Consider the following 57,671-nt stretch of genomic DNA (forward strand, 5'->3'; position numbering starts at 1 on the left):
GGAGAGCGATGACCTACCAGCATATCCTCGCCGCGGCGCGCGGCGAGACGGTCGAGCGTGTCGTGCTGCTGATGCGCCACGGGGTGCGGCCGTCGACCAAATTCCCCGCCACCCCGGCGGGCACCACCGCGCAAGCCTGGCCCGCCTGGTCGACACCGGCGGGCGACCTCACCCCCCACGGCGCCGCGGCGGTCGGCCGGCTCGGCGCCTATGACCGCGCCTTGTGGGTGCGGCAGGGGCTGCTCCCCGCCAGCGGCTGCGCCCCCGCCGCGATCAGCGCCCGGGCGAGCCGCGCGGCGCGCGCGATCACGACCGGCCGCGCCTTTCTCGCCGCGCTGACGCCGGGCTGCGCGGTGCCGCTCGATCATCCCGCCAGCGAAGACGAGGATGCGACCTTCCACCCCGCCGACGCCGGCCTCGCGATCGACGGCGACACCGCGCGTGCCGCAGCGCTGCGGCAGGCGCCGGCGGGCGGGATCGCGGCCGAGGCGGTCGCCAATGCCGACGCCTTCCGCGTGCTCGAACACGTCACCGGCTGCTGCCCCGGCAAGGCCTGCGGGCGCGGCGCTTCGGCATGCACCGCGGCCGACCGCGTCTCGCACCTCGTCGCCGTGCCGGGCGACAAGCCCGACCTCAAGGGCGCGCTCAGCTTCGCCTCGACCGCGGGCCAGACGATCCTGCTGCAATATCTCGAAGCCATGCCGATGGCGCAGGTCGGCTGGGGCCGCGCCTCGGCCGCCGACATCCGCACCATGCTGCGCTTCCACCCGATCAAGTTCCGCTACGAGACGCGCCCGCCCTATGTCGCGCAGCGGCTCGCCGCGCCGCTCGCCCGGCGGATCGTCGATGCGCTGGCGGGGCGCAGCGGGCGCATCACCTTGCTGTTCGGGCATGACACCAATCTCGCCGCGCTCGGCGGCTTCTACGACCTGCACTGGACGATGGCGGACTATCCGCGCGACGATATCGCGCCGGGCGGCGCGCTCGGCTTCGAGCTGGTGCGCGGCGCCGACGGCGCGCGCTACGTCCGCGCGTTCAGCCAGGCGCAGACGATGGCGCAGGTCCGCGCGCTCACCCCGCTGACCCGCGGCGTGGCGCCGCATCGTGCCGCGGTGGCGATCCCCGGCTGCCCGGCGCGCTGCCCGTTCGCCTCCTTCGTCGCGCTGACCGAGGCGCGGCTGCGGCAGCCGGTGGCGCGCTAGGGGCCCCTCCGCCTCACAGCCGCATCGTGCCGATCGCGGGATCGGTGCGCCCCTGCCGCCCGGTCTCGACCTTGCCGGCATAGCGCCACAGCGCCTGTGCGTCCGCTGTGCAGGTGACGGTGAGGTCGTACCAGCCGTCGCTCGCCGCCAGCGGCCACAGGTCGCGGACCGGCCAAATATTGGCGCAATCCGGCTTCTCGACGATCGCGATATTCGTTGCGGCAGGATATTCACCTGGTTTGCGTCGTGCGGATGACGCTACGTCGCCGTCTGACAGTCAGTTGGCCGCGATGACCCACGCTGCCGACTCCTACGATCGAGATCACCCAGCCGCAGAACGGCAAGAGCGCGCAGGTCTATGGCATGGAGCTCGGCGTCATTAAGCAACTGGCCGGGCTCGCCGCGCCGTTCGATGGTTTCGGCGTCGAGGGCAATGTCACGCTCCAGCACAGTGCCGCGGACAGTGGCCAAGCCTATCGTCACGGCGTAACGATGCGCTTCGTCAATACACCGCATCTGTTGTACAATGCCGCGCTCACCTATCAGAAATACGGCGTCGAGCTGAAACTCTCCTATGCCTATCGCGGCAAATATATAGAGGATCTGCGCGACAATGCGGTCGACAAATGGGTGCAGCCCAATCGCAGCATCGACTTCCATAGCCGGTACACGCTCGCCCGCGGCGTCGCGCTCGATCTCGACATTGCCAATCTCGGCGACGACTGGCGCTATTACACCACCAAGGGCGACCATGTGAGCTACCAGAAGGATTATATGGCGCCGGGGCGGACCGTCCTCCTGCGCGCCAGCGCGGCGCTGTAGCGCCATCTGTGGGGGTCGCCGGCCGCGACCCCCGTATCGGCCGGCGGTCAGGCCCCCTGCCCTGCCGGTGATCCGGCATGCCGTCCTGTCTGTATCGCGCTGCGGTGGCGGCGCGGGCTTCTATCCCCCTCTCAATCGAACCATCTCCGCTTGGTTAGAGGGTTAGAGATAAGGTTAGAAGGTTAAGCGCCGTGGGAACGGCAGGAATCGCAGCGATTCCGGCGATTCGCGACCACCCTGCCGTTCCCGAAGGATCGGTGGTTCGTTCCCGAAGGATCGACGGGGCCGTTCCCGAAGGATCGTTGCATCGTTCCCGAAGGGTCGAGGGACGTTCCCGAAGGATCGACACGACGTTCCCGATAGGTCGACGGCCGGCGAAAGCCGGAAATTCCACGCCCTCGATTGAATCACTTTTCCGGGTCACTCCATCCGGGAGGTTCATTTCGGCGACCAGCGCCGCCAATGCGGTTTCGCGCAGACGGACCGGCATCCGCCGCGCCGACACTTCGGGAACGCGGCGCGCTTGCATGGCGGCTCAGCGGCCGAGGTCGTGCCGGTGCTTGGCGTCCCAGCGGCGGACATAGCCGACGAACGCCGCCTGGTAATTGACCGGGGTGCGTGCCGGATCGGCGTCGATCCAGGTGCGGAACTCGGCATGCAGCGTCTGATAGTCCCAGCCCGGACATTCGGCGCGCAACGTCGCCAGCGTCGCCGCGGTGATCTCGCCATCGTGCGCGCGGCTGGCGAGACGGCTGACGCTGCGCCGGATCGCCGCGGCGGCATCGACCAGCTGCTCGGTCCGCTCGGGCGAAGGGGGCGCGGGCGCGGCAGGCGCGACGGCGGGTGGCGCGGCCCCCTCGCCTGCGCTCACCGAGGTGACGCGCTGCGCCTCCGGCCGGCGCCGCATCCGCAGCAGCGGTTCGCGCTTGTCGCCGGCCTGTTCCAGCGTCAGCGCGAAACCGGGCAGCTCGTCGCGCTCGGCGATCTTGGCGATCTCGAACTTGAAGCGGCGGTATTGCCCCTCCGCGCCCGACTTTTCGAACAAGGTCGGCATGGCGATCGCAAAGCCCCCCTCGCCTGCCCCGCCGGCATGTTTGCGCGCGACGCGGTACAGCCAGCGTTCGCGCCCGCCGGTGAGGTCGAAATAGGCGCGGTCGATCGACAGCACGCCCCCGGTCATCATCACGCCTTCCCAGAACCAGTTCGACAATTCGATCGTCATGCCGCGCGACCGTTCGGTCTTGGCGTCGACCAATTGCGTCCAGCCGTCGAGCCACGAGAAGGTCGCCTCGCGGCGGTTCTCGGCACGGATGTTGGTCTTGATCGTCGTCGCCACCAGCCGGTCGAGCGCCTGGCCGAGCAGCTCATAGGCGCGCCCCGTCGTCGGCCGGCCGATCGCGCGCAGCAGGTCATAGGGCATCAGATGCAGCTTGCGCGGCACGTCGTTGACGCCGCGCCGCGCCATGTCGGCGAGCACGCTCGCGCAATAGATCAGGATATCGGCGTCCCAGATCGTCGCCATGCCGTAATCGGCATTGGCCGAGACATGGACCCAGGATTTGCCGTCGGGGCTGCGATAGTCGATCGGCTTGACCCGTTTCGACTTGGCGAGGCTGAAGAACGGCCGCTCCATCATCTCGCGCTGATCGCGCAGCGGCAGATCGGCGAGATAGGGGAGGAACAGGTCGAACTGGTCGGAGCTGCCCTCGGGCTTGCCGCCGGTCATTGCCGGACCCCGTGTTTCCCCGGGGAAACCCGGCGGGATGGTTTCCCCGGGGAAACGTGTCGGGCCGCGTGACGGTACGGTGTGGCGCGCGCGCCCGGCGTCGTGCGGGCGGGATGCAGCTGGAGGGCGCTGGGTCGGGTCATCGTTCGTCCGCTTCCGCGAGAGAGTGGCATAGGTGGGTCATCTGGTCGCGATCTGCCGGTGCGGATCGCCGCCGCAGCCTGGGGGTGGCGGGCTCTGTGTGGTCTCGCCTTGAGGCGAACGACGTGGCGCGGCGGGCTTGGCGACGACGATGTTTCCCCAGGGAAACACATTCGACGCGGGAAGGGGGGGGCGGGCGCGTCTTTTGGGTGCGCTCGTCGATGTCTTCCGTGACGGAAGCGGCACAGCATCGATCGAACAGACGACAGGGCGAGATGCTGCGGCCTCGATCGGTGACGCGGCGATGGTGTGGGCGGCGCTTCGCTGGACCCATGAGGGTGAGGGCAGGGGGATGCCTTGCTCGCAGGCAAATAAGCGCGGGTAGCGCGATGCATTGGCTCTGCCTGACCGGCGGATGGGCAGAGGCCACGGCCTTTTTCCGGCGACGTCGTCGCATCCGTATAGATGCGAGCCCTCGCGACGTCGGCGGTGTGGTCCTGCCTGAACTTTCGAGCGGAGTCGTCGACCATGACGATGGCATCCTTCGGCGGCCGAGCCATGCGGACGTTCAGAACGTGTTTCCCCGGGGGAAACCGCCACCCATCCGAAGAGGTCCGCCGCTGTCGCCGGATGTTTCCCCGGGGAAACTTCGGCATCGCGCGTGTTCGTGGTGAGACACGGCAAGGGTCGCGCAACGCAAGCAGCCCGTGGCGTGTGTTGGTGGACACCCGCGGCACTACTTGGCTGCTGGCACCCCGCCAATGCAGGGCGTTTGCGATGTTCCGCCCGGCGCCAACCGCGTAGCGTCACCCCGGACTGTTTCCCGGGCCCACCGCGCCACAATGACGACGCCTGATGCTCTTGCGGAGCCGTTGATGCGGATACGAGTCCGGCATGACAGAGGGGGATTTGGAGTTGCTTCGCCCGAGCGACAGTCCGAACATCCGCGGGGAGCGGAGGGTCGTCGCCGTAAGCCGTCACGGTCGGACAGGGCGAGATGGTGATCGCCTCCGTTGGACAGGCAAACCGCGGTTCAGCCAGCGCCAACGAAGCTTGGGACGGAGGACCGGCAACACCAAGCAGTAGGAACAGGGCTTGTTCCTGTATCTCACCGCCCGTGCGGACCGAGAACGATGCCCGTGTCGGTCCAACGCCCGCCCGGTCCAGCAGCCGCCAATGTCCGTACGAGGGCAGGGGGGCAGACCGGGCGCTCCTCCGATTGGGAGTAGCTGGCCCGCCAACCGGCGACGCGAACAGATCGCCCCCGGCCACCCACGCGTCCCGGCACCGCCCCGCCACGTCCGGCGCGGCGAAACAGCCCGATCCGCCCATTTCGACCTCATCCGCCAATCGAAGTTTCCCCGGGGAAACTACGTGCCCACACCAGCCCGGGCACCCCGCCGCTCGAGCGTGTTTCCCCGGGGAAACCTCGGGCAGCGCGCCGCTCACAGCGGCAGTCCGCGTCCTTCCGCCTCGAGCGCGGTGAGCGCCGCGCGCAGCGCGTCGGCGAGCATTGCGGCATCGGCGCCGGCGCCGGCGTGGAGGCGGATCGTCATACCCTGGCGGTTGATCGTCTGCACGGTGAGCGCCGCGCGCCCCTGCGGACCGGTCCAGACATAGGGCGGGGCGTCGTCGCCATCCTGCGGTGCGGCAAGCAGCCGGCGCGCGACATCGGCGGCGGGCAGGGGGACGAGACCCTGGGCGCGACGCTGCTGCTGGTCGCGTGCCAGCGCCTTGGCGGTCGCCATGATCCGCGCCGCGGTGCTGCGGTCGCCGAGCGCCTGGGCGATCGCATAGCCGCTCTTGAGCTGCACCTCGGCGGGCGAGGCGAAGGCATCGACGATCTCTTCGGGCAGGCTGGCGACGCGCAGCATCTTCGACAGCCAGCCCTTGGAGACCTTGAGCCGCTCCGCCATCCGGCTGGCATGATTGCCGTAATGCAGCGTCAGCGCGGCGGCGTAATTGCGTGCGCGTTCGAGATCCGAGACGTCGGCGCGCGCGCGATTCTCGAGATCGGCAAGGCGAAAGGCCGCCTCGTCGTCGAGTGCGACGACCTGCGCGACGAACATCATGTCCGGGTAGGAATGGCCGCGCAGCCAGCTGATCGACCAATGCCGTCGCGTCCCCGCGATCACCTCATAATCGTGATCGGCATCGCCCTCGATCCGGCGCACCACCGCGGGCACCTTCTGCCCGCCCTCGGCGATGATCGAATCGATCAGCTCGCGGCAGCGCGCCTCGTCGAGATGCGCATAGGAGCGCGCATTGCCCGGCCAGACGCGCCCCCGCGCCGGATCGAGCAGCAATTGCGTCACCTGCCGCACCTCGCCCGACGCGACCCGCGCCAGCGCGGACTCGCGACCGAGCAGGGTGGTGCCGCGCAGCCGCTCGGGCGGGCGTTCGCTCGCCGCGGCGGGGGCGGGGGTATCGGGGGCCGGCTCTTCGGACAGTAAGGCTGCCAGATAATCGGATTGCTTACGCGCCATGACTCACCTCCGCGCGGGACATAACGGGAACGATGGCGAATAGGACAGCGAAATCATCCGGCATAGAGCACCGCCTCATCCGCCGGCGCGACGCGGCCCCAGCCCTGGCGGACGAGCTGCTCGATCTGCCCCATCGCCTCATCGAGATTGGCGCGGCTGCGCTTGTGGGTCTTGGCGGTGCCGATCGGCTTGTCGAGTTCGTAGACGGTCATCATCCGCATCGCCGCGTGGCTGATCTCCGCCGATTCGAGGATCGGCACCGGCAGCAGCGCCGGGCCGAAGCTCTGCTCCATGATCGCGCGAACCATCGCATGGCTCGGGTCATTGCCGTCGAACTTCGAACAGATCAGCCGCACGAAGCTGTAATCGACCGCGATCCCCGCGCCGGCGAGCTGCTGGAGCACCTGATCCATCATCGACAGGAACTGCACCGTCGAGCAGAAATCGGGCGTCGTCGCGGCGAGCGGGACGAGCAGCGCATTGGCCGCCTGCATCACCGCGAGGCTGATCGTGCCGAGCGCGGGCGGCGGATCGAGCAGCACCACGTCATAATGGCCGGCGAGCTCGATCAGCCCCTTCTTGAGCTTGCGGAACCGCGCCGCCAGCACCGAGCCGCCGTCGCTTCCCGCAGCGGCGAGTTCATATTCGACGTCGAACAGTTCGAGGTTGGACGGAATCAGATCGACATTGGGCCAGGGCGTCGGCTTGACCGCATAATCGAGGTCGCTCTGCGTCGGGTCGATCGACAGATAGGGGTAGAGCGTCTCTTCGCGGGTGATGTTGAAATGCGGGTTGAAGCCGAACAGCGTCGTCGTCGTCGCCTGGCTGTCGCAATCGACGACGAGCACGCGATAGCCCTGGACCGCGAAATAATGCGCGAGATGCGTGGTCACGGTCGACTTGCCGACGCCGCCCTTGAAATTCTGCACCGCGATCACCGCCGGCACGTCGCTGTCCCCCCGCGCCGGCGAGGCGCCGAGGACTTGCCGCATATGGAGCAGCTCGCCGACGGTATAGCCGAGCCGCCGGCCATTGTCCGCGGCGGGGGCGGGGGGCAGGCGGCCGTCCTCCTCCGCCATGCGGATGCGGTTGGTCGAACAGCCGAGCAATTGCGCCGCCTCGGCGATGCCGAAGCGGACGTTGAGCCCCTTGCGGCTTTCGGGAAGGAAGGCCTTGCGGCGCAGGCGTTCGATCATCCGTTCGCCGGCATCGGCGAGATCGCCAATCTGCGTGACGATTGCATTCATGGCGCGGTCCGATCAGCGGTTTGAAGCTTGACGGCCGCTGTATGTCACGACGAGATTCAATCGGGCAAGCGGTTTTGCGGAAGCCTCCGATGTTGAAGCGTATCCGGCACGATGCCGGGTGGTTCGGGGGCCGCACGGGGATACCGGATCTGCTTTGTCGAGCGGATGCCGCACGAGCCGGCATGATGCAGGCTCGATCCACCCCCATTCAGCGGGCGACCAGCGTCGTGTCAGCCGGCACCGATATTCCCGCGCAGGCGAGACCTCTGCGAAAGTCGCAACCTGACCTGCTTACGTACCACCCCGGCGCCGGCCGGGGTCCAGTTGGTGAAGCCCTGCAGTTGGTTACAACGGCCTCCCAACTGGGCCCCGGCCTGCGCCGGGGCGGTTTCGAAACTGTCGCAAAGGTCTCGCGCAGGCGCGAATCCCCTGGCCAAGCAGAGCATCGACGCCGGCAAGAGCATCGGGCTCCCGCCTGCGCTGGAACAGTTCGATAGCTCGGACGGATGTTGATCTCATCCGGCCGACACGCGGCCGGACCAAACCGAATGGCTTCCCGCGCCCTTCCCGCGCCGCTCCCGCGTCAGGCGACGTCGGCGTCGGCGTCGGAAACGATCTGCGGCTTGAGCGCCATGATCCGGCGGACCTGCTCGGCATCGGCGAGCGTCCGCGACGGCTTGCCGATCAGATAGCCCTGGATCGCGCCGCAGCCCTCGCGCGCGACGATCGACAGTTGCGCGGGCTGCTCCACCCCTTCGGCGAGCACCGGCATGTTGAGCGTCGTGCCGAGCGCCGCCACCGAGCGCAGGATCGACACCGCCTGTTCGCTCGTCTCGATCTCGGCGACGAACGAGGCGTCGAGCTTGATCCGGTCGAACGGAAAGGCGCGCAGCACGTCGAGCGACGAATAGCCGACGCCGAAATCGTCGAGCGCGATGGCGATGCCCATCGCCTTCAGCCGGGCGAGCTGTTCGAGCGCGAAGCGGCGATCGTGGATGATCGCGCTTTCGGTGAGTTCGAGCGACAGCCGCTCGGGCGGCAGGCCGCTGTCCGCCAACGCCGACGACACCGTCTCGATCAGCCGCGGGTCGGCGAGGTGGATCGGCGACAGATTGACCGCGACCTTGTGCCGGTTGGGCCACAGCGCCGCCTCGAAACACGCCTGGCGCAGGATCCAGATGCTGAGCGGGACGATATCACCGCTCTTCTCCGCGAGCGGGATAAACTCGCTCGGCGGCACCATGCCGCGGACCGGGTGATGCCAGCGGACCAGCGCCTCATAGCCGGCGATCTCCCCCGACGGGATCGTCGCCTGGACCTGATAATGGAGTTCGAACGCCGAGGCGTCGATCGCGGTGCGCAGGTCGGCGATCAGCTCGCGCCGCTCGCGCACCGCATCGTCCATCTGGCTGTCGTAGAAACACGGTTCGTTCGAATGCGCCGACTTGGCGCGATACATGGCAAGGTCCGCCTTGGCGAGCATCGCATCGGCGTCGAACCCGTCGTGCACCGCCAGCGCGACGCCGATATTGGCGCCGATCGCGGCGCTGAACCGGTCGAAGTCGAAGGTCGCGGTACAGCCCTGCAGCCGGGCGAGGAAGTCGTGCAGCGCATCGGGCGTATGATAGGAGACGACCGCGGCGAATTCGTCGCCGCCCAGTCGCGCGATACATTCGCCGGGCTGGAGCATCGCCGCCATCCGTGCCGCCAGCGCGACGAGCAACTGGTCGCCGGCCTGATGGCCATAGGTGTCGTTGACGACCTTGAAGCGCGACAGGTCCATCATGATCACCGCCATGCACGGATAGCCGTCCCGGATCCGGAAGCGGCGTTCGAGCTCCTCGATGAAGCTGGTGCGATTGGGCAGATCGGTGAGGCCGTCGTGCATCGCCATCCGCCGCAGCCGGCGATAGGCCTCGGTCTGGGTATGGCCGTCGAGCAGCGCGCTGATCGCGGCGCAGCCGACGATGATGCCGGTGGCGACGGTGGTGGTGACCGCGAGCGCGACCATCGTCAGGTCGGACAGGCCGGCGCCGAGCCGCAGCACCGCGATATGCATCGCCGCCATGCCGGTGAAATGCAGCGCGGCGACCGCCAGCGCGAGCAGGCCGACCGCGGTGGCGTTGCGCCCGGACCGACGCCCGTTGAGCACCTGGAACGCCGCGGCGGCGATGCCGCTCGACAGCACGACCGAGGCGGCGACATAGCGCCAGTCCCAGGTGACGATGCCGTCGACGCGATAGGCGGCCATGCCGACATAATGCATCGTCGACACGCCGGCGCCGATCATCGCGCCGCCCGCCGCGCCCGCCCAGCGCCGGCGCCGCGCCGCGATCGCCAGCCCGGGGATCGCGAGCGCGATCACGGCGAGCAGCGAGGCGAGCGTCAGCAGCGGATCGAGCACCACCGGGGCGGAGGCGCGGAACGCCATCATCGCGACGAAATGCGTCGCCCAGACCATCGTCCCGGTGCCGACCGCCGCCAGCACGATCCAGCCGAAGCGGCTGTAGCCGACGCTGGCGGTGATCCGGTGGAACAGCTGCACCGTCGCGGCCGAGCCGATCACGCAGATCAGCAGCGCGAGCAGGACGAGGCGCAGGTCATGCTCCTGCCCGATGCACAGAGCGACGCGGATCATGCCGCCGCTCCGCGGCGCAGCAGGTCGAGCCGGTTTTCCATCGCGGTTGACGCCTGGCGGGCGAGACCGACCAGATAGGCCTTCTGGTCGGCCGAGGCGGGCGCGCGGCGCTTGGTGTCGAGCACGCAGAGCGCGCCGACGTCGATGCCGCTCACCCGGCGCAGCGGCGCGCCGATATAGTAACGGACATGCGGTTCGTCAGTGACCACCGGCAGGTGGGCGAAGCGCGGATCATGTTCGGGATCGTGCGTCTCGAACACGTCGGGGCGGTCGAGCGTGAAGCTGCAGAAGCCGCTGTCGCGCGGGATACAGTCGATGACGAGGCCGTGGCCGGCCTTGAACCATTGCTGGTCGTCATGGATCAGCGACATCAGCGCGATCGGCGCGTCGAACGCGCGCGCGGCGGCGGCGACGAACCGATCGAACGCCGGTTCGCGCTCCGAGCCGAGGATGTCGAGATCGCGGACCGCCTGTGCGCGTTTGCGTTCCCGCCAGAGATTGAGCAGCATGCGACCCTGTCACCGTATACGTTTCCGCCCTTCATCCCTCAGAAGGATTAAGGAAGAATGTCAGGGCTGTAGCGATCGTCTTCGTCAGGCGGGCGTGGGCCGGCGCATCAGCAGCCGGCCCCACCGTCCGCGTTTCGCCGCGACGGCGGGGGCGAGCAGCGCCGGGAAGAGCCGCACGACGAGGTCGCCGTCGCCCGGCGTCGTCGCATGTTCGGCGCCGAGAAACGCCAGCTCGCCGCCCTGCCGGACGAGCGCGACCGGCCATCCCTCGTCCGCCGCGGCGGCAGGGGAGGGGGCCTCGCGATAGGGTTCGACGACCAGCGACGCGCCTGCCTCCATCAGGTCGGCGAGCCGCTGGAAGGTCATGTCCTCGCCGATGACGATCTTGCCGCGCCAGTCGCGCGCCGCCTCGTGCCGCGTGCCGGCGCCCTCGGTGGCGAGCTGATGGACACGCTCGCGCCCGAGTTCGGGGGCGAAGCGCGTGCAGACCAGCGCGTTATAGGCATCGTCCGGGGTCGCGGCGAGCATCTGTTCGACGTCGCGCAGGTCGACCACCTCCTCGCCGATCACCGACAGGATCTCGACGCGCAGGGTGCTGAGCCCGGCGAGCCGCGCCGCCTTGAGCGCCAGCGCCGACCGGTCGACGAGGATGACCGGCACGCCGGCGCCGTGCAGCGCCTCGCCGAGCCGCACCGTCCAGCGCGACGCGCCGACGATCAGCAGCCCGCCGCGCCCGCCGCTGGCGAGCTGCAACCGCCGGGCGAGCGGCGCCAGCGACAGGCCGTGGAGCAGTACCGTCGAGGCGATCACCGCGAAGACCAGGGGCAGGACGAGCCGCGCGTCGGGATAGCCCGCCTCGGCGAGCCGTTCGCCCGCGACGCCGGCGATCGCCGCGGCGACGACGCCGCGCGGCCCGATCCAGCCGACCAGCAGCCGCTCGCGCCAGCTCGCCTTCGCGCCGATCGTCGCCAGCCAGATCGCCAGCGGCCGCACGACGAACAGGATGACCAGCGTCGTCATCGCGATCGGCCAGCTCAGCATCGCGATCGTCGCCGGATCGATATTGGCGGTGAGCAGGATGAACAGGCCGGAGACGAGGAAGACGGTGAGCGATTCCTTGAACCGGCGCAGCTCCTGGAGGCCGGTGACGTCGATGTTGGCGAGGACGACGCCGAACAGCGTCGCGCCGACGAGGCCGGTCTCCGGCTGGATTGCCTCGCCCGCCGCATAGACGCCGAGCGCGCCGGCGAGCAGGATCGGCGTCTTGAGATATTCGGGTGCGAGGTCGCGCGCGAACAGCGTACGGATGCCGAACGGCACGACCAGCCCGAGCGCCGCGGCGAGTCCCGCGCCGAGCGCGGTATGCCAGGCGAGATGGAGGATCGCCGCGCTGCCGCTCATCGTCGTCGACAGAGTGAGATAGCTCAGCACGAGCAGCGTCAGCGTCGCGCCGATCGGATCGTTGACGATCGCCTCCCAGCGCAGGAAGGCCGCGGCGCGCGGTTCGAGCCGCGCCTGGCGGAGCAGCGGCATGATCACCGTCGGTCCGGTGACGACGAGGATCGCGCCGACGAGGATCGCCACCGGCCACGACAGGCCGGCGACCCAGTGACCGGCGAGCGTCCCCATCAGCCAGTTGAGCGGCAGCGCCACCGCGACGAGGCGGACGATCCCCGATCCCGCCGAGCGCAGCTCGCGCAGGTTGAGGTTGAGCCCGCCTTCGAAGACGATGATCGCCACCGCCATGCCGATCGCCGGCCGCATCACCTCGCCGAGCGCGGCGGACGGCCGGATGATGCCGCCGACCGGCCCGAGCAGCGCGCCGATCACCAGCAGCGGGATGATCGCCGGCACGCTCAGCTTCCAGCCGAGCCACTGGCCGAACACGCCGGCGACGGCGATGCCGACGACGAGCAGCAAAATGGTCTGTTCCACAACCGTCCCCCGGGGCGGAAGGTCGCCGCCCGACATGCACAAGCTGCGACGGCGAGGAACGTTGCGCTATCGCGTGCCGATCAGCGACGATGGCGTCAGCTCCGGTGCGACGACGACGAGGTCATAGCGGTGCACCGCGTCACGCCACGCCGGGCTTGGCAGCGGGGAGGCGGTCGTGCGCAGGCGCCGCAGGTCGATCAGCGTCCAATCGCCTGTCCGGGTGTCGGCAGCGGAGGGCAGCGCCGGCGCCAGCCATGCGTAATCGGCATCGTCGGTCAGCACGAAAGGCTGGTGGCGGACCTGCCGGCCGACGCCCCCGTAGAGCGCGCGGACGCCGCGCGCGCCATAGACGGCGATATGGAGCGCACCGACGCCCTCTTCCCTGGCGTGTTCGGCGACGAAATCGCCGAGGTCGCGTTGCCCGAGCTCATTGATGCCCTTGCCCATATGGACGGCGCCGAATTTGAACAGCAGCCGGGGCGGCCGCGGCCGGGCGGCGAGATAGCGGAGCAGCGTCCGCTGCATCAGCCGCGCACGCCGGAAATTGGAGGCGCGGCCGTCCTCTTCCTGCCCCAGGTAGATGGCACGCGTCTCGCACAGCGCGTCGAACAGCGCCGCGACGTGCGCGCCCCCGTCGTGCAGGATCGCCGCATCGGTCTCGGCGAGTTGCCGGTCGTCGACATGATAGAGGAACAGGTCACCGGCCGCGCCGCTCGCGATGGCCCGGCGCGTCGCGGCACGGTCGGCAGCGGCGAGCCGCGCGATCGCCGCGCGTGCGATCGGCCCCGGCCGTGCCGCGCGCATCTGCTCGAACAGATAGCCCGGCGCGCCGAGAAACTCCTGGTCGAGGCCCCAGAGCTGAAAGTCCGGCCCGGCGAGCGCGGCGCAGGCGGCGGCCATATCGCTTTCGTCGCGGCCATTCTGGAAGGCGAAGGCATCGGGATGCGCGGTGAGGACGGCAGCGAGACGCGCGAGGCGATCGCCGCGCCGCAAATGGGCGTCGACCAGCCGCGCCGCTTCCGGCCCGATCTCGACCGCAAGCGCGTCGAGGCCGTCCGGCACCATCAGCCGACAGATGCCGAGGGTGAAGGCGGGGATCTCACGCGACAGATGATCCTCGCCGATCAGCACGTAGCGCGCGCTGCTAATCGCCTCGGCCAGGATCGCCGCCCCCGCGCCGTGCAGCCCCGCCGCATCGACCCGCAGCGTGGCGCGCGCCGCGTCCAGACCGACTGGTACCGCGTCCTCCTGCGCCGGGCCGGACGGGATCGTCACCGGCTGCATCCTCCCTCTGATGGCCTGCATGTGCTATATTCGTGTAACACACCGGTCAAGTCATGGGCGGGCGGATTTGCGCCACCCCGCCGGCGCGACGGCGGATTGCGGCAAATGGTTGCTGGCGCTTTAACGATGCGGGCGAGGGGGCTACAGGCAAGGAGCGGCAGACGGAGAGGCCCCTTGAACGACGAATTCGCCGAAGCCGTGGCCGGGATGCTGGCAGCCCAGGGGTTCGTGCTCGAAAACCTCTATGCGCTGCTGCTCGCCGGTGACCCCGATCCGGTCGCCGCCTGCCACGCCACCGCGCAGCATATGTTGCGGGACTTCGGCAGTCTCCGGCCGACCGGCGTCCAGACGATGAGCCACGCCGAGATCGAGCGGATCCGCCAGCATGCGCTCGACCGGCTGACCCGATTCTGGAACGGCGTCGAACGCCGGCTGACCGACCTGCCGCAGGACTGACCACGCGCGCCTCTCCGGCGCGTGCGACCGGCGGCGCTCCGGACCAAAGCCGATACGGATGATGGACAAAAGGGGTACGGGACGGGTAGCGCGCGCCGATGGCAGCGTTGATGTTCCTCCTGATCGCGATCCTTCTGGCCTTCGTCGGCGGCAACGGGCCGGGCTGGCTGGTCGCGATCGTCGTCACCGCGACCGCGGCGGGGATCACCCTGCCGGATCTCGACAGCCGCCTGCGGCTCGGGCACCGCAGCGCGCTGCTGCACGGCATCCTGCCCCCGGCGCTGGCGCTGCTCGATCAGCGGACCTGGGGGATCGCCGCGGGGCTCGGCTTCGGGATCGGCTGTCATCTCGTCGCCGATCTGTTTCCCGGCCGGATGCGCGGCTTAGCGACGATCAAGCTGCCGCTCTGGGGCGCGATCGGCGCGGGCTGGTCGTATCTGTGGATCATCGCCAATGCCGCGGGGACGTTGCTGGGCGGCCTGGTCGTGCTGCGCCGCATCGCCGACGGACGTGCGATGGCCGGCGCGCTGGCCGGTGCCGGCATCGTCGGCGTCGCCTATCTGCTGCGCGCGGAGGGCGGCTGGCGGGCGCTGCTGATGCTCGCGCTGCTCGGCTGGCTGGCGACCCGCTAGCCGCCGCGGCTCACTCGCCGGCGCGCGACTGGTCGCGCCAGTCCTTGCCGTAGTTGAGGACATGTTCGCGCGCCGCGCGCGTGTTCGACTTGGACGCCAGCCCCAGCGCACCGATGACGCCGCTCGTGATCAGAACCAAAGCCATGTCGTCTTCTTTCCACTCGCCCGCCGGGACCAGCGCCGCTGCGGCGCCCGTCTTCCCGTCGGCATCCCCGGGTCCTACCCGCATCGGGCCGGTCCGGTCCAACGCAGAGTCGCGATGGCTGTCATCGAATTCCTGCGTGACGCCGGCGCCCGGCGCCGCGCGCCCGCTGGCGGCGCAAGGGCGTTGAAGCCGGCCGCGCGACTTTCTACGGGCAACTATCCTTTCGGCCGCTGCGCCCCCGGCGGCACGACAGAGGTGGAGGATATCGGGTCGCCGTGAATTATCGTCATTCCTTCCACGCCGGCAACAGCGCCGATGTCGTCAAGCACAGCCTGCTGATCGCGCTGGTCCGCGCGCTGCAGCTCAAGCCGGGGGCGCTGACGCTGATCGACACCCATGCCGGCTGCGGCCTGTACAATCTCGCCGGCGACGCGGCGCAGCGCACCGGCGAGGCAACGCAGGGCGTGCTGCGCGCGCTCGCCGCGGCGGACCCGTTGCTCGACGCGTATCGCGCCGTCGTCCAGGCGGTGAACGATACGGCCGAGCCGCGCTTCTATCCCGGTTCGCCAAGGCTGCTCGCGCAGCTGCTGCGACCGCAGGACGTGCTGATCCTCAACGAGAAACATCCCGAGGACGCCGAGACGCTGCGCCGCGTGATGCGCGACATCGCGGCGGTGCACCGGCGCGACGCCTATGAATTCTGGCTGGCGATGCTGCCGACGCGCACGCCGCGCGGCCTGGTGGTGGTCGATCCGCCCTATGAGCAGACCGACGAGCGCGAGCGGATCACCGCGACGCTCGCCGCGGCGCAGCGCAAATGGGCGCATGGCGTGACGATGATCTGGTTTCCGCTCAAGGACCGCGCGACGCATGCGCGCTGGACGGCGCAGCTGCGCCGGCTCGGCCTTCCCAAGCTGCTGCACGTCGCGCACTGGCTGTACGACGCGGAACAGCCCGGCCTCTACAACGGCGCGGGACTGTTCATCGTCAACCCGCCCTATGCCTTCACCCAGCCGCTGCCGCCGCTGCTCGCGGCACTGCGCGCGGCGCTTGCGCCGGACGGGCACGACGGCACGCTCACCGCGGAATGGCTGGGGTGAGCGCATTCCCCGCGCCCAGCGCCCCGCCGCGGCGAGCCCGCCGGCGGGGTGTGTCGTCAGAAGCGCAGCCGCGCGCCGGCGTTGACGCGGCGATAGGTCAGGCTGCGGTTGATGAAGCGCGATTCCACGCCGCCATAGATCAGGCTGTCGGCGTCGGTCAGGTTGGTGATGTCGGCGAACAGCTGCAACGTCGGGTTGGAATTGTAGCGCAGCGCGACGTCGACTTGGCCGTAGGCGGCGTGGATCTGGTCGACGCCGGGGCCGCCCCAGTCGCACGCCATCGTCCAGCGCGAACGCCAATTGTACGACACGCGCGCCTCGAGCCGGCTATTGTCGTAGAAGCCGCTGGCATTGTACGCATCGGGCGAGATGCGGGTGAAGCCGCAGGCGCCCGGCTGATCGAGCAGGCGCGGCCGGACATGCGTGTAATTGGCACTCGTGCCGAAGCCGGACAGCCAGCCGAACCGCGCGTCGAGCGTATATTGCGCCGTCACCTCCACGCCGTCGACGCGCCCGAGCGACTGGTTCACCGTCTGGGTGACGAAGACGCGCTCGAGCGCGATCGGCAAACTCGCCGCGATGGTACGCGACTGGAAGAGGTTGGTGAGCTCTTTGCGGAAGCCGGCGACCGAGAGGTAGCTGACCTTCGACAGATACCATTCGAGCGACAGGTCGTAATGGGTCGCGAACTGGGGTTTCAGTGCCGGATTGCCGAGGCCGAGCGTCAGCCGCCCCGGCTCCCCGCCCCAATATTGGCCATAGCGCAGATCGTTGAGATCGGCGCGGGTCAGCGCGCGGCCGATCGCGCCGCGCAGCATCAGGTCGCCGGTGAGGTCCAGCGCGGCATTGGCCGAGGGCAGCATGGCGGTGTAATGCGCATCCTGCGCCTGCGGGCCGGCGGGCGTATAGCTGAACACGTATTGGGTGCCGCTCGGCGGCAGCGTGATCGCGCTCACCGTCGATCCATAGCCGTGCGACACCGTGTCGACATGGACGATCCGCACGCCGACATTGCCCGACAAGGCCCCGTGCGCCAGCGTCGCGTCGACGAAGCCCGCCGCGACGCGTTCGCGCGTCGAGAAGCTCGCGCCGGGATCGAAGACGAGCGCGAGCGGGCCGCCGGGGATCTGCAGATCGGACTGGATCAGCGTGCAATTGCCGGTACAGCGCGTGGTGCTATCGGCACCCGTCGTCGGCAGATAGCTGGCGCTATACTGGCCGCGGCGGTTGAGCCGGTCGGGGCGCGACATCCAGGCGATCAGCGTGCGCGGATCGTAACCGAAGAACTGGCGGCTCGGTGGCTCGGCGGCTGCACCGCGCCGCGCAGGAAGTCGCGCCCCAGCGTCATCGGCCGCAGCAGCGCCGGATCGACCGGGAAGGTCAGCGTGTCATAGGGATCGGACCGTGAACTGACGTTGTCCTGCCCCCTTGCTGCAATCCTGGTAATCGGCGCCGAGGCTGATCCCGGTCAGCCCGCTCGTACCATGGTGCCAGCGGCCGACGAGCTGCGCCTCGGTCAGCCTGTCGTCGACCGTCTGGCCCCAATTGCCCGCATAGCCGAAGCGGATCCGGGCGGGGTCGGTGAACATCGTGTCGCTGGTCGCGATCTGCGGACTGGCGTGGGCGAGCGCATAGCTGACGTCGTTGGCGGCGTAATTGCCGATCAGCACATAGGGATCGAAGCGCTTGTCGCCCTTGGCGCGGCCGCGCGACAGATCGGCGGTGACGGTGATCGTCGCGGCGGGCCGCCACAGCGCATTGACGCCGACGTCATAGCTTTCGGCGAGCCGGTCGCGCGCGCGGATCACCGACAGCTTCTGCGGCTGCGCCACCGTTCGCCCGGCAAGCACCGCGGCGACCGCAGGCGATTGCAGGAACGCCTGACCCGGATAGGTGCCGGCAGTGACGATGCCCTGCCGGTCGACGACCGGGTTGATGATCGTATTGCCGAAGACGAGGTTGACGATCGAATCGTCGATCCGCTGGTCGAGCCGCGTGTAGAAGCCGTCGACGCTGAGCGTCAGCGACGCCGCGGGCTTGTACTGGATCGCGATGCTGCCGAACGTCCGCTTGGTGCCGCCGCCATAGGTGCCGTAGCTCGCCTGGCGCGGTCCCGCGAGCCGCTCGGTCGTCGCCACCGGCGCGGTGGCGGAGCCGCGGATGACGTTGAAGTCGGCATCGTCCCACTGGCTGATGCGCGCGTAATCGCCCGATGCGCGCATGTCGACGTAGGAGCCGGCGACGAGCATGCCGAACGTCTGCGCCGGATTGACCCAGGCATAGAGGCCGCTGACATTGGGGCGGACGTTATGGACGCGCTCGGCGAGCATGCCGCTGACCGACAGCGCGCCATAGGTCTTGCCGATGGTCAGCGGGCGCGGCGTCAGGATGTCGACGGTGGCGCCGATGCCGCCTTCGGTCAGGCCGGGCAGCATCGTCTTGTTGACGTCGATCCGCGCGATCATGTCGGCGGGCAGCACGTCGAAGTTGAAGCTGCGTCCGCGGCCGCCGCCATCCGCCGACTAGGCGCCGGTGTCCGAGGGCAGGGTGCGGCCGTTGAGCAGCACGTTGGTGAAGTCCGGGCCGAGTCCGCGCGCCGCGATCTGCTGGCCGAGGCCGAGGCCGGAGTCGCGCACCACCTGTACCCCGGGTACGCGTTGCAGCGATTCGGCGATGTTGGTCTCCGGGAATTTGCCGGCATCCTCGACGGAGATGCTGTCGATGACGTTGGCGGCCCGCCGCTTGGCCGACAGTGCCGAGGCGAGGCTGGCGCGGATGCCGGTGACGATGATGTCGTGCGTGCCGCCGTCGTCCTGCGCCGGCGTCGCCGCGCCGGCCGCGGGCTGCTGCGCCACCGCCGTCGCCGGCGCGAGCGTCGATGCGCCCGCCAGCAACGTCCACCATGGCATCGTCTTCATGTCCGTCTCCCTTCTGTGTTGATTGTGTGCTCGGACCGCCGTGCGGCGGGTCAGACCTGGATGCGCACCGGCGCGCCGCGCTGGCCGAAGCCGATCGGCTGCACCGCGATGGTCGCCGCGCCGGTCCCCGCCGGCAGCGCGGTCGGGGTGTAGAAGGCGCTGCCGTCGATCCGCCCGATCCAGTCGCGGCGGCCGTCGTCGGTGTGGCGGACGATGTCGTACCGCCACGAGGCGATCCGTGGGGCAAGCGGCACGGTCGAGCGGACATAGACCGCATCGCCGTCGCGGTCCGGCGCATAGGCCATCAACCGTTGGAAAGCGTCGCCCGGCTGGGGCAGCAGCGGCAGCACAGGGGCGACCGCAGCGGTCGCCGCGCTGATCGCCGGCTCGGCTGCGGCGGCATGGGCCGTCGCGGTGGCATCGCTGCTGTCCGGCGCATTGCGCTCACCACATCCCGCCAGCATCGCACCGATCGACGCTGCGGACAGCAAGCTGAGGCCGTCGACGACCAATTGCCGGCGCGAGGGCGCCGCGGAGTCGCCCGGTGCGGCGACCGGATCCGCCTCGTTCGGCACCGGCGATTGCAGTTGATCCATCCGTCCCCTCCCGCCGGTCGTTGCCGGGCTGTGCGATGACGCGTCGTCGGATCGGCTCCGCCACCTGTATGGGGAGATCATAGAGAAAGTTCGGACCACATCGCGCAATGGTCATAAAATGGTTACATGGGTCGCGCTTCTCCAAATGGATCAGACACTTGTCGTCGCCTTCGGAGAGGCGGCGTCCGTCTTGCCAAGGACTTGCATGCAGCACGGGCTGTCGATCGTGGGATCGCTGCGGACCGGTTGGCGGTGCCATGCCGACCAATCCCGCTTCCGCCGCATATCGCCGGCAGCGCCCGGATGCGACGTGACGCCGCTACAATGAGCGCAGGTGATCGGCGGAAGGCAGACGGCATGCGGACGACGAGCGGTATCGGGGGCATGGCGAGGGCCGGGGTCGGTCGTCAGGATACCGCTACGATGCGCTCCGGCGCGCCGCGCCGGCACGCCCCGGTGACGGGGGCAGGCGCGTGACCGCGTTCACCAATCTGTCGATCGCCAGGAAGCTGATCGTCTGTTTCGCGATCCTGCTCGCGGTCGTGATCGGCACCGAGGTCGTGATCTATGGCCGGTCCAACGTGGTCAAGGCGTCGATCGCGCATAACGTCCACAGCGATGCGGTGCTGGTCACGCTCGGTCGGGTGAGCGGGGAGATCGTCAGCCAGCAATCCGCCTTCCGCGGCTATCTGCTGGCGGGCGATGCGTCGTTCCTCGACACCTACCGGCAGCGCGGGCGCGACTTTGCCGCCGCGCTGGACGAGGCGCGCCGGCTGCTGGCGGACAATCCGCGGCAGGAGGCGCGGCTCGACCAGGTCCGGCGGCTCGCCGACGACTGGCACGATCATGTCGTCGAGCCCGCGATCGGCCGGATGGCCGACGGGCAGACGATCGATGCGGTGCGGCGGATCACGCTGCAAAGCCCGGGCCGTGCGCTCATGGACCGGCTCAACGCCGAATTCGACGCCATCCAGGCCGAGGAGAACCGGCTGCAGGTGATGCGCCGGGCCGAGCAGGCGGCGGCGATGACCACCATCGTGCGGGTGCGGATGATCTGCTCGATCCTCGTCATCCTGATCGCGATCGCCGCGGCGGTCGGCATGAGCCGGACGATCGCCGATCCGGTGCGCGCGGTCGCCGACCAGCTCGGCACGCTCGTCACCCCCGTCGCGGTCGCGCGCCGCGACGAGGTCGGCCGGATGCAGGGCAGCGCGCAGGCGGTCGAGGCGGCGTTCCGCGACGTGTCGCGGGTGATCGCCGCGATCGCCGCGGGCGATCTGTCGGCGACGCTCGAACGCGATTACGGCGGCCTCGGCAGCGAACTCGACCAGTCGCTCGCGCTGATGGTGCAGCGGCTCAACACCGTCGTCGGCGGCACGCACGGCACCGCGCACCAGGTCGCCGCAATCGGCCAGCATCTGGCGTCCTCCGCCGATCAGATGAGCCAGGGCGTCACCGAACAGGCCGCGGCGGCCGAACAGGCCTCCGCCGCGATGGAGGAGATGGCCGCCAACATCAAACAGAATGCCGACAATGCGCGCACCACCGAGACGATCGCGCGCCAGTCGGTCGAGGCGGCGGAGCGCAGCGGCGCGGCGGTGAGCCATGCCGTCACCGCGATGCGCACGATCACCGACAAGATCGGCTTCGTCCAGGAACTGGCGCGGCAGACCGATCTGCTCGCGCTCAACGCCGCGGTCGAGGCGGCGCGCGCGGGCGATCACGGCCGGGGCTTCGCCGTCGTCGCCGCGGAGGTGCGCAAGCTCGCCGAACGCAGCCAGGCCGCCGCGGCGGACATCTCGGCGGTGTCGGGCGATACGGTCGGCGCGGCGGCCGAGGCGGGGACGATGCTGACGCGACTGGTGCCCGAGATCCGCCGCACCGCCGAACTGATCGCCGAGATCAGCGCCGCCTGTCGCGAACAGGATGTCGGCGCCGGTCAGGTCAGCGAGGCGATCCAGCAGCTCGACGCGGTGACGCAGCAGAATGCCGCCGCGTCGGAGGCGATCGGCACGACCGCCGCGACGCTCGCCGATCAGGCGCTCGCCCTGCAGCGCGGCATCGCCTTCTTCCGCACCACCGCCGCGGCGTCCAATGCGGCGTCCGGCGCCGGCGCGGATGCCGCCCGGCCGCGGCCCGCGGTGGCGACGCCGCGCGCCGCACCGCGGCCGACGCCGCCCGCCGCACCGCAGCCGCCGGCGCTGCGCGGCGTCCGCACCGCCCGGCTGCTGACGCCGCAGCCGGGCCAGAAGGCGAACACGCCGCAGGTCCGCGGCTTCGCGCTCGACCTCACCGTCGGCGACGCCGATCCCGAGGATGCGGAATTCGAACGGATGTGAGGTGCGGCGGGTCGGCAGGGCGGGTCGCTCGGGGTGGTCGCTGATAGCGGCGGAACGACGGCGGGCGCGTGACGACGGACGCTGCGGGCGGCCGCGTTCTGGCTCGGGGCGCGCTCGCTGAGGAGTGAAGCCGAAGCGGTGGTGCCAGACGGGCGAGCGCATCCGAGCGCATCAAACGCCGCCACGTCGGGAGTGGGCGTCAAGCCACCATCCGGACCGAACGCTCCACTTCCGCCCGGACCCGCCCCCTTCCCCCATCGTGCGCTAACCCGCAGCGGCGTTCGCCAGCGCTTTCTCTTCGATGACACAGACTGATAAGCGATTGACTTTGCCGCCAAACCGTTGTGTAAACACAACGATCCGGGTGGTAAGGGGTACGAGCGAACAGATGTACAACAGGATCGCCGTCTTCCGTGCCGAACATGGGCTGTCGCGCCGGCAGCTTGCCCAGGCCGTGGACGTCAATCCCCAGACGATCGGCTATCTCGAGCGCGGCGACTATAAGCCGAGCCTCGAATTGGCGCTCAAGGTCGCCGCGGTGTTCCACGTTCCCGTGGAGCTAATCTTTTCGCTCACCCCGTTCGAAGCAATAGGCACCAGCCTCCGGCGAATGGGAGTCGAACAATGAGCGACCGGCAGCACCGTTTCCTGGCCTGGCTCGATCGGTCGGTGATGTGGACCGGCGTGCCGGCCATGGCGGCGGGCACGCAGCGCAAGCGGCATCTGCGCTGGCCGCCCGTGGTGGCGCTGGTCCTGGCGAGTGGAGGATTGATCTGGTGCGTCACAAATCCGGCGCACGATGTCTGGATCGGCTCGGTACTCATCATCGTCGGCTTCTCTATCGCCAATCTCATGCCGATCTGGGGCCCACTGCGCCGCTTCAGCGAACGGGCGGACGAATTCGAGCGCCAGCAACGGCGCGACTCCCTTCTGGTCGGATTGACGACCGTGGCTCTGGCGGGGTTCGTCGGCATATGGCTCGCCGTCAGCCTCATGGCGATGCAGATCTGGTCGGCCGCAGTCGCCCAGCAGGAACTGATCTCATTCGCTTTCTATATGATGGCGCTCTTCGGTGCCGTACCGACGCTTCACGCAAGCTGGCACACGCGACCGCTCGCCGACGAGGATGAGCGCTGCTAGTGACGGCACGACGGGGGGACGCCGATCGGCCCCCCGCCGCCAATCGGCCACGCCTCACAGATTCGCCTGTTCCGCCTTCGGCAGGTCGGCGTCGGGGCCGTAATAGAGCGTCGCGCAGTCCGCGGCGAGGCAGCCGCCCTCGATCGTGATGTCGTCGCGATAGGCGTCGGCGATGAAGGACAGGGTGTCGACGTGCCGCGCCTCGAAATACATCGGATGGACGTCGTCGCGGCCGGCGCCGTAGACGACGCGGCCGACCTTCGACCAGATCGATGCCATCGTGCACATGCCGCACGGCTGCAACGTCGAATAGAGCGTCGCGCCGCGCAGTTCGAGATCGCCGATGCCTTCGCAGGCGCGGCGGATCGCCATCATCTCGGCATGCGCGGTGGCGTCGGGCAGTTCGTGCGTCTGGTTGCGCTCCGCCGCGATCACCACGCCGTCGCGCACGATCACGCAGCCGAGCGGCGAGGTCGACGGGTGCGAGCCCTTGGAGCGGGCGACCGCGATCGCCTCGCGCATCCAGGCTTCGTCCTCTTGGCTGATCATGGCGCTCCCCGGATGGCATGGCCGCCGCGCCGCGCCCGCGGCGACGCGAGCGGGCCGCGACCGGCACGGCGGGAGAACGAGGCGTCGCGACCGGCGTTCCGCCAACGGCGATGCGTCTTGATCCGGCTCAACCAGAAAAAGCTGCACTAGATCAGTATCCTATGTGGCTGATCGGCGGAATCGCGCGTTGCACCCGCATCGAAACCTCCCCGGGCGCTGACCTCCTCACCCACCGCCAGCGATGCGCCGCGGCTCTAGCGGATATGCGACGATGGATCAGCAGCAGGCCCCCTTGCTCGAGGCGCTGAAGCAGCTCGAGCGACATCCCATCCACGGCTTCGGCGCGCCCGGCCATCATCAGGGCGTCGCCGTGCCGAAGGAGGCGAAGGCGCTGCTCGGTGCCCGGCTGTTCGCGGCGGATGTCATCACGCCCAAGGGGCTCGACGACCGGACCGAGGGCGCACACGTCCTGCAACGCGCGCACGAGCTCGCCGCGGAGGCGTGGCAGGCGGATTTCTGCCGCTTCGTCACCGGCGGCTCGACGCAGAGCCTGCATACCGCGCTCGCCGCGATCGCGCGGCCCGGCGACACCATGCTGTTCGCCGCCAACGTCCACAAGGCCGAGCGGGCGCATGCGCTCGCGGCGGGGCTCCATGCGGAGATCGTCCCCGTCCTGATCGATCCGCAATGGGATATCGAACATGGCGTCACGGCCGCCGATCTGCGCCGGGCGCTCGACGATCATCCGGCGGCCAAGGCGGTCGTCGTCGTCTCGCCGACCTATTATGGCGTGACCAGCGATATCGCGGCGCTCGCCGATCTGTGCCACGGGCGTGGCATCCCGCTGATCTGCGATGCCGCCTGGGGCGGCGCCTTCGCCTTTTGCGAGGCGCTGCCGGACGATCCGCTGACCAAGGGCGCGGATATCGCCGTCTATAGCCTGCACAAGACGATGGGCGCGCTGACGCAGGGGTCGGCGCTGCTCGCCAAGGGCGGGATCGTCGATCTCCAGCGGCTGTGGCTCGCCTATGAGCTGTTCGAGACGACCAGCCCGTCGGTGCCGATCCTTGCCAGTCTCGATGCGGTGCGCCGCGAGCATGCCACCAACGGCGAGGCGCTGTGGACGCCGGTCCTCGCGCTCGCCGACCGGCTGCGCGCGCAGCTCGCCGCGATCGACGGGCTGCGCGTCTTCACCGATGCCGACGTGCCGATCGACAGCGCGCTGGATGCGACCAAGGTGCTGATCGACGTCTCCGCCTGGGGCGTCACCGGCTATGCGCTCGACGACTGGCTGGTGGCGCGGCATCGGGTCAGCGTCGGCCTGTCCGATGCGCGGCATCTGCTCGCGGTGCTGTCGCTCGGCACGACGGCGCGCGACGTCCGCGCGCTGGTCAAGGGCCTGCGCGACGCCGCCAGGCAGATCGCGGCCGGGACCAGCGGCCTGCCGCCGGCGCCGGCGCAGCTGCCCGCGATCGGCACGCTGTCGGTGACGATGCAGGACGATCCCGCCGCGGCCTTCTTCGGCGCGACCGAGCTGGTGCCGATCGAGGCGGCGGCCGGGCGGGTCGCGGCGGAGATGATCGCGCCCGCGCCGCCCGGCGTGCCGCGGCTGGTGCCGGGTCAGCGGATCGAGCCGGCGCATGTCGCCTGGCTCGTCGCGCAGCGCGACGCGGGCGCCTTCTTCCTCGACCCGATCGATCCGAACCAGCGCCGGCTGCGCGTCGTCGCAACCGGCTGAGCGGGCGCTAGCGGCCGGCGCCGATCGGCGGCAGCGTCGCGGCGGTCCGCGCGATCTCGGCGCGCACGGCGGCGAGGCCGGCGAGAGTGTCGTCGCGGCTCTGCGCGCCGATCAGCGGATTATAGTCGCCGGCGCGCTCGCCCTGGCCGTCGAGCACGGCGAACCAGCTCGCCTCGCGGAACAGTTCGTCGCTCGTCAGCACGATCCGGCCCGAGCTGCGGAAATGGTCGAGCCGCTCGGCGAGCGTGTCGGGGATCGCCATCGTCTGGCGTTCGCGCCACATCGGCTCGGTGCGGCCCTGCGTCGCGCGATAATGGAGGATGAGGAAGTCGCGGATATCGTGCGTGTCCTGCGCGAAGACGCGGTTGAACTGCCGCGCCAGCAGCGGCGAACAATCGGCGGCGGGGAAGAGCGACAGCAATTTGGCGATGCCGCTCTGGATGAGATGGATGCTGGTCGATTCGAGCGGTTCGAGAAAGCCCGAGGCGAGGCCGATCGCGACGACATTGCCGCGCCACGCCTGCCGGCGGAGCCCCGGCGTGAAGCGGATCAGCCGCGGCTCGGCGGTCGCCGGCCCGTCCATCCCGGCGAGCAGCGACGCGCGCGCCGCCTCCTCGTCCTGGAAGCGGCTGGCGAAGACATAGCCGTTGCCGACGCGATGCTGGAGCGGGATGCGCCAGCGCCAGCCCGCCTCCGCCGCGGTGGCGCGGGTGAAGGGGGTGGGCCGCAGTTCGGGCGCGCTCGGCGCCGCCCAGGCGCGGTCGCAGGGCAGCCAGTGCGACCAGTCGTCATAGCCGACGCCGAGCGTCTCGCCGATCAGCAGCGCGCGCAGCCCCGAACAGTCGATGAACAGGTCGCCGGCGACGACCCGCCCGTCGTCGAGCGTCAGCGCCTCGACGAAGCCGCTGTCGCCATGGCGGCGGACGTGCGCGACCGTCCCGGCGATCCGCTGCGTGCCGCCGCGCTCGGCGAGGCCGCGCAGGTAACGCGCATAGAGGCCGGCGTCGAAATGATAGGCATAGCCCAGGGTCGACAACAGCGAGCGCCGGTCGGCGACGGGCCGCGCGAAGCGGCCGGCGCGGGCGATCTGCGCGGTGAGCGAATAGGCTTCGGTCGCGGCGGTATCGCCCTCGGCGCGGCCGCGGATCAGGCGGTGGAGGAACATCGCGCCGTCACCCGCCGGGCCGAACGTGCCGAAGGGATGGAAATAGCGGCTGCCCGCGCCGGTCCAGCCGACGAACTCGATGCCGAGCTTCACCGTCGCCTTGGTCTCGGCCATGAACCGCGCCTCGTCGAGGCCGATGATCTGGTTGAACCAGTGGATGGTCGGGATCGTCGCCTCGCCGACGCCGATCGTGCCGATCGCCTCGGATTCGACCAGGGTGACCGCCACGCCTTGCCCCGCCAGCGCGCGCGACAGCGCCGCGGCGGTCATCCAGCCGGCGGTGCCGCCGCCCAGGATCACGATGCGGCGGATGCGCGGTGCGGTCATGACCTCAGCCTAATCCACCTCTCGAAGCAGCGCGAGCCTCACCCGGAGGTGCAGCGCGCGCCATCCGCCGGCCGGCGCAAAGCGAGATAGACGGTGCTCCACAATTGCGCGGCGTTGGATTCGTCGACGTCCGCGCCCGCCGCGCCGAACGGCACGACCTGATAGCGCCCCCCGGCATAGCGCCACGACCAGAGCTCCGAACTCTGCACCGCCCGCGTCGCCTCGATCCCGTCCCACAGGCACGCCTGCGCCTGCGCCAGCGCCGCGCGCGTCGGCGCCGACAGGTCGCGCCGGTCGAGCTGGCGGGCGAGGCCGGCGGCGACCAGCGCCTGCTGCCAGCTCCACACGACGGTACCGTGATAGGCGTTGGCCGAGAAGCGCCGCTGGATCGCCGCGCCGGCGAAGGCGGGGTTGGCGACGAGCATCCCCGCGCCGGTGCGCAGCCCGGCGGGGAAGGGGCGGGCGAAGGTCGCCGCCATCACCTGCAACGCCGCTTCGGCCGGCCGGTCGAACAGCAAGGCGAAACCGGGGTCGCTGTTCTGCACCGGGATCGGCCGGCCGGCGGCATCGAGCGCGATCGCCGGGAAGCGCAGCCCGGCGGCGGGGATCGCCTGCACCGCCGGCGCATCGGGCACGCCGATCGCGCGGGCATAATCCGTCACCTGCCGACGGGCGGTGTCCGCGGGCAGCGTCACGTCGAACAGCGACGGCGCCTGCGCGCGCCATGCCGCGGCGATCCGCGCGGCCTGGGCGAAGGGCGCGGCATCGCCCGCGGCGAGATAGGGTCGCAGCAGCCCGCTCGCCTGCAACGCCACCGCCGCGTCGAGCGCCGCGGGGACGAGCACCGCATTGACGTCATAGGGAATGCGCCCGCCGGCGAGCCCGTCGTTGCTGTCGCGCCATTCGCCGGCATCCATCCCCGGCTTGAGCGCGATCAGTCGCGACGGCACCGGATCGCGCGCGAAGGGCGCCGCCCGGGCGAGGACGAAGCGCAGGTTGCGGACCAGCCGCGCCCCCGCCGTCTCGCCGTCGACGCGCTGCGCCAGATAGGCCGCCGCCCGCGTGCGCCCGCGCGGATCGTCGAGCAGCCAGGCACGGGCGACCGGCGCCAGCATATAGTCGCTGTCGACCATGTTGTAATTGTACACCGGCGCAGCGGAGGAACTGCCGTCGCTCTTGCGGTGATCGAGGATCGCGAATTCGCCGATATCCTCCTCATGCGCCACCTCGCCCTCGCGCGAGAGGCGGGCGAGCACCGAGGTCAGCCCGGTCTCGACCGCCTGCGGTTGCAGCGCCGGCATCAGCAGCCGCACCGACATCAGGGTGTCGCGCCCGAAATAGGTGTCGAAGCGCCACGAGCCGGCGAGGAACTTCTCGCGATAGCTGAGGAAGGTCAGCGCGTCGCGTGCGCCCGCGTCGGGCTGCGCATGCGCATTGAGCAGATCGTCGCCGCCCCGCGGGGTGAGCGGCGTCTCGCCGGTCAGCGCGGTGACGGCGAGGCGGATGACGCCGTCCGCGCCCGCGAGGATCGCGCCATCGGCGATGCGCCCGCCGACGACGGTCATCGCAAGATCATAGCCCGCCGCGCCGTCGAGCCGGTCGCGCGACCAGTGGATGGCGTTGCCGGTGGTGGCGGCGGTGGTCAGCACCTCGGCCGGCGCCTTGCCGAGCGCCTGATAGTCGCGGATCACGCGGATGCTCGACAGCACCGCCTGCTGCGGCACCAGCCTGGCGGCGGGGATCGCGACGGTGAAGCGCACGCCGTGCAGCGGGCGGCCGCGCGCGTCCGCCTGCGTCACCGGCTGCGGCTGCCCGGCCAGCGTCCATTGCGCCGCGCCGGCGAGCGGCGCGAACCAGAGCGCGACGCCGCTATTGCCCGCCGGGAAGGCGACGAGCAGCCGTGGCACCTTCCCCGATCGCAGCACGACATGCGCCGCGACCGGCCCCGATCGCACGAAACTGTTGAGGTTGAGCCCCTCGCGCACGCCATACTGCTGCACCGGCGTCGCGCCGGTCAGCGCCACCGCCGCGGCGGCGACGAGCGGCGCGCGCCGCACCGTCGCCAGCCACCGCGCACCCGTCCGCGCGCTCACAGCTTGAGCGTCGCGCTCATCAGCGCATTGCGACCGACGATCGCGCGGCCGTAGAAATAGCCATCGGTGATCGTCTGCGTCTGCCCCTGGCGCGGATTGCCCTCGGTGAAGCCCTTGGCGTTGGTCAGGTTGTCGACGCTGAACGTCAGGTTGAGGCGCGGACTGACGTCGACGCTCGCGCCGACGGTGAAGACGCTGTACGCCGGCAGCGCGATGCCGTTGCCGCTGTCGGCGAAGATCTTGCCGACATATTTCCAGCGGCCGTAGATCTCGCCGAGCCCGCCCGGCAGGATGAACGACGGTGTCACCGTCAGCAGCTTCTTGGGCGTGCGTTCGGGGGTATTGCCCTCATATTGCGTCTGCGCGACCCCGTCGAAGCGCAGGTTGCTGAGCTTGGGGTCCTGATAGACGCCCTGCGCATCGATGCTGAAGAAGCTGACCGGGCGCAGCGTCGCATCGACCTGCACGCCGTTGGTGAAATTGTCGGCGAGCGCGTTGCTCGCCACCGCCGGATTGTCGGGGTTGATGAACTGATAGGATTGGTCGCGGAATTCGGTGCGGAAGCCGATCACCGAGGCGTTGAACATCCGCGACTTGAACCGCACGCCGCCTTCGTAGAGCGTCAGGCCGGTCGGTTTGTGCGTGCCGCCGGTATCGCCCCCGTTGGTCTGGAAGCCGTGCGCGCCGCGGACGTAGAGCGCGATATGATCGGTCAGCTCGTAATTGATGCCGCCGGTATAGGCCCAGTCGGAATAATTGGCGCTCTGCCGCGTATAGGTGCCGTCGAAGGTGCTGCCGACATTGTCGTAGAGACCGGGCGTGCCGGCGGGGACGAGCGCGTTGGTCGTGGCGGTGTTGCCGATCGCGACGCGGACGTGCTGATGCTCGTAGCGCGCGCCGAAGTCGATGTGCAGCCGGTCGCCGATGGTCAGTTCGTCGTTGAAATAGCCCGACAGCGATGTCACCTCGTCGTTGAACAGGCCCTGGCCCCAATTGCCGTAATTGACCAGGCCGTTGTTGGTCAGCGCGCCGAGCACGCCGCCCGAGGCATCGAGCGCGACCATGTCATAGACGTTGGAATCGTTGCGCACGTCGTTGAGCACGGTGGCGACCGCCGACTGGTCGTTGCGCCGGCGAACGTTGTAGACCATGCCGCCGACGGTCAGCGAGTTCTGGAAGCCGCCGCTGCCCGCATCCCATTTCGCGCCGAAGTCGCTGCCGAAGTCCTTGGTGGTCAGCGTCTGGTGGTTGAGCACCGTCTGCTGGAGCAGGCCGTTGCCGTTGAGCGCGTTGAGCGTCGCGGTGTCGGACGCGGCGATCACCTGCCCGGTGCGGATGTTGCGCAGGCCATATTGCGCGACCGTCGGGAAGCGGATCTGCGCGACCTGGAAATAGGTCAGCGTCGTGCCGTTGAGCGGGGTCAGCCCGGCGAGCGGCGAATTGGCCGGCGTCAGGTAATTGAGCGCGGAGGTCAGCCCCGCGGTGCCCGATCCGCTGCCCGGGAAGATGCCGTTGAAATCGTACGATCCGTCGAGATAGCGCGCGCGCCCGAACAGCCGCACGCTCGAGCTGACCGGCAGCTCGACGTCAACCCGGTAGGTGGTCGACTTGACGTGGACGCCGTCCGCCGAGCTGAACCGGCGCAGCGACTGGCCGGTCGCCGGCGCGTCGGGGACGAGGAACTGGGTGAAGCCGCGCCCGCCGACATCGTCGCGCTTGAGGTCGAGGCCGGGGACGCTGCTGATCGTGCCGTCGCTGGCGACGCGGAACGGCATGTCGGCATAATAAGGGAAATGCTTGTCGCCGTGCTTGACCGTCAGGCGGAACAGGCCGCCGCTGTCGAACTTCTTCTCCAGCATCGCCTTGACGTCATAGGCGTTGAAGGTGAACGGCGTGCGCCGGACGCCCTTCTGCGAGGTGATATAGCCGCCGACGTTGAACGCCCAGCCGTCGGCGATCGGCGCGGAGAAATAGCCGTCGGCGCGCAGGTCGCCATAGCTCGCGCCGGTATAGCGGACCATCGCGGTCGCCTTGTCGTGGTCGGGCTTCATGGAGATGAAGTTGATCGTCGCGCCCGCGCCGTTCGGCGCCAGCACGCCCGAGGTGCCGCCCTCGACCGCTTCCAGCCGGTTGATCGTGATGTCGTTCTGGAAATAGAAATCGGCGCCGCTGCCGCCGTAGAGGATCGGCATGCCGTCCTCCTCCAGCGTGATGAACTGCTGGCTGCCGCCGCGCAGGCCGCGGACCGAATAATTGTTCGAGATCGGCCCGGCGGTGCCCTCGACGAACACGCCCGGCACCAGCTCGAGCGTCTCGGCGGTCGAGCGCGGCGCCTTGCGCAGCAGGTCCGCGGCGCTCGCCAGCGTGACGTTGGACGAGGAGTTGAACAAGGTGCGCCGGTCCGAGGTGTTGCCGGTGACGATGATGTCGTTCTGCGGGCTGTCGGCCGCCGCATCGGTGTCGGCGGGGTCGGCCTGCGGCGTCGCGTCGGTCGCGGTCGCCGGCGCCGTGTCCTGCTGCGGCGCATAGGCGATGGTGTGCGCCACGCCCGGCCTGCTCGCGGCGATCACCGCGGTGCGCCCGTCGAACGACACCAGCCGCAGCCGCGTCGTGCCGATCAGCCGGCGCAGCCCGTCCTCGATCGGGAGCTGTCCCTTGACCGCGGCGACGGTCTCGCCGCGGGTGACGTCGCTCGGCGCGAGGATCTGGATGCCCGCCTGTTGCGCGAAGCGGACGAGGCCGGTCGCGGCCGGCTGGCGCGGCACGTTGAAGCTCCGCACGCCGGTCTGCGCCGCGGCGGCGGGCGTCGCAAACCCGGCGGCGATCGCGACGACCGATACGAGCGGCAGACTCAAAAACTGGCTGTTGCGCATCACACACCCCTCCTGAACGTTTTTTCGATGCGCTTCATCCGGCGCTGATCGTAGGATGGGCCGGCGCGCGATTTCCGTCAGGTCCGATGCGGTTTTTTTCAGGGAACGATGCGCGTCACCTCCGTCCCGTCGGGCGCGTGGTGCCGCTCGACCCGGCCGCCGACCATCGCCGCGCTCGCCGTCGCGAAGCCGTCGACGTCATAGGTGCGGAACCAGCCGACGACGCGCCGCCCGGCGAGCGGCGGCGCGACCTCCAGCCGGTCGCTGTTGTAGCGGTTGAACTCGGCCGCGGCGGCGCCGAGCGTCATGTCGTCGAGCACGATCCGCCCCTCGCGCCATGCCAGTTGCTGGTCCGACGCCTGCGGCGACAGCGGCCGCACCTGCGGCGCCTCGCCGGCGTTGAGCACCGCATAGCGGCCGGCGGGGACGGTGATCGCCGCATCGGGACTGGCGACCGACCAGATCCGAACGACGCCCTTGGTGACGACGACGCGCGCCGCATCGCCCTGGCGGCGAACGTCGAAGGCGGTGCCGACCGCCTGGACGCGCACCGGCCCGCTGGCCACCACGAACGGCCGCGCCGGATTGTGCGCGACCTGGAACCACGCCTCGCCGCGGCGCACCTCGACATCGCGGCGACCGGGGGTGAAGGCGACGCGCAGGCTCGTGCCGCTGTTGACCAGCGCGACCGAACCATCGGCGAGCGGCATCCGCCGCACCTCGCCGACGCCGGTGTCGATCCGCGCGACCGGCGCCGGCCACAGCGCGACGGCGAGGCCGGCGACCAGCGCCGTTCCGGCCGCCGCCCCGGCGAACCGCCACCGGCGCGCGGGGGGGGCGGTCGCCGCCTCCGCCGGGTTCGCGCCGGACAGAGCACGGCCGCGGTCGAGCAGGCTCAGCGTCGCCTGTGCGCGCAGCAGCGCGCCGCGATGGCGGCGATCCTCGGCGAGCCACAGCGGCAGCGCGGCGGCCTCCGCCGCATCGAGCCCGCGGTCGATCGCGGCCGCCCAGCGACAGGCGATATCATCGATCATCGCCAGCCCCCCGCATCGCGCCGCGCCCGCCGCGCCACGCCGCGCGGCCGGCGGATCGGCAGTTCGGCCTTCTCCTCGTCGGTCAATTGGTCGAGAATGCGGCGCAACCCGCGCGCGATGTCATTCTCGACGACCGTCTCGGACACGCGCAGCTGCGTCGCGATGTCGCGCTGCGCGATGCCGTCGATCTTGCGCAGCCGGAAGATCTGGCGCGCGCGTTCGGGCAGGGCATCGATCAGCCGCTCGATCCGCGCCAGCATATGGCGGTCGGCGACGATCTCCTCGGGCGAGCATGCCGTCTCGGGCGCCGATTCGAGGTCGGCGAGGCCGCTCGCCGCCTCGATCCGCACCACCCGGTCGCGGCGGATCTGTTCGAGCACGACGTTGCGCGCGGTGCGGAAGAAATAGCTGCGCGGATCGCTGATATGGTCGAAGGCGTCGAGCCCGGCGAGCCGGCAATAGGTCTCCTGCACGACATCGTCGATATCGGCGGCGGGAAAGGCCGCGCGCAGCCACAGCCGCACCTGCCGCTCGTGCGGCAGGACGTGACGGCCGACCCAGGCAATCAGCTGATCCGAATGCACGCTTTGTCCCCTCGCATCCCAGGATGCAGCAGCGCAAGATTTCCGTCGCCGCGGCACCCTTTTGTCGGGCCACGCCGGCGCCGGTGCGGGTCGGACGGCATGCGGCCCGGCCGGGCCGCATGCCGTCCGACCCGCACCGGCGCCGGCGTGGCCCGACAAAAGGGTGCCGCGGCGACGGAAATCTTGCGCTGCTGCATCCTGGGATGCGAGGGGACAAAGCGTGCATTCGGATCAGCTGATTGCCTGGGTCGGCCGTCACGTCCTGCCGCACGAGCGGCAGGTGCGGCTGTGGCTGCGCGCGGCCTTTCCCGCCGCCGATATCGACGATGTCGTGCAGGAGACCTATTGCCGGCTCGCCGGGCTCGACGCCTTCGACCATATCAGCGATCCGCGCAGCTATTTCTTCCGCACCGCGCGCAACGTCGTGCTCGAACAGATCCGCCGCGACCGGGTGGTGCGGATCGAGGCGGCGAGCGGCCTCGCCGACCTCGAATCGGCGCCCGAGACGGCATGCTCGCCCGAGGAGATCGTCGCCGACCGCCATATGCTGGCGCGGATCGAGCGGCTGATCGATGCCCTGCCCGAACGCGCGCGCCAGATCTTCCGGCTGCGCAAGATCGACGGCATCGCGCAGCGCGACATCGCGACGCAGCTGCGCGTGTCCGAGACGGTCGTCGAGAATGACATCGCGCGCGGGTTGCGCCGCATTCTCGACCAATTGACCGACGAGGAGAAGGCCGAACTGCCGATCCGCCGGCCGCGCGGCGTGGCGCGGCGGGCGCGGCGCGATGCGGGGGGCTGGCGATGATCGATGATATCGCCTGTCGCTGGGCGGCCGCGATCGACCGCGGGCTCGATGCGGCGGAGGCCGCCGCGCTGCCGCTGTGGCTCGCCGAGGATCGCCGCCATCGCGGCGCGCTGCTGCGCGCACAGGCGACGCTGAGCCTGCTCGACCGCGGCCGTGCTCTGTCCGGCGCGAACCCGGCGGAGGCGGCGACCGCCCCCCCCGCGCGCCGGTGGCGGTTCGCCGGGGCGGCGGCCGGAACGGCGCTGGTCGCCGGCCTCGCCGTCGCGCTGTGGCCGGCGCCGGTCGCGCGGATCGACACCGGCGTCGGCGAGGTGCGGCGGATGCCGCTCGCCGATGGTTCGGTCGCGCTGGTCAACAGCGGCACGAGCCTGCGCGTCGCCTTCACCCCCGGTCGCCGCGATGTCGAGGTGCGCCGCGGCGAGGCGTGGTTCCAGGTCGCGCACAATCCGGCGCGGCCGTTCGTGGTGGCCAGCGGGCCGGTGCGCGTCCAGGCGGTCGGCACCGCCTTCGACGTTCGCCGCCAGGGCGATGCGGCGCGCGTCGTCGTCACCAAGGGCGTCGTTCGGATCTGGTCGGTCGCCAGTCCCGATGCGGCGATCACCGTCCCCGCCGGCCGCTATGCGGTGCTCAACGCCGGCGAGGCGCCGCAGGTGCGGCCGCTGTCGCCGCAGGCGTCGGACCAGCAACTGGCATGGCGCGAGGGGCGGATCGTGCTCGACGACATGACGCTCGGCGCCGCCGCGGCCGAGTTCAACCGCTACAACAGCGACCGGCTGGAGGTCGCGCCGCCGCTCGCCGGGCGGCGCGTCGTCGGCTGGTTCCGCACCTATGACGTCGACGGCTTCGCGACGGCGAGCGCGGCGATGGTCGGCGGCCGGGTCGAGCGGCACCACGCGCCCGACGGGACGGAGGTGACGCGCATCGTTCCCTGAAAAAAACCGCATCGGACCTGACGGAAATCGCGCGCCGGCCCATCCTACGATCAGCGCCGGATGAAGCGCATCGAAAAAACGTTCAGGAGGGGTGTGTGATGCGCAACAGCCAGTTTTTGAGTCTGCCGCTCGTATCGGTCGTCGCGATCGCCGCCGGGTTTGCGACGCCCGCCGCCGCGGCGCAGACCGGCGTGCGGAGCTTCAACGTGCCGCGCCAGCCGGCCGCGACCGGCCTCGTCCGCTTCGCGCAACAGGCGGGCATCCAGATCCTCGCGCCGAGCGACGTCACCCGCGGCGAGACCGTCGCCGCGGTCAAGGGACAGCTCCCGATCGAGGACGGGCTGCGCCGGCTGATCGGCACGACGCGGCTGCGGCTGGTGTCGTTCGACGGGCGCACCGCGGTGATCGCCGCGAGCAGGCCGGGCGTGGCGCACACCATCGCCTATGCGCCGCAGCAGGACACGGCGCCGGCGACCGCGACCGACGCGACGCCGCAGGCCGACCCCGCCGACACCGATGCGGCGGCCGACAGCCCGCAGAACGACATCATCGTCACCGGCAACACCTCGGACCGGCGCACCTTGTTCAACTCCTCGTCCAACGTCACGCTGGCGAGCGCCGCGGACCTGCTGCGCAAGGCGCCGCGCTCGACCGCCGAGACGCTCGAGCTGGTGCCGGGCGTGTTCGTCGAGGGCACCGCCGGGCCGATCTCGAACAATTATTCGGTCCGCGGCCTGCGCGGCGGCAGCCAGCAGTTCATCACGCTGGAGGAGGACGGCATGCCGATCCTCTACGGCGGCAGCGGCGCCGATTTCTATTTCCAGAACGACATCACGATCAACCGGCTGGAAGCGGTCGAGGGCGGCACCTCGGGCGTGCTGGCGCCGAACGGCGCGGGCGCGACGATCAACTTCATCTCCATGAAGCCCGACCACGACAAGGCGACCGCGATGGTCCGCTATACCGGCGCGAGCTATGGCGACCTGCGCGCCGACGGCTATTTCTCCGCGCCGATCGCCGACGGCTGGGCGTTCAACGTCGGCGGCTATATCACCTCGCAGAAGGGCGTCCGGCGCACGCCGTTCACCTTCAACGCCTATGACGTCAAGGCGATGCTGGAGAAGAAGTTCGACAGCGGCGGCCTGTTCCGCCTGACGGTCAAGCACGGCGACAAGCATTTCCCTTATTATGCCGACATGCCGTTCCGCGTCGCCAGCGACGGCACGATCAGCAGCGTCCCCGGCCTCGACCTCAAGCGCGACGATGTCGGCGGGCGCGGCTTCACCCAGTTCCTCGTCCCCGACGCGCCGGCGACCGGCCAGTCGCTGCGCCGGTTCAGCTCGGCGGACGGCGTCCACGTCAAGTCGACCACCTACCGGGTTGACGTCGAGCTGCCGGTCAGCTCGAGCGTGCGGCTGTTCGGGCGCGCGCGCTATCTCGACGGATCGTACGATTTCAACGGCATCTTCCCGGGCAGCGGATCGGGCACCGCGGGGCTGACCTCCGCGCTCAATTACCTGACGCCGGCCAATTCGCCGCTCGCCGGGCTGACCCCGCTCAACGGCACGACGCTGACCTATTTCCAGGTCGCGCAGATCCGCTTCCCGACGGTCGCGCAATATGGCCTGCGCAACATCCGCACCGGGCAGGTGATCGCCGCGTCCGACACCGCGACGCTCAACGCGCTCAACGGCAACGGCCTGCTCCAGCAGACGGTGCTCAACCACCAGACGCTGACCACCAAGGACTTCGGCAGCGACTTCGGCGCGAAATGGGATGCGGGCAGCGGCGGCTTCCAGAACTCGCTGACCGTCGGCGGCATGGTCTACAACGTTCGCCGGCGCAACGACCAGTCGGCGGTCGCCACCGTGCTCAACGACGTGCGCAACGATTCCAACGTCTATGACATGGTCGCGCTCGATGCCTCGGGCGGCGTGCTCGGCGCGCTGACCAACAACGGCCTGGTCAATTACGGCAATTGGGGCCAGGGCCTGTTCAACGACGAGGTGACATCGCTGTCGGGCTATTTCAACGACGAACTGACCATCGGCGACCGGCTGCACATCGACTTCGGCGCGCGCTACGAGCATCAGCACGTCCGCGTCGCGATCGGCAACACCGCCACGACCAACGCGCTCGTCCCCGCCGGCACGCCCGGTCTCTACGACAATGTCGGCAGCACCTTCGACGGCACCTATACGCGGCAGAGCGCCAATTATTCCGACTGGGCCTATACCGGCGGCATCAATTACGAGCTGACCGATCATATCGCGCTCTACGTCCGCGGCGCGCACGGCTTCCAGACCAACGGGGGCGATACCGGCGGCACGCACAAACCGACCGGCCTGACGCTCTACGAAGGCGGCGTGCGGTTCAAGTCGCGGATGTTCAACGCCTCGGTGATCGGCTTCCGCACCGAATTCCGCGACCAATCCTATCAGTTCATCAACCCCGACAATCCGGCGGTGGCGAGCAACGCGCTCGCCGACAATTTCACCAACGGCGTGCAGGTCGATGCGACGCTGCGCCCGGTCAGCTTCTTCAGCATCGATGCGCAGGGCGTCTATCAGGACCCCAAGCTCAGCAACCTGCGCTTCGACGGGGTCGCGCAGACGCAATATGAGGGCAATACCCCCGAACGCACGCCCAAGAAGCTGCTGACGGTGACACCGTCGTTCATCCTGCCGGGCGGGCTCGGCGAGATCTACGGCCGCTGGAAATATGTCGGCAAGATCTTCGCCGACAGCGGCAACGGCATCGCGCTGCCGGCGTACAGCGTCTTCACCGTCGGCGCGAGCGTCGACGTCAGTCCGCGCCTCAACCTGACGTTCAGCGTCGACAACCTGACCAACGCCAAGGGCTTCACCGAGGGCAATCCGCGCCAGGGGCAGACGCAGACGATCACCGATGGCTATTTCTACGGCCGCGCGATCGTCGGTCGCAATGCGCTGATGAGCGCGACGCTCAAGCTGTGAGCGCGCGGACGGGTGCGCGGTGGCTGGCGACGGTGCGGCGCGCGCCGCTCGTCGCCGCCGCGGCGGTGGCGCTGACCGGCGCGACGCCGGTGCAGCAGTATGGCGTGCGCGAGGGGCTCAACCTCAACAGTTTCGTGCGATCGGGGCCGGTCGCGGCGCATGTCGTGCTGCGATCGGGGAAGGTGCCACGGCTGCTCGTCGCCTTCCCGGCGGGCAATAGCGGCGTCGCGCTCTGGTTCGCGCCGCTCGCCGGCGCGGCGCAATGGACGCTGGCCGGGCAGCCGCAGCCGGTGACGCAGGCGGACGCGCGCGGCCGCCCGCTGCACGGCGTGCGCTTCACCGTCGCGATCCCCGCCGCCAGGCTGGTGCCGCAGCAGGCGGTGCTGTCGAGCATCCGCGTGATCCGCGACTATCAGGCGCTCGGCAAGGCGCCGGCCGAGGTGCTGACCACCGCCGCCACCACCGGCAACGCCATCCACTGGTCGCGCGACCGGCTCGACGGCGCGGCGGGCTATGATCTTGCGATGACCGTCGTCGGCGGGCGCATCGCCGATGGCGCGATCCTCGCGGGCGCGGACGGCGTCATCCGCCTCGCCGTCACCGCGCTGACCGGCGAGACGCCGCTCACCCCGCGGGGCGGCGACGATCTGCTCAATGCGCATGCGCAGCCCGACGCGGGCGCACGCGACGCGCTGACCTTCCTCAGCTATCGCGAGAAGTTCCTCGCCGGCTCGTGGCGCTTCGACACCTATTTCGGGCGCGACACCCTGATGTCGGTGCGGCTGCTGATGCCGGCGCTGCAACCGCAGGCGGTCGAGACCGGGCTGACCTCGGTGCTCGCCCGCCTCTCGCGCGAGGGCGAGGTGGCGCATGAGGAGGATATCGGCGAATTCGCGATCCTCGATCACCGCAAGAGCGACGGCAGTTCCTCCGCTGCGCCGGTGTACAATTACAACATGGTCGACAGCGACTATATGCTGGCGCCGGTCGCCCGTGCCTGGCTGCTCGACGATCCGCGCGGGCGCACGCGGGCGGCGGCCTATCTGGCGCAGCGCGTCGACGGCGAGACGGCGGGGGCGCGGCTGGTCCGCAACCTGCGCTTCGTCCTCGCCCGGGCGGCGCCCTTCGCGCGCGATCCGGTGCCGTCGCGACTGATCGCGCTCAAGCCGGGGATGGATGCCGGCGAATGGCGCGACAGCAACGACGGGCTCGCCGGCGGGCGCATTCCCTATGACGTCAATGCGGTGCTCGTCCCCGCGGCGCTCGACGCGGCGGTGGCGTTGCAGGCGAGCGGGCTGCTGCGACCCTATCTCGCCGCGGGCGATGCCGCGCCCTTCGCCCAGGCCGCGCGGATCGCCGCGGCATGGCGCGCGCAGGCGCCGTCGCTGTTCGACGTGACGCTGCCCGCGGACACCGCCCGTCGGCAGGTGACGGATTATGCCCGCGCGATCGGCGTGCCCGATGCGCCGGCGGGGCAGGCGATCCCCGCCGCCGGGCTGCGCTTCCCGGCGATCGCGCTCGATGCCGCCGGCCGGCCGATCCCGGTGCAGAACAGCGACCCCGGTTTCGCCTTGCTGTTCGACCGGCCGGCCGAAGCGGCGTTGCAGGTGATGGCGGCGACCTTCGCCCGCCCCTTCCCCGCCGGGCTGCGCACCGGCGCGGGGATGCTCGTCGCCAACCCCGCCTTCGCCGGCGCGGCGATCCAGCGGCGCTTCTCGGCCAACGCCTATCACGGTACCGTCGTGTGGAGCTGGCAGCAGGCGCTGGTCGCCGCCGGCCTCGCCCGCCAGCTCGACCGGCGCGACCTGTCGGCGCCGACGCGCGCGGCGCTGGCGCAGGCGCAGGCGTGCCTGTGGGACGGGATCGAGGCGACGCGGGCGGTGCAGAGTTCGGAGCTCTGGTCGTGGCGCTATGCCGGGGGGCGCTATCAGGTCGTGCCGTTCGGCGCGGCGGGCGCGGACGTCGACGAATCCAACGCCGCGCAATTGTGGAGCACCGTCTATCTCGCTTTGCGCCGGCCGGCGGATGGCGCGCGCTGCACCTCCGGGTGAGGCTCGCGCTGCTTCGAGAGGTGGATTAGGCTGAGGTCATGACCGCACCGCGCATCCGCCGCATCGTGATCCTGGGCGGCGGCACCGCCGGCTGGATGACCGCCGCGGCGCTGTCGCGCGCGCTGGCGGGGCAAGGCGTGGCGGTCACCCTGGTCGAATCCGAGGCGATCGGCACGATCGGCGTCGGCGAGGCGACGATCCCGACCATCCACTGGTTCAACCAGATCATCGGCCTCGACGAGGCGCGGTTCATGGCCGAGACCAAGGCGACGGTGAAGCTCGGCATCGAGTTCGTCGGCTGGACCGGCGCGGGCAGCCGCTATTTCCATCCCTTCGGCACGTTCGGCCCGGCGGGTGACGGCGCGATGTTCCTCCACCGCCTGATCCGCGGCCGCGCCGAGGGCGATACCGCCGCGACCGAAGCCTATTCGCTCACCGCGCAGATCGCCCGCGCCGGCCGCTTCGCGCGGCCCGTCGCCGACCGGCGCTCGCTGTTGTCGACCCTGGGCTATGCCTATCATTTCGACGCCGGCCTCTATGCGCGTTACCTGCGCGGCCTCGCCGAGCGCGGCGGCACGCAGCGGATCGCCGGGACGGTCGCGCACGTCCGCCGCCATGGCGACAGCGGCTTCGTCGAGGCGCTGACGCTCGACGACGGGCGGGTCGTCGCCGGCGACCTGTTCATCGACTGTTCGGGGCTGCGCGCGCTGCTGATCGGCGAGACGCTCGGCGTCGGCTATGACGACTGGTCGCACTGGCTGCCCTGCGACCGCGCCTGGGCGGCGCCGAGCGCGCCCGAACTGCGGCCCACCCCCTTCACCCGCGCCACCGCGGCGGAGGCGGGCTGGCGCTGGCGCATCCCGCTCCAGCATCGCGTCGGCAACGGCTATGTCTTCGCCAGCCGCTTCCAGGACGAGGAGGCGGCGCGCGCGTCGCTGCTCGCCGGGATGGACGGGCCGGCGACCGCCGAGCCGCGGCTGATCCGCTTCACGCCGGGGCTCCGCCGGCAGGCGTGGCGCGGCAATGTCGTCGCGATCGGCCTCGCCTCGGGCTTTCTCGAACCGCTCGAATCGACCAGCATCCATCTCATCCAGAGCGGCATCGCCAAATTGCTGTCGCTCTTCCCCGCCGCCGATTGTTCGCCGCTGCTGGCGCGGCAGTTCAACCGCGTCTTCGCGCAGGACACGCACGATATCCGCGACTTCCTCATCCTCCATTATCGCGCGACGCAGGGCCGCACCGAGCCGATGTGGCGCGAACGCCAGACGATGGCGATCCCCGACACGCTCGCCGAGCGGCTCGACCATTTCCGCAGCTCGGGCCGGATCGTGCTGACGAGCGACGAACTGTTCCGCGAGGCGAGCTGGTTCGCCGTGCTCGACGGCCAGGGCGAGCGCGCCGGCGACTATAATCCGCTGATCGGCGCGCAGAGCCGCGACGACACTCTCGCCGGCCTCGCCGCCGTGCGCGCCGAGATCGCGCGGACCGCCGCGACGCTGCCGCCGATCGGCGCCGGCCGCTAGCGCCCGCTCAGCCGGTTGCGACGACGCGCAGCCGGCGCTGGTTCGGATCGATCGGGTCGAGGAAGAAGGCGCCCGCGTCGCGCTGCGCGACGAGCCAGGCGACATGCGCCGGCTCGATCCGCTGACCCGGCACCAGCCGCGGCACGCCGGGCGGCGCGGGCGCGATCATCTCCGCCGCGACCCGCCCGGCCGCCGCCTCGATCGGCACCAGCTCGGTCGCGCCGAAGAAGGCCGCGGCGGGATCGTCCTGCATCGTCACCGACAGCGTGCCGATCGCGGGCAGCTGCGCCGGCGCCGGCGGCAGGCCGCTGGTCCCGGCCGCGATCTGCCTGGCGGCGTCGCGCAGGCCCTTGACCAGCGCGCGGACGTCGCGCGCCGTCGTGCCGAGCGACAGCACCGCGAGCAGATGCCGCGCATCGGACAGGCCGACGCTGACCCGATGCCGCGCCACCAGCCAGTCGTCGAGCGCATAGCCGGTGACGCCCCAGGCGGAGACGTCGATCAGCACCTTGGTCGCATCCAGCGCGCTGTCGATCGGCACGTCGGCATCGGTGAAGACGCGCAGCCCGTCGATCGCGGCGAGCTGCGCGCGCAGCCGGTCGGCGAGCGCGAGGACCGGCGTCCACAGCGCCTCGCCGTTGGTGGCATGCTCGCGGCGCACCGCATCGAGACTGGCAAGGATCGGCACCGACGGGCTGGTCGTCTCGAACAGCTCATAGGCGAGCCACAGCCGCTGGAGATCGACGATCCCGCCCTTGGCGAGCAGCGCCGACCCCTGCGTCAGCGCGCCCATCGTCTTGTGCAGGCTATAGACGGCGATATCCGCGCCCTTGGTCAGCGGATCGTCCGGCAGCGCCTCGCAAAAGGCGAAGGCGCCGCCCCAGGCGGCATCGCAGATCAGCGGGATGCCACGCCCGTGGCACAGATCGGCGAGCGCCGCGATATCGCTGGTCACGCCATAATAGGTCGGCGAGACGACGACGACCGCCTTGGCCGCCGGATGATCGTCGAGCGCCCGGCGCAGATCGGCGGCCGTGACGCCATGTTCGATATCCCATTGCGGATCGATCAGGACGGGGACGATCTCCGCATGGAGCCCCGCCGCGAGCGCATGCGCCCGCTCGGCCTTGTGGACGTTGGCGGCGAACAGCATGGTGTCGCCGGGCCGCGCGATCGCGGCGAGCGCGGTATGCAGGCTCTGCGTCGAGCCGCCGGTGACGAAGCGGCAGAAATCCGCCTGCCACGCCTCCGCGGCGAGCTCGTGCGCGCGTTGCAGGACGTGTGCGCCCTCGGTCCGGTCGTCGAGCCCCTTGGGCGTGATGACATCCGCCGCGAACAGCCGGGCACCGAGCAGCGCCTTCGCCTCCTTCGGCACGGCGACGCCCTGATGATGGCCGGGCGCGCCGAAGCCGTGGATGGGATGTCGCTCGAGCTGCTTCAGCGCCTCGAGCAAGGGGGCCTGCTGCTGATCCATCGTCGCATATCCGCTAGAGCCGCGGCGCATCGCTGGCGGTGGGTGAGGAGGTCAGCGCCCGGGGAGGTTTCGATGCGGGTGCAACGCGCGATTCCGCCGATCAGCCACATAGGATACTGATCTAGTGCAGCTTTTTCTGGTTGAGCCGGATCAAGACGCATCGCCGTTGGCGGAACGCCGGTCGCGACGCCTCGTTCTCCCGCCGTGCCGGTCGCGGCCCGCTCGCGTCGCCGCGGGCGCGGCGCGGCGGCCATGCCATCCGGGGAGCGCCATGATCAGCCAAGAGGACGAAGCCTGGATGCGCGAGGCGATCGCGGTCGCCCGCTCCAAGGGCTCGCACCCGTCGACCTCGCCGCTCGGCTGCGTGATCGTGCGCGACGGCGTGGTGATCGCGGCGGAGCGCAACCAGACGCACGAACTGCCCGACGCCACCGCGCATGCCGAGATGATGGCGATCCGCCGCGCCTGCGAAGGCATCGGCGATCTCGAACTGCGCGGCGCGACGCTCTATTCGACGTTGCAGCCGTGCGGCATGTGCACGATGGCATCGATCTGGTCGAAGGTCGGCCGCGTCGTCTACGGCGCCGGCCGCGACGACGTCCATCCGATGTATTTCGAGGCGCGGCACGTCGACACCCTGTCCTTCATCGCCGACGCCTATCGCGACGACATCACGATCGAGGGCGGCTGCCTCGCCGCGGACTGCGCGACGCTCTATTACGGCCCCGACGCCGACCTGCCGAAGGCGGAACAGGCGAATCTGTGAGGCGTGGCCGATTGGCGGCGGGGGGCCGATCGGCGTCCCCCCGTCGTGCCGTCACTAGCAGCGCTCATCCTCGTCGGCGAGCGGTCGCGTGTGCCAGCTTGCGTGAAGCGTCGGTACGGCACCGAAGAGCGCCATCATATAGAAAGCGAATGAGATCAGTTCCTGCTGGGCGACTGCGGCCGACCAGATCTGCATCGCCATGAGGCTGACGGCGAGCCATATGCCGACGAACCCCGCCAGAGCCACGGTCGTCAATCCGACCAGAAGGGAGTCGCGCCGTTGCTGGCGCTCGAATTCGTCCGCCCGTTCGCTGAAGCGGCGCAGTGGGCCCCAGATCGGCATGAGATTGGCGATAGAGAAGCCGACGATGATGAGTACCGAGCCGATCCAGACATCGTGCGCCGGATTTGTGACGCACCAGATCAATCCTCCACTCGCCAGGACCAGCGCCACCACGGGCGGCCAGCGCAGATGCCGCTTGCGCTGCGTGCCCGCCGCCATGGCCGGCACGCCGGTCCACATCACCGACCGATCGAGCCAGGCCAGGAAACGGTGCTGCCGGTCGCTCATTGTTCGACTCCCATTCGCCGGAGGCTGGTGCCTATTGCTTCGAACGGGGTGAGCGAAAAGATTAGCTCCACGGGAACGTGGAACACCGCGGCGACCTTGAGCGCCAATTCGAGGCTCGGCTTATAGTCGCCGCGCTCGAGATAGCCGATCGTCTGGGGATTGACGTCCACGGCCTGGGCAAGCTGCCGGCGCGACAGCCCATGTTCGGCACGGAAGACGGCGATCCTGTTGTACATCTGTTCGCTCGTACCCCTTACCACCCGGATCGTTGTGTTTACACAACGGTTTGGCGGCAAAGTCAATCGCTTATCAGTCTGTGTCATCGAAGAGAAAGCGCTGGCGAACGCCGCTGCGGGTTAGCGCACGATGGGGGAAGGGGGCGGGTCCGGGCGGAAGTGGAGCGTTCGGTCCGGATGGTGGCTTGACGCCCACTCCCGACGTGGCGGCGTTTGATGCGCTCGGATGCGCTCGCCCGTCTGGCACCACCGCTTCGGCTTCACTCCTCAGCGAGCGCGCCCCGAGCCAGAACGCGGCCGCCCGCAGCGTCCGTCGTCACGCGCCCGCCGTCGTTCCGCCGCTATCAGCGACCACCCCGAGCGACCCGCCCTGCCGACCCGCCGCACCTCACATCCGTTCGAATTCCGCATCCTCGGGATCGGCGTCGCCGACGGTGAGGTCGAGCGCGAAGCCGCGGACCTGCGGCGTGTTCGCCTTCTGGCCCGGCTGCGGCGTCAGCAGCCGGGCGGTGCGGACGCCGCGCAGCGCCGGCGGCTGCGGTGCGGCGGGCGGCGTCGGCCGCGGTGCGGCGCGCGGCGTCGCCACCGCGGGCCGCGGCCGGGCGGCATCCGCGCCGGCGCCGGACGCCGCATTGGACGCCGCGGCGGTGGTGCGGAAGAAGGCGATGCCGCGCTGCAGGGCGAGCGCCTGATCGGCGAGCGTCGCGGCGGTCGTGCCGATCGCCTCCGACGCGGCGGCATTCTGCTGCGTCACCGCGTCGAGCTGCTGGATCGCCTCGCTGACCTGACCGGCGCCGACATCCTGTTCGCGACAGGCGGCGCTGATCTCGGCGATCAGTTCGGCGGTGCGGCGGATCTCGGGCACCAGTCGCGTCAGCATCGTCCCCGCCTCGGCCGCCGCGCCGACCGTATCGCCCGACACCGCCGAGATGTCCGCCGCGGCGGCCTGGCTGCGTTCGGCGAGCTTGCGCACCTCCGCGGCGACGACGGCGAAGCCCCGGCCGTGATCGCCCGCGCGCGCCGCCTCGACCGCGGCGTTGAGCGCGAGCAGATCGGTCTGCCGCGCCAGTTCCTGGACGAAGCCGATCTTGTCGGTGATCGTGCGCATCGCGGTGACGGCATGGCTCACCGCCGCGCCGCTGCGCTCCGCCGCCTCGACCGACTGGCGCGCGATCGTCTCGGTGGTGCGCGCATTGTCGGCATTCTGTTTGATGTTGGCGGCCATCTCCTCCATCGCGGCGGAGGCCTGTTCGGCCGCCGCGGCCTGTTCGGTGACGCCCTGGCTCATCTGATCGGCGGAGGACGCCAGATGCTGGCCGATTGCGGCGACCTGGTGCGCGGTGCCGTGCGTGCCGCCGACGACGGTGTTGAGCCGCTGCACCATCAGCGCGAGCGACTGGTCGAGTTCGCTGCCGAGGCCGCCGTAATCGCGTTCGAGCGTCGCCGACAGATCGCCCGCGGCGATCGCGGCGATCACCCGCGACACGTCGCGGAACGCCGCCTCGACCGCCTGCGCGCTGCCCTGCATCCGGCCGACCTCGTCGCGGCGCGCGACCGCGACGGGGGTGACGAGCGTGCCGAGCTGGTCGGCGACCGCGCGCACCGGATCGGCGATCGTCCGGCTCATGCCGACCGCCGCGGCGATCGCGATCAGGATGACGAGGATCGAGCAGATCATCCGCACCCGCACGATGGTGGTCATCGCCGCCGCCTGCTCGGCCCGGCGCATCACCTGCAGCCGGTTCTCCTCGGCCTGGATGGCGTCGAATTCGGCGTTGAGCCGGTCCATGAGCGCACGGCCCGGGCTTTGCAGCGTGATCCGCCGCACCGCATCGATCGTCTGCCCGTCGGCCATCCGGCCGATCGCGGGCTCGACGACATGATCGTGCCAGTCGTCGGCGAGCCGCCGGACCTGGTCGAGCCGCGCCTCCTGCCGCGGATTGTCCGCCAGCAGCCGGCGCGCCTCGTCCAGCGCGGCGGCAAAGTCGCGCCCGCGCTGCCGGTAGGTGTCGAGGAACGACGCATCGCCCGCCAGCAGATAGCCGCGGAAGGCGGATTGCTGGCTGACGATCTCCCCGCTCACCCGACCGAGCGTGACCAGCACCGCATCGCTGTGGACGTTATGCGCGATCGACGCCTTGACCACGTTGGACCGGCCATAGATCACGACCTCGGTGCCGATCACGACCGCGAGCAGGATCGCGAAACAGACGATCAGCTTCCTGGCGATCGACAGATTGGTGAACGCGGTCACGCGCCTGCCCCCGTCACCGGGGCGTGCCGGCGCGGCGCGCCGGAGCGCATCGTAGCGGTATCCTGACGACCGACCCCGGCCCTCGCCATGCCCCCGATACCGCTCGTCGTCCGCATGCCGTCTGCCTTCCGCCGATCACCTGCGCTCATTGTAGCGGCGTCACGTCGCATCCGGGCGCTGCCGGCGATATGCGGCGGAAGCGGGATTGGTCGGCATGGCACCGCCAACCGGTCCGCAGCGATCCCACGATCGACAGCCCGTGCTGCATGCAAGTCCTTGGCAAGACGGACGCCGCCTCTCCGAAGGCGACGACAAGTGTCTGATCCATTTGGAGAAGCGCGACCCATGTAACCATTTTATGACCATTGCGCGATGTGGTCCGAACTTTCTCTATGATCTCCCCATACAGGTGGCGGAGCCGATCCGACGACGCGTCATCGCACAGCCCGGCAACGACCGGCGGGAGGGGACGGATGGATCAACTGCAATCGCCGGTGCCGAACGAGGCGGATCCGGTCGCCGCACCGGGCGACTCCGCGGCGCCCTCGCGCCGGCAATTGGTCGTCGACGGCCTCAGCTTGCTGTCCGCAGCGTCGATCGGTGCGATGCTGGCGGGATGTGGTGAGCGCAATGCGCCGGACAGCAGCGATGCCACCGCGACGGCCCATGCCGCCGCAGCCGAGCCGGCGATCAGCGCGGCGACCGCTGCGGTCGCCCCTGTGCTGCCGCTGCTGCCCCAGCCGGGCGACGCTTTCCAACGGTTGATGGCCTATGCGCCGGACCGCGACGGCGATGCGGTCTATGTCCGCTCGACCGTGCCGCTTGCCCCACGGATCGCCTCGTGGCGGTACGACATCGTCCGCCACACCGACGACGGCCGCCGCGACTGGATCGGGCGGATCGACGGCAGCGCCTTCTACACCCCGACCGCGCTGCCGGCGGGGACCGGCGCGGCGACCATCGCGGTGCAGCCGATCGGCTTCGGCCAGCGCGGCGCGCCGGTGCGCATCCAGGTCTGACCCGCCGCACGGCGGTCCGAGCACACAATCAACACAGAAGGGAGACGGACATGAAGACGATGCCATGGTGGACGTTGCTGGCGGGCGCATCGACGCTCGCGCCGGCGACGGCGGTGGCGCAGCAGCCCGCGGCCGGCGCGGCGACGCCGGCGCAGGACGACGGCGGCACGCACGACATCATCGTCACCGGCATCCGCGCCAGCCTCGCCTCGGCACTGTCGGCCAAGCGGCGGGCCGCCAACGTCATCGACAGCATCTCCGTCGAGGATGCCGGCAAATTCCCGGAGACCAACATCGCCGAATCGCTGCAACGCGTACCCGGGGTACAGGTGGTGCGCGACTCCGGCCTCGGCCTCGGCCAGCAGATCGCGGCGCGCGGACTCGGCCCGGACTTCACCAACGTGCTGCTCAACGGCCGCACCCTGCCCTCGGACACCGGCGCCTAGTCGGCGGATGGCGGCGGCCGCGGACGCAGCTTCAACTTCGACGTGCTGCCCGCCGACATGATCGCGCGGATCGACGTCAACAAGACGATGCTGCCCGGCCTGACCGAAGGCGGCATCGGCGCCACCGTCGACATCCTGACGCCGCGCCCGCTGACCATCGGCAAGACCTATGGCGCGCTGTCGGTCAGCGGCATGCTCGCCGAGCGCGTCCATAACGTCCGCCCCAATGTCAGCGGCCTCTATGCCTGGGTCAATCCGGCGCAGACGTTCGGCATGCTCGTCGCCGGCTCCTACGTCGACATGCGCGCATCGGGCGATTACGCGCGCATCAGCCAGTGGGACGATGCCGACTTCAACGTCATCCGCGGCTCCGCCACCGCGCCGGTGGCGACGACCGAGCGGCTCGCGGGACCGCGCCAGGCGAGCTACGGCACCTATGGCGGCGGCACCAAGCGGACGTTCGGCAGCATCGCGATCCAGTACAAGCCCGCGGCGTCGCTGACGCTCAGCGTCGACGGCTTCTACACGCGGCTCGACCAGCGGATCGACGATTCGATCGTCAACCTCGTCTTCGGCAATACGATCATCAACCCGGTCGTCGACCGGCAGGGCATCGTCACTGCCGGCACCTATCCGGGTCAGGCGTTCCTGCAATCGCCTGCGGTCGCCGCGGTGCTTGCCGGGCGAACGGTGGCGCAGCCGCAGAAGCTGTCGGTGATCCGCGCGCGCGACCGGCTCGCCGAAAGCTATGACGTCGGCGTCAATGCGCTGTGGCGGCCCGCCGCGACGATCACCGTCACCGCCGATCTGTCGCGCGGCCGCGCCAAGGGCGACAAGCGCTTCGATCCCTATGTGCTGATCGGCAATTACGCCGCCAACGACGTCAGCTATGCGCTCGCCCACGCCAGTCCGCAGATCGCGACCAGCGACACGATGTTCACCGACCCCGCCCGGATCCGCTTCGGCTATGCGGGCAATTGGGGCCAGACGGTCGACGACAGGCTGACCGAGGCGCAGCTCGTCGGCCGCTGGCACCATGGTACGAGCGGGCTGACCGGGATCAGCCTCGGCGCCGATTACCAGGATTGCAGCAAGGGGGCAGGACAACGTCAGTTCACGGTCCGATCCCTATGACACGCTGACCTTCCCGGTCGATCCGGCGCTGCTGCGGCCGATGACGCTGGGGCGCGACTTCCTGCGCGGCGCGGTGCAGCCGCCGAGCCACCGAGCCGCCAGTTCTTCGGTTACGATCCGCGCACGCTGATCGCCTGGATGTCGCGCCCCGACCGGCTCAACCGCCGCGGCCAGTATAGCGCCAGCTATCTGCCGACGACGGGTGCCGATAGCACCACGCGCTGTACCGGCAATTGCACGCTGATCCAGTCCGATCTGCAGATCCCCGGCGGCCCGCTCGCGCTCGTCTTCGATCCCGGCGCGAGCTTCTCGACGCGCGAACGCGTCGCGGCGGGCTTCGTCGACGCGACGCTGGCGCACGGGGCCTTGTCGGGCAATGTCGGCGTGCGGATCGTCCATGTCGACACGGTGTCGCACGGCTATGGATCGACGGTGAGCGCGATCACGCTGCCGCCGAGCGGCACCCAATACGTGTTCAGCTATACGCCCGCCGGCCCGCAGGCGCAGGATGCGCATTACACCGCCATGCTGCCCTCGGCCAATGCCGCGCTGGACCTCACCGGCGACCTGATGCTGCGCGGCGCGATCGGCCGCGCGCTGACCCGCGCCGATCTCAACGATCTGCGCTATGGCCAATATTGGGGCGGGGAGCCGGGGCGGCTGACGCTCGGCCTCGGCAATCCGGCACTGAAACCCCAGTTCGCGACCCATTACGACCTGTCGCTCGAATGGTATCTGTCGAAGGTCAGCTACCTCTCGGTCGCCGGCTTCCGCAAAGAGCTCACCAACCTCTTCCAGTCGCGTACCATCGCGGCGAGTTTGCCGATCGCGCTCGAGCGCGTCTTCGTCACCCAGACGGTGAACCAGTCGCTCGGGCGCGTCGACGGCGTGGAGGTGACGGCGCAATATACGCTCGACGCGCGGTTCGGCTGGCTGTCCGGCTTCGGCACGAGTGCCAATTACACGCATGTCCGGCCGCGCCTGCTCGATCAGCCGGGCGCCTGCGGCTTCACCCGCATCTCGCCCGATGCGTACAATGCCAGCGGCTTCTACGACAATAGCCGGCTCGAGGCGCGCGTGTCGTACAATTGGCGTTCGCGCTGGACGATGGCGTGCGACTGGGGCGGCCCCGGCGTCGACCAGATCCACGCCGCCTACGGCCAAGTCGACGTCGCGCTGCGCTACAATTCCAACCCGACGTTGCAGCTGTTCGCCGACATCACCAACCTGACCGACGCCGACAGCCTGATCTATGGCGGCGTGGAATCGCGCTTCATCAACCGCAGCCTGACCTATCGCCGCGTCAACGCCGGCGCGCGGCTGCGCTTCTGACGACACACCCCGCCGGCGGGCTCGCCGCGGCGGGGCGCTGGGCGCGGGGAATGCGCTCACCCCAGCCATTCCGCGGTGAGCGTGCCGTCGTGCCCGTCCGGCGCAAGCGCCGCGCGCAGTGCCGCGAGCAGCGGCGGCAGCGGCTGGGTGAAGGCATAGGGCGGGTTGACGATGAACAGTCCCGCGCCGTTGTAGAGGCCGGGCTGTTCCGCGTCGTACAGCCAGTGCGCGACGTGCAGCAGCTTGGGAAGGCCGAGCCGGCGCAGCTGCGCCGTCCAGCGCGCATGCGTCGCGCGGTCCTTGAGCGGAAACCAGATCATCGTCACGCCATGCGCCCATTTGCGCTGCGCCGCGGCGAGCGTCGCGGTGATCCGCTCGCGCTCGTCGGTCTGCTCATAGGGCGGATCGACCACCACCAGGCCGCGCGGCGTGCGCGTCGGCAGCATCGCCAGCCAGAATTCATAGGCGTCGCGCCGGTGCACCGCCGCGATGTCGCGCATCACGCGGCGCAGCGTCTCGGCGTCCTCGGGATGTTTCTCGTTGAGGATCAGCACGTCCTGCGGTCGCAGCAGCTGCGCGAGCAGCCTTGGCGAACCGGGATAGAAGCGCGGCTCGGCCGTATCGTTCACCGCCTGGACGACGGCGCGATACGCGTCGAGCAACGGGTCCGCCGCGGCGAGCGCGCGCAGCACGCCCTGCGTTGCCTCGCCGGTGCGCTGCGCCGCGTCGCCGGCGAGATTGTACAGGCCGCAGCCGGCATGGGTGTCGATCAGCGTCAGCGCCCCCGGCTTGAGCTGCAGCGCGCGGACCAGCGCGATCAGCAGGCTGTGCTTGACGACATCGGCGCTGTTGCCGGCGTGGAAGGAATGACGATAATTCACGGCGACCCGATATCCTCCACCTCTGTCGTGCCGCCGGGGGCGCAGCGGCCGAAAGGATAGTTGCCCGTAGAAAGTCGCGCGGCCGGCTTCAACGCCCTTGCGCCGCCAGCGGGCGCGCGGCGCCGGGCGCCGGCGTCACGCAGGAATTCGATGACAGCCATCGCGACTCTGCGTTGGACCGGACCGGCCCGATGCGGGTAGGACCCGGGGATGCCGACGGGAAGACGGGCGCCGCAGCGGCGCTGGTCCCGGCGGGCGAGTGGAAAGAAGACGACATGGCTTTGGTTCTGATCACGAGCGGCGTCATCGGTGCGCTGGGGCTGGCGTCCAAGTCGAACACGCGCGCGGCGCGCGAACATGTCCTCAACTACGGCAAGGACTGGCGCGACCAGTCGCGCGCCGGCGAGTGAGCCGCGGCGGCTAGCGGGTCGCCAGCCAGCCGAGCAGCGCGAGCATCAGCAGCGCCCGCCAGCCGCCCTCCGCGCGCAGCAGATAGGCGACGCCGACGATGCCGGCACCGGCCAGCGCGCCGGCCATCGCACGTCCGTCGGCGATGCGGCGCAGCACGACCAGGCCGCCCAGCAACGTCCCCGCGGCATTGGCGATGATCCACAGATACGACCAGCCCGCGCCGATCGCGCCCCAGAGCGGCAGCTTGATCGTCGCTAAGCCGCGCATCCGGCCGGGAAACAGATCGGCGACGAGATGACAGCCGATCCCGAAGCCGAGCCCCGCGGCGATCCCCCAGGTCCGCTGATCGAGCAGCGCCAGCGCCGGGGGCAGGATGCCGTGCAGCAGCGCGCTGCGGTGCCCGAGCCGCAGGCGGCTGTCGAGATCCGGCAGGGTGATCCCCGCCGCGGTCGCGGTGACGACGATCGCGACCAGCCAGCCCGGCCCGTTGCCGCCGACGAAGGCCAGAAGGATCGCGATCAGGAGGAACATCAACGCTGCCATCGGCGCGCGCTACCCGTCCCGTACCCCTTTTGTCCATCATCCGTATCGGCTTTGGTCCGGAGCGCCGCCGGTCGCACGCGCCGGAGAGGCGCGCGTGGTCAGTCCTGCGGCAGGTCGGTCAGCCGGCGTTCGACGCCGTTCCAGAATCGGGTCAGCCGGTCGAGCGCATGCTGGCGGATCCGCTCGATCTCGGCGTGGCTCATCGTCTGGACGCCGGTCGGCCGGAGACTGCCGAAGTCCCGCAACATATGCTGCGCGGTGGCGTGGCAGGCGGCGACCGGATCGGGGTCACCGGCGAGCAGCAGCGCATAGAGGTTTTCGAGCACGAACCCCTGGGCTGCCAGCATCCCGGCCACGGCTTCGGCGAATTCGTCGTTCAAGGGGCCTCTCCGTCTGCCGCTCCTTGCCTGTAGCCCCCTCGCCCGCATCGTTAAAGCGCCAGCAACCATTTGCCGCAATCCGCCGTCGCGCCGGCGGGGTGGCGCAAATCCGCCCGCCCATGACTTGACCGGTGTGTTACACGAATATAGCACATGCAGGCCATCAGAGGGAGGATGCAGCCGGTGACGATCCCGTCCGGCCCGGCGCAGGAGGACGCGGTACCAGTCGGTCTGGACGCGGCGCGCGCCACGCTGCGGGTCGATGCGGCGGGGCTGCACGGCGCGGGGGCGGCGATCCTGGCCGAGGCGATTAGCAGCGCGCGCTACGTGCTGATCGGCGAGGATCATCTGTCGCGTGAGATCCCCGCCTTCACCCTCGGCATCTGTCGGCTGATGGTGCCGGACGGCCTCGACGCGCTTGCGGTCGAGATCGGGCCGGAAGCGGCGCGGCTGGTCGACGCCCATTTGCGGCGCGGCGATCGCCTCGCGCGTCTCGCTGCCGTCCTCACCGCGCATCCCGATGCCTTCGCCTTCCAGAATGGCCGCGACGAAAGCGATATGGCCGCCGCCTGCGCCGCGCTCGCCGGGCCGGACTTTCAGCTCTGGGGCCTCGACCAGGAGTTTCTCGGCGCGCCGGGCTATCTGTTCGAGCAGATGCGCGCGGCACGGCCGGGGCCGATCGCACGCGCGGCGATCGCGCGGCTCGCCGCTGCCGACCGTGCCGCGACGCGCCGGGCCATCGCGAGCGGCGCGGCCGGTGACCTGTTCCTCTATCATGTCGACGACCGGCAACTCGCCGAGACCGATGCGGCGATCCTGCACGACGGGGGCGCGCACGTCGCGGCGCTGTTCGACGCGCTGTGCGAGACGCGTGCCATCTACCTGGGGCAGGAAGAGGACGGCCGCGCCTCCAATTTCCGGCGTGCGCGGCTGATGCAGCGGACGCTGCTCCGCTATCTCGCCGCCCGGCCGCGGCCGCCCCGGCTGCTGTTCAAATTCGGCGCCGTCCATATGGGCAAGGGCATCAATGAGCTCGGGCAACGCGACCTCGGCGATTTCGTCGCCGAACACGCCAGGGAAGAGGGCGTCGGTGCGCTCCATATCGCCGTCTATGGCGCGCGCGGCGTCCGCGCGCTCTACGGGGGCGTCGGCCGGCAGGTCCGCCACCAGCCTTTCGTGCTGACCGACGATGCCGATTACGCATGGCTGGCGCCGGCGCTGCCCTCCGCTGCCGACACCCGGACAGGCGATTGGACGCTGATCGACCTGCGGCGCCTGCGCACGACCGCCTCCCCGCTGCCAAGCCCGGCGTGGCGTGACGCGGTGCACCGCTATGACCTCGTCGTCGTCGCACCGGAGCTGACGCCATCGTCGCTGATCGGCACGCGATAGCGCAACGTTCCTCGCCGTCGCAGCTTGTGCATGTCGGGCGGCGACCTTCCGCCCCGGGGGACGGTTGTGGAACAGACCATTTTGCTGCTCGTCGTCGGCATCGCCGTCGCCGGCGTGTTCGGCCAGTGGCTCGGCTGGAAGCTGAGCGTGCCGGCGATCATCCCGCTGCTGGGGATCGGCGCGCTGCTCGGGCCGGTCGGCGGCATCATCCGGCCGTCCGCCGCGCTCGGCGAGGTGATGCGGCCGGCGATCGGCATGGCGGTGGCGATCATCGTCTTCGAAGGCGGGCTCAACCTCAACCTGCGCGAGCTGCGCTCGGCGGGATCGGGGATCGTCCGCCTCGTCGCGGTGGCGCTGCCGCTCAACTGGCTGATGGGGACGCTCGCCGGTCACTGGGTCGCCGGCCTGTCGTGGCCGGTGGCGATCCTCGTCGGCGCGATCCTCGTCGTCACCGGACCGACGGTGATCATGCCGCTGCTCCGCCAGGCGCGGCTCGAACCGCGCGCCGCGGCCTTCCTGCGCTGGGAGGCGATCGTCAACGATCCGATCGGCGCGACGCTGACGCTGCTCGTGCTGAGCTATCTCACTCTGTCGACGACGATGAGCGGCAGCGCGGCGATCCTCCATCTCGCCTGGCATACCGCGCTCGGCGCGGGACTCGCCGCGGCGCTCGGGCTGGTCGTGCCGTTCGGCATCCGTACGCTGTTCGCGCGCGACCTCGCACCCGAATATCTCAAGACGCCGATCCTGCTCGCCGGCGCGCTCGGCGTCTATGCGGCGGGCGAGGCAATCCAGCCGGAGACCGGCCTCGTCGGCGCGACGCTGTTCGGCGTCGTCCTCGCCAACATCGACGTCACCGGCCTCCAGGAGCTGCGCCGGTTCAAGGAATCGCTCACCGTCTTCCTCGTCTCCGGCCTGTTCATCCTGCTCACCGCCAATATCGATCCGGCGACGATCGCGATGCTGAGCTGGCCGATCGCGATGACGACGCTGGTCATCCTGTTCGTCGTGCGGCCGCTGGCGATCTGGCTGGCGACGATCGGCGCGAAGGCGAGCTGGCGCGAGCGGCTGCTGGTCGGCTGGATCGGGCCGCGCGGCGTCGTCGCCGCGGCGATCGCCGGCGTCGCGGGCGAACGGCTCGCCGAGGCGGGCTATCCCGACGCGCGGCTCGTCCTGCCCCTGGTCTTCGCGGTGATCGCCTCGACGGTACTGCTCCACGGCCTGTCGCTGGCGCCGCTCGCCCGGCGGTTGCAGCTCGCCAGCGGCGGGCGCGGCGGGCTGCTGATCGTCGGCGCGTCGCGCTGGACGGTGCGGCTCGGCGAGGCGCTGCACGGCGCCGGCGTGCCGGTCATCCTCGTCGACCGGTCGGCGCTGGCGCTCAAGGCGGCGCGGCTCGCCGGGCTCAGCACCCTGCGCGTCGAGATCCTGTCGGTGATCGGCGAGGAGGTGGTCGACCTGCGCGACGTCGAACAGATGCTCGCCGCGACCCCGGACGATGCCTATAACGCGCTGGTCTGCACGCGCTTCGCCCCCGAACTCGGGCGCGAGCGTGTCCATCAGCTCGCCACCGAGGGCGCCGGCACGCGGCACGAGGCGGCGCGCGACTGGCGCGGCAAGATCGTCATCGGCGAGGACATGACCTTCCAGCGGCTCGCCGACCTGATGGAGGCAGGCGCGTCGCTGGTCGTCGAACCCTATCGCGAGGCCCCCTCCCCTGCCGCCGCGGCGGACGAGGGATGGCCGGTCGCGCTCGTCCGGCAGGGCGGCGAGCTGGCGTTTCTCGGCGCCGAACATGCGACGACGCCGGGCGACGGCGACCTCGTCGTGCGGCTCTTCCCGGCGCTGCTCGCCCCCGCCGTCGCGGCGAAACGCGGACGGTGGGGCCGGCTGCTGATGCGCCGGCCCACGCCCGCCTGACGAAGACGATCGCTACAGCCCTGACATTCTTCCTTAATCCTTCTGAGGGATGAAGGGCGGAAACGTATACGGTGACAGGGTCGCATGCTGCTCAATCTCTGGCGGGAACGCAAACGCGCACAGGCGGTCCGCGATCTCGACATCCTCGGCTCGGAGCGCGAACCGGCGTTCGATCGGTTCGTCGCCGCCGCCGCGCGCGCGTTCGACGCGCCGATCGCGCTGATGTCGCTGATCCATGACGACCAGCAATGGTTCAAGGCCGGCCACGGCCTCGTCATCGACTGTATCCCGCGCGACAGCGGCTTCTGCAGCTTCACGCTCGACCGCCCCGACGTGTTCGAGACGCACGATCCCGAACATGATCCGCGCTTCGCCCACCTGCCGGTGGTCACTGACGAACCGCATGTCCGTTACTATATCGGCGCGCCGCTGCGCCGGGTGAGCGGCATCGACGTCGGCGCGCTCTGCGTGCTCGACACCAAGCGCCGCGCGCCCGCCTCGGCCGACCAGAAGGCCTATCTGGTCGGTCTCGCCCGCCAGGCGTCAACCGCGATGGAAAACCGGCTCGACCTGCTGCGCCGCGGAGCGGCGGCATGATCCGCGTCGCTCTGTGCATCGGGCAGGAGCATGACCTGCGCCTCGTCCTGCTCGCGCTGCTGATCTGCGTGATCGGCTCGGCCGCGACGGTGCAGCTGTTCCACCGGATCACCGCCAGCGTCGGCTACAGCCGCTTCGGCTGGATCGTGCTGGCGGCGGTCGGCACCGGGACGATGGTCTGGGCGACGCATTTCGTCGCGATGATGGCGTTCCGCGCCTCCGCCCCGGTGGTGCTCGATCCGCTGCTGACGCTCGCCTCGCTGCTCGCCGTGATCGCGCTCGCGATCCCCGGGCTGGCGATCGCGGCGCGGCGCCGGCGCTGGGCGGGCGCGGCGGGCGGCGCGGGGATCA

The 57,671-nt window shown here is 70.2% G+C and carries 50 protein-coding genes (1 of these 50 running past the window's edge); 24 read left to right on the top strand and 26 right to left on the bottom strand.

The window, feature by feature from the left end; translation table 11 throughout:
* On the top strand, positions 1-1,202 hold a 1,202-nt coding region (locus BW41_RS09175), incomplete at its 5' end, for a histidine-type phosphatase (RefSeq protein ID WP_037533820.1).
* Between the two features lie 13 nt (positions 1,203-1,215).
* On the opposite strand, the gene BW41_RS22045 is transcribed toward BW41_RS09175, so the two are convergent.
* Positions 1,216-1,479: a phospholipase domain-containing protein gene (locus tag BW41_RS22045; protein WP_152542229.1), complete on the bottom strand. Its 264-nt coding sequence runs from the start codon at positions 1,477-1,479 to the stop codon at positions 1,216-1,218.
* Between the two features lie 86 nt (positions 1,480-1,565).
* Between BW41_RS22045 and BW41_RS09170 the strand changes: the two genes are divergently transcribed.
* Positions 1,566-2,024, top strand: coding sequence for a TonB-dependent receptor (locus BW41_RS09170; RefSeq protein WP_037533778.1), 459 nt, complete (start codon positions 1,566-1,568; stop codon positions 2,022-2,024).
* Between the two features lie 535 nt (positions 2,025-2,559).
* Here the strand turns inward: BW41_RS09170 and BW41_RS09165 are convergent.
* The 7 genes from BW41_RS09165 to BW41_RS09130 form a co-directional block, all read right to left on the bottom strand.
* A complete protein-coding gene (locus BW41_RS09165) occupies positions 2,560-3,750 on the bottom strand; it encodes a replication initiator protein A (protein WP_037533780.1) in 1,191 nt (396 codons plus the stop codon).
* Between the two features lie 1,586 nt (positions 3,751-5,336).
* Positions 5,337-6,377, bottom strand: a complete 1,041-nt coding sequence (locus tag BW41_RS09160; RefSeq protein WP_037533782.1) for a ParB/RepB/Spo0J family partition protein — start codon at positions 6,375-6,377, stop codon at positions 5,337-5,339.
* Positions 6,378-6,430: 53 nt separating this feature from the next.
* Positions 6,431-7,624 carry an AAA family ATPase gene (locus tag BW41_RS09155; protein WP_037533784.1) on the bottom strand — a complete coding sequence of 398 codons (1,194 nt, stop codon included), beginning with the start codon at positions 7,622-7,624 and terminating at the stop codon, positions 6,431-6,433.
* A 583-nt stretch (positions 7,625-8,207) separates the two neighbouring features.
* On the bottom strand, positions 8,208-10,262 hold the full coding sequence (locus BW41_RS09145; protein ID WP_037533788.1) for a putative bifunctional diguanylate cyclase/phosphodiesterase: 2,055 nt from the start codon (positions 10,260-10,262) through the stop codon (positions 8,208-8,210).
* Positions 10,259-10,771 (bottom strand): GAF domain-containing protein, encoded by a 513-nt coding sequence (locus BW41_RS09140; protein WP_037533790.1) that lies wholly within the window; start codon positions 10,769-10,771, stop codon positions 10,259-10,261. Before BW41_RS09140 ends, BW41_RS09145 begins: the two co-directional genes overlap by 4 nt.
* Positions 10,772-10,855: 84 nt before the next feature.
* The gene (locus BW41_RS09135; RefSeq protein ID WP_081793000.1) at positions 10,856-12,706 is read right to left on the bottom strand and encodes a cation:proton antiporter; all 1,851 of its coding nucleotides are present in this window, start codon (positions 12,704-12,706) and stop codon (positions 10,856-10,858) included.
* A gap of 66 nt (positions 12,707-12,772) precedes the next feature.
* Positions 12,773-13,981 carry a hypothetical protein gene (locus tag BW41_RS09130; protein ID WP_152542224.1) on the bottom strand — a complete coding sequence of 403 codons (1,209 nt, stop codon included), beginning with the start codon at positions 13,979-13,981 and terminating at the stop codon, positions 12,773-12,775.
* A gap of 183 nt (positions 13,982-14,164) precedes the next feature.
* On the opposite strand from BW41_RS09130, the gene BW41_RS09125 reads away from it, so the two are divergent.
* Both BW41_RS09125 and BW41_RS09120 read left to right on the top strand, forming a co-directional pair.
* Positions 14,165-14,446, top strand: coding sequence for a hypothetical protein (locus BW41_RS09125; protein WP_037533794.1), 282 nt, complete (start codon positions 14,165-14,167; stop codon positions 14,444-14,446).
* Positions 14,447-14,556: 110 nt separating this feature from the next.
* Complete coding sequence (locus BW41_RS09120) at positions 14,557-15,078, top strand: hypothetical protein (protein ID WP_152542225.1); 522 nt, start codon at positions 14,557-14,559, stop codon at positions 15,076-15,078.
* A gap of 10 nt (positions 15,079-15,088) precedes the next feature.
* Here the strand turns inward: BW41_RS09120 and BW41_RS21945 are convergent, their stop codons facing one another.
* Entirely contained in the window at positions 15,089-15,223 is a 135-nt protein-coding gene (locus BW41_RS21945; protein ID WP_268747110.1) for a hypothetical protein, read from the bottom strand.
* A gap of 275 nt (positions 15,224-15,498) precedes the next feature.
* Here BW41_RS21945 and BW41_RS09110 point away from each other — a divergent pair, with 275 nt between their 5' ends.
* Entirely contained in the window at positions 15,499-16,323 is an 825-nt protein-coding gene (locus BW41_RS09110; protein WP_037533800.1) for a 23S rRNA (adenine(2030)-N(6))-methyltransferase RlmJ, read from the top strand.
* Positions 16,324-16,379: 56 nt separating this feature from the next.
* Here BW41_RS09110 and BW41_RS09105 read toward each other — a convergent pair whose 3' ends face one another.
* From BW41_RS09105 to BW41_RS09090, 4 genes are all read right to left on the bottom strand, one after another.
* Positions 16,380-17,573, bottom strand: coding sequence for a TonB-dependent receptor domain-containing protein (locus BW41_RS09105; RefSeq protein WP_037533802.1), 1,194 nt, complete (start codon positions 17,571-17,573; stop codon positions 16,380-16,382).
* 138 nt (positions 17,574-17,711) lie between these two features.
* Complete coding sequence (locus BW41_RS09100) at positions 17,712-18,803, bottom strand: hypothetical protein (protein ID WP_037533804.1); 1,092 nt, start codon at positions 18,801-18,803, stop codon at positions 17,712-17,714.
* Positions 18,804-18,845: 42 nt separating this feature from the next.
* The gene (locus BW41_RS09095; protein ID WP_037533805.1) at positions 18,846-19,241 is read right to left on the bottom strand and encodes a TonB-dependent receptor plug domain-containing protein; all 396 of its coding nucleotides are present in this window, start codon (positions 19,239-19,241) and stop codon (positions 18,846-18,848) included.
* A gap of 50 nt (positions 19,242-19,291) precedes the next feature.
* Entirely contained in the window at positions 19,292-19,837 is a 546-nt protein-coding gene (locus tag BW41_RS09090) for a hypothetical protein (RefSeq protein ID WP_037533807.1), read from the bottom strand.
* A 473-nt stretch (positions 19,838-20,310) separates the two neighbouring features.
* Between BW41_RS09090 and BW41_RS09085 the strand changes: the two genes are divergently transcribed.
* The 3 genes from BW41_RS09085 (at position 20,311) to BW41_RS09075 (ending at position 23,316) form a co-directional block, all read left to right on the top strand.
* Positions 20,311-22,176: a methyl-accepting chemotaxis protein gene (locus tag BW41_RS09085; protein ID WP_081793001.1), complete on the top strand. Its 1,866-nt coding sequence runs from the start codon at positions 20,311-20,313 to the stop codon at positions 22,174-22,176.
* A gap of 388 nt (positions 22,177-22,564) precedes the next feature.
* Positions 22,565-22,804 (top strand): helix-turn-helix transcriptional regulator, encoded by a 240-nt coding sequence (locus tag BW41_RS09080; RefSeq protein ID WP_037533809.1) that lies wholly within the window; start codon positions 22,565-22,567, stop codon positions 22,802-22,804.
* Positions 22,801-23,316 carry a hypothetical protein gene (locus BW41_RS09075; protein WP_037533811.1) on the top strand — a complete coding sequence of 172 codons (516 nt, stop codon included), beginning with the start codon at positions 22,801-22,803 and terminating at the stop codon, positions 23,314-23,316. Before BW41_RS09080 ends, BW41_RS09075 begins: the two co-directional genes overlap by 4 nt.
* 54 nt (positions 23,317-23,370) lie before the next feature.
* On the opposite strand, the gene BW41_RS09070 is transcribed toward BW41_RS09075, so the two are convergent.
* Positions 23,371-23,865, bottom strand: coding sequence for a nucleoside deaminase (locus BW41_RS09070; protein ID WP_037533813.1), 495 nt, complete (start codon positions 23,863-23,865; stop codon positions 23,371-23,373).
* Positions 23,866-24,136: 271 nt separating this feature from the next.
* Between BW41_RS09070 and BW41_RS09065 the strand changes: the two genes are divergently transcribed.
* Positions 24,137-25,603 (top strand): aminotransferase class I/II-fold pyridoxal phosphate-dependent enzyme, encoded by a 1,467-nt coding sequence (locus BW41_RS09065; RefSeq protein ID WP_037533814.1) that lies wholly within the window; start codon positions 24,137-24,139, stop codon positions 25,601-25,603.
* Between the two features lie 7 nt (positions 25,604-25,610).
* Here BW41_RS09065 and BW41_RS09060 read toward each other — a convergent pair whose 3' ends face one another.
* The 5 genes from BW41_RS09060 to BW41_RS09040 all read right to left on the bottom strand — a co-directional run bounded on the left by BW41_RS09060 (position 25,611) and on the right by BW41_RS09040 (position 33,679).
* Entirely contained in the window at positions 25,611-27,095 is a 1,485-nt protein-coding gene (locus tag BW41_RS09060) for a tryptophan halogenase family protein (protein ID WP_037533815.1), read from the bottom strand.
* Between the two features lie 38 nt (positions 27,096-27,133).
* Entirely contained in the window at positions 27,134-29,188 is a 2,055-nt protein-coding gene (locus BW41_RS09055; RefSeq protein ID WP_235199708.1) for a hypothetical protein, read from the bottom strand.
* Complete coding sequence (locus BW41_RS09050) at positions 29,185-32,061, bottom strand: TonB-dependent receptor domain-containing protein (protein ID WP_037533816.1); 2,877 nt, start codon at positions 32,059-32,061, stop codon at positions 29,185-29,187. The genes BW41_RS09055 and BW41_RS09050 overlap by 4 nt, the downstream gene beginning before the upstream one ends.
* Before the next feature lie 98 nt (positions 32,062-32,159).
* Positions 32,160-33,095 carry a FecR family protein gene (locus BW41_RS09045; RefSeq protein ID WP_037533817.1) on the bottom strand — a complete coding sequence of 312 codons (936 nt, stop codon included), beginning with the start codon at positions 33,093-33,095 and terminating at the stop codon, positions 32,160-32,162.
* The gene (locus tag BW41_RS09040) at positions 33,092-33,679 is read right to left on the bottom strand and encodes an RNA polymerase sigma factor (RefSeq protein WP_235199710.1); all 588 of its coding nucleotides are present in this window, start codon (positions 33,677-33,679) and stop codon (positions 33,092-33,094) included. The genes BW41_RS09045 and BW41_RS09040 overlap by 4 nt, the downstream gene beginning before the upstream one ends.
* 220 nt (positions 33,680-33,899) lie before the next feature.
* Here BW41_RS09040 and BW41_RS09035 point away from each other — a divergent pair, with 220 nt between their 5' ends.
* The 5 genes from BW41_RS09035 to BW41_RS09015 all read left to right on the top strand — a co-directional run bounded on the left by BW41_RS09035 (position 33,900) and on the right by BW41_RS09015 (position 41,968).
* A complete protein-coding gene (locus BW41_RS09035; protein WP_235199710.1) occupies positions 33,900-34,487 on the top strand; it encodes an RNA polymerase sigma factor in 588 nt (195 codons plus the stop codon).
* Positions 34,484-35,419, top strand: coding sequence for a FecR family protein (locus BW41_RS09030; RefSeq protein ID WP_037533817.1), 936 nt, complete (start codon positions 34,484-34,486; stop codon positions 35,417-35,419). The genes BW41_RS09035 and BW41_RS09030 overlap by 4 nt, the downstream gene beginning before the upstream one ends.
* A 98-nt stretch (positions 35,420-35,517) precedes the next feature.
* Entirely contained in the window at positions 35,518-38,394 is a 2,877-nt protein-coding gene (locus BW41_RS09025) for a TonB-dependent receptor domain-containing protein (RefSeq protein ID WP_037533816.1), read from the top strand.
* The gene (locus tag BW41_RS09020; protein ID WP_235199711.1) at positions 38,391-40,445 is read left to right on the top strand and encodes a hypothetical protein; all 2,055 of its coding nucleotides are present in this window, start codon (positions 38,391-38,393) and stop codon (positions 40,443-40,445) included. Before BW41_RS09025 ends, BW41_RS09020 begins: the two co-directional genes overlap by 4 nt.
* Positions 40,446-40,483: 38 nt before the next feature.
* Positions 40,484-41,968: a tryptophan halogenase family protein gene (locus tag BW41_RS09015; RefSeq protein WP_037533815.1), complete on the top strand. Its 1,485-nt coding sequence runs from the start codon at positions 40,484-40,486 to the stop codon at positions 41,966-41,968.
* Between the two features lie 7 nt (positions 41,969-41,975).
* Here the strand turns inward: BW41_RS09015 and BW41_RS09010 are convergent, their stop codons facing one another.
* On the bottom strand, positions 41,976-43,442 hold the full coding sequence (locus BW41_RS09010; RefSeq protein WP_037533814.1) for an aminotransferase class I/II-fold pyridoxal phosphate-dependent enzyme: 1,467 nt from the start codon (positions 43,440-43,442) through the stop codon (positions 41,976-41,978).
* A gap of 271 nt (positions 43,443-43,713) precedes the next feature.
* On the opposite strand from BW41_RS09010, the gene BW41_RS09005 reads away from it, so the two are divergent.
* Positions 43,714-44,208 (top strand): nucleoside deaminase, encoded by a 495-nt coding sequence (locus tag BW41_RS09005; protein ID WP_037533813.1) that lies wholly within the window; start codon positions 43,714-43,716, stop codon positions 44,206-44,208.
* 54 nt (positions 44,209-44,262) lie between these two features.
* On the opposite strand, the gene BW41_RS09000 is transcribed toward BW41_RS09005, so the two are convergent.
* The 3 genes from BW41_RS09000 to BW41_RS08990 form a co-directional block, all read right to left on the bottom strand.
* Positions 44,263-44,778, bottom strand: a complete 516-nt coding sequence (locus BW41_RS09000; protein ID WP_037533811.1) for a hypothetical protein — start codon at positions 44,776-44,778, stop codon at positions 44,263-44,265.
* A complete protein-coding gene (locus BW41_RS08995; RefSeq protein ID WP_037533809.1) occupies positions 44,775-45,014 on the bottom strand; it encodes a helix-turn-helix transcriptional regulator in 240 nt (79 codons plus the stop codon). The genes BW41_RS09000 and BW41_RS08995 overlap by 4 nt, the downstream gene beginning before the upstream one ends.
* Positions 45,015-45,402: 388 nt before the next feature.
* The gene (locus BW41_RS08990) at positions 45,403-47,268 is read right to left on the bottom strand and encodes a methyl-accepting chemotaxis protein (RefSeq protein ID WP_081793001.1); all 1,866 of its coding nucleotides are present in this window, start codon (positions 47,266-47,268) and stop codon (positions 45,403-45,405) included.
* Positions 47,269-47,741: 473 nt separating this feature from the next.
* Between BW41_RS08990 and BW41_RS08985 the strand changes: the two genes are divergently transcribed.
* The 4 genes from BW41_RS08985 (at position 47,742) to BW41_RS08970 (ending at position 51,199) form a co-directional block, all read left to right on the top strand.
* Positions 47,742-48,287 (top strand): hypothetical protein, encoded by a 546-nt coding sequence (locus BW41_RS08985; RefSeq protein ID WP_037533807.1) that lies wholly within the window; start codon positions 47,742-47,744, stop codon positions 48,285-48,287.
* 50 nt (positions 48,288-48,337) lie between these two features.
* Complete coding sequence (locus BW41_RS08980) at positions 48,338-48,733, top strand: TonB-dependent receptor plug domain-containing protein (protein ID WP_037533805.1); 396 nt, start codon at positions 48,338-48,340, stop codon at positions 48,731-48,733.
* Between the two features lie 42 nt (positions 48,734-48,775).
* Positions 48,776-49,867: a hypothetical protein gene (locus tag BW41_RS08975; protein WP_037533804.1), complete on the top strand. Its 1,092-nt coding sequence runs from the start codon at positions 48,776-48,778 to the stop codon at positions 49,865-49,867.
* A 138-nt stretch (positions 49,868-50,005) separates the two neighbouring features.
* Complete coding sequence (locus BW41_RS08970; RefSeq protein ID WP_037533802.1) at positions 50,006-51,199, top strand: TonB-dependent receptor domain-containing protein; 1,194 nt, start codon at positions 50,006-50,008, stop codon at positions 51,197-51,199.
* A 56-nt stretch (positions 51,200-51,255) separates the two neighbouring features.
* Here BW41_RS08970 and BW41_RS08965 read toward each other — a convergent pair whose 3' ends face one another.
* Positions 51,256-52,080 (bottom strand): 23S rRNA (adenine(2030)-N(6))-methyltransferase RlmJ, encoded by an 825-nt coding sequence (locus tag BW41_RS08965; RefSeq protein WP_037533800.1) that lies wholly within the window; start codon positions 52,078-52,080, stop codon positions 51,256-51,258.
* 275 nt (positions 52,081-52,355) lie between these two features.
* Between BW41_RS08965 and BW41_RS21950 the strand changes: the two genes are divergently transcribed.
* Entirely contained in the window at positions 52,356-52,490 is a 135-nt protein-coding gene (locus tag BW41_RS21950) for a hypothetical protein (RefSeq protein ID WP_268747110.1), read from the top strand.
* Positions 52,491-52,500: 10 nt separating this feature from the next.
* Here the strand turns inward: BW41_RS21950 and BW41_RS08955 are convergent, their stop codons facing one another.
* Together BW41_RS08955 and BW41_RS08950 are read right to left on the bottom strand one after the other, a co-directional pair.
* On the bottom strand, positions 52,501-53,022 hold the full coding sequence (locus tag BW41_RS08955) for a hypothetical protein (protein WP_152542225.1): 522 nt from the start codon (positions 53,020-53,022) through the stop codon (positions 52,501-52,503).
* Between the two features lie 110 nt (positions 53,023-53,132).
* Entirely contained in the window at positions 53,133-53,414 is a 282-nt protein-coding gene (locus BW41_RS08950) for a hypothetical protein (RefSeq protein ID WP_037533794.1), read from the bottom strand.
* A 183-nt stretch (positions 53,415-53,597) separates the two neighbouring features.
* Between BW41_RS08950 and BW41_RS08945 the strand changes: the two genes are divergently transcribed.
* From BW41_RS08945 to BW41_RS08930, 4 genes are all read left to right on the top strand, one after another.
* Positions 53,598-54,806, top strand: a complete 1,209-nt coding sequence (locus BW41_RS08945; RefSeq protein ID WP_152542224.1) for a hypothetical protein — start codon at positions 53,598-53,600, stop codon at positions 54,804-54,806.
* A gap of 66 nt (positions 54,807-54,872) precedes the next feature.
* Positions 54,873-56,723: a cation:proton antiporter gene (locus tag BW41_RS08940; RefSeq protein WP_081793002.1), complete on the top strand. Its 1,851-nt coding sequence runs from the start codon at positions 54,873-54,875 to the stop codon at positions 56,721-56,723.
* 84 nt (positions 56,724-56,807) lie between these two features.
* Positions 56,808-57,320 carry a GAF domain-containing protein gene (locus BW41_RS08935; protein WP_037533790.1) on the top strand — a complete coding sequence of 171 codons (513 nt, stop codon included), beginning with the start codon at positions 56,808-56,810 and terminating at the stop codon, positions 57,318-57,320.
* Positions 57,317-57,671: the start of a putative bifunctional diguanylate cyclase/phosphodiesterase gene (locus BW41_RS08930; protein ID WP_037533818.1), read on the top strand. The gene runs 1,700 nt beyond the window's last position; only the first 355 of its 2,055 coding nucleotides appear in the window; it begins with the start codon at positions 57,317-57,319; the stop codon falls past the right edge of the window. The genes BW41_RS08935 and BW41_RS08930 overlap by 4 nt, the downstream gene beginning before the upstream one ends.

This window comes from Sphingomonas sp. RIT328, assembly GCF_000632225.1.
In the GTDB taxonomy this organism is placed as follows: Bacteria; Pseudomonadota; Alphaproteobacteria; order Sphingomonadales; family Sphingomonadaceae; genus Sphingomonas; species Sphingomonas kyungheensis.

Bases quoted from the DNA above. Each gene is read 5' to 3' on its own strand.
- BW41_RS09090 (WP_037533807.1), bottom strand. From the start codon at position 19,837: ATGGATCAACTGCAATCGCCGGTGCCGAACGAGGCGGATCCGGTCGCC.
- BW41_RS21950 (WP_268747110.1), top strand. From the start codon at position 52,356: ATGGCTTTGGTTCTGATCACGAGCGGCGTCATCGGTGCGCTGGGGCTG.
- BW41_RS09015 (WP_037533815.1), top strand. From the start codon at position 40,484: ATGACCGCACCGCGCATCCGCCGCATCGTGATCCTGGGCGGCGGCACC.
- BW41_RS08970 (WP_037533802.1), top strand. From the start codon at position 50,006: ATGTCGCGCCCCGACCGGCTCAACCGCCGCGGCCAGTATAGCGCCAGC.
- BW41_RS09145 (WP_037533788.1), bottom strand. From the start codon at position 10,262: ATGATCCGCGTCGCTCTGTGCATCGGGCAGGAGCATGACCTGCGCCTC.
- BW41_RS09005 (WP_037533813.1), top strand. From the start codon at position 43,714: ATGATCAGCCAAGAGGACGAAGCCTGGATGCGCGAGGCGATCGCGGTC.
- BW41_RS09140 (WP_037533790.1), bottom strand. From the start codon at position 10,771: ATGCTGCTCAATCTCTGGCGGGAACGCAAACGCGCACAGGCGGTCCGC.
- BW41_RS09170 (WP_037533778.1), top strand. From the start codon at position 1,566: ATGGAGCTCGGCGTCATTAAGCAACTGGCCGGGCTCGCCGCGCCGTTC.
- BW41_RS09155 (WP_037533784.1), bottom strand. From the start codon at position 7,624: ATGAATGCAATCGTCACGCAGATTGGCGATCTCGCCGATGCCGGCGAA.
- BW41_RS09050 (WP_037533816.1), bottom strand. From the start codon at position 32,061: ATGCGCAACAGCCAGTTTTTGAGTCTGCCGCTCGTATCGGTCGTCGCG.
- BW41_RS08995 (WP_037533809.1), bottom strand. From the start codon at position 45,014: ATGTACAACAGGATCGCCGTCTTCCGTGCCGAACATGGGCTGTCGCGC.
- BW41_RS09045 (WP_037533817.1), bottom strand. From the start codon at position 33,095: ATGATCGATGATATCGCCTGTCGCTGGGCGGCCGCGATCGACCGCGGG.
- BW41_RS09165 (WP_037533780.1), bottom strand. From the start codon at position 3,750: ATGACCGGCGGCAAGCCCGAGGGCAGCTCCGACCAGTTCGACCTGTTC.
- BW41_RS21945 (WP_268747110.1), bottom strand. From the start codon at position 15,223: ATGGCTTTGGTTCTGATCACGAGCGGCGTCATCGGTGCGCTGGGGCTG.
- BW41_RS09105 (WP_037533802.1), bottom strand. From the start codon at position 17,573: ATGTCGCGCCCCGACCGGCTCAACCGCCGCGGCCAGTATAGCGCCAGC.
- BW41_RS09075 (WP_037533811.1), top strand. From the start codon at position 22,801: ATGAGCGACCGGCAGCACCGTTTCCTGGCCTGGCTCGATCGGTCGGTG.
- BW41_RS09095 (WP_037533805.1), bottom strand. From the start codon at position 19,241: ATGAAGACGATGCCATGGTGGACGTTGCTGGCGGGCGCATCGACGCTC.
- BW41_RS09025 (WP_037533816.1), top strand. From the start codon at position 35,518: ATGCGCAACAGCCAGTTTTTGAGTCTGCCGCTCGTATCGGTCGTCGCG.
- BW41_RS09010 (WP_037533814.1), bottom strand. From the start codon at position 43,442: ATGGATCAGCAGCAGGCCCCCTTGCTCGAGGCGCTGAAGCAGCTCGAG.
- BW41_RS09060 (WP_037533815.1), bottom strand. From the start codon at position 27,095: ATGACCGCACCGCGCATCCGCCGCATCGTGATCCTGGGCGGCGGCACC.
- BW41_RS09000 (WP_037533811.1), bottom strand. From the start codon at position 44,778: ATGAGCGACCGGCAGCACCGTTTCCTGGCCTGGCTCGATCGGTCGGTG.
- BW41_RS08955 (WP_152542225.1), bottom strand. From the start codon at position 53,022: ATGTTCCTCCTGATCGCGATCCTTCTGGCCTTCGTCGGCGGCAACGGG.
- BW41_RS08985 (WP_037533807.1), top strand. From the start codon at position 47,742: ATGGATCAACTGCAATCGCCGGTGCCGAACGAGGCGGATCCGGTCGCC.
- BW41_RS09120 (WP_152542225.1), top strand. From the start codon at position 14,557: ATGTTCCTCCTGATCGCGATCCTTCTGGCCTTCGTCGGCGGCAACGGG.
- BW41_RS08935 (WP_037533790.1), top strand. From the start codon at position 56,808: ATGCTGCTCAATCTCTGGCGGGAACGCAAACGCGCACAGGCGGTCCGC.
- BW41_RS09065 (WP_037533814.1), top strand. From the start codon at position 24,137: ATGGATCAGCAGCAGGCCCCCTTGCTCGAGGCGCTGAAGCAGCTCGAG.
- BW41_RS09030 (WP_037533817.1), top strand. From the start codon at position 34,484: ATGATCGATGATATCGCCTGTCGCTGGGCGGCCGCGATCGACCGCGGG.
- BW41_RS09080 (WP_037533809.1), top strand. From the start codon at position 22,565: ATGTACAACAGGATCGCCGTCTTCCGTGCCGAACATGGGCTGTCGCGC.
- BW41_RS08980 (WP_037533805.1), top strand. From the start codon at position 48,338: ATGAAGACGATGCCATGGTGGACGTTGCTGGCGGGCGCATCGACGCTC.
- BW41_RS09070 (WP_037533813.1), bottom strand. From the start codon at position 23,865: ATGATCAGCCAAGAGGACGAAGCCTGGATGCGCGAGGCGATCGCGGTC.
- BW41_RS09160 (WP_037533782.1), bottom strand. From the start codon at position 6,377: ATGGCGCGTAAGCAATCCGATTATCTGGCAGCCTTACTGTCCGAAGAG.